The 47489-nt window shown below is 48.0% G+C and carries 33 protein-coding genes and 2 pseudogenes (1 of these 35 running past the window's edge); 21 read left to right on the forward strand and 14 right to left on the reverse strand.

Going from position 1 to position 47489, the window contains the following annotated elements; all coding sequences use genetic code 11:
• Positions 1-742, forward strand: the 3' portion of a protein-coding gene (locus tag ACFO1S_RS17675; RefSeq protein WP_204603906.1) for a hypothetical protein. 191 nt of this gene lie to the left of the window's left edge; only the last 742 of its 933 coding nucleotides appear in the window; its start codon lies off the left edge, out of view; its stop codon occupies positions 740-742.
• Positions 743-774: 32 nt separating this feature from the next.
• Positions 775-2232, forward strand: a complete 1458-nt coding sequence (gucD, locus tag ACFO1S_RS17680; RefSeq protein WP_204603907.1) for an alpha-ketoglutaric semialdehyde dehydrogenase GucD — start codon at positions 775-777, stop codon at positions 2230-2232.
• A gap of 243 nt (positions 2233-2475) precedes the next feature.
• Here the strand turns inward: gucD and ACFO1S_RS17685 are convergent, their stop codons facing one another.
• Positions 2476-5316, reverse strand: a complete 2841-nt coding sequence (locus ACFO1S_RS17685) for a X2-like carbohydrate binding domain-containing protein (RefSeq protein ID WP_204603908.1) — start codon at positions 5314-5316, stop codon at positions 2476-2478.
• A gap of 352 nt (positions 5317-5668) precedes the next feature.
• Between ACFO1S_RS17685 and ACFO1S_RS17690 the strand changes: the two genes are divergently transcribed.
• The 6 genes from ACFO1S_RS17690 (at position 5669) to ACFO1S_RS17715 (ending at position 24983) form a co-directional block, all read left to right on the forward strand.
• Entirely contained in the window at positions 5669-5833 is a 165-nt protein-coding gene (locus ACFO1S_RS17690; protein WP_204603909.1) for a hypothetical protein, read from the forward strand.
• An 11-nt stretch (positions 5834-5844) separates the two neighbouring features.
• Positions 5845-6075 (forward strand): S-layer homology domain-containing protein, encoded by a 231-nt coding sequence (locus ACFO1S_RS17695; protein ID WP_204603910.1) that lies wholly within the window; start codon positions 5845-5847, stop codon positions 6073-6075.
• Positions 6076-6223: 148 nt separating this feature from the next.
• On the forward strand, positions 6224-10558 hold the full coding sequence (locus ACFO1S_RS17700) for a BREX system ATP-binding domain-containing protein (RefSeq protein WP_204603911.1): 4335 nt from the start codon (positions 6224-6226) through the stop codon (positions 10556-10558).
• Between the two features lie 121 nt (positions 10559-10679).
• Complete coding sequence (locus tag ACFO1S_RS17705) at positions 10680-13670, forward strand: S-layer homology domain-containing protein (protein WP_204603912.1); 2991 nt, start codon at positions 10680-10682, stop codon at positions 13668-13670.
• Between the two features lie 271 nt (positions 13671-13941).
• Entirely contained in the window at positions 13942-17778 is a 3837-nt protein-coding gene (locus ACFO1S_RS17710) for an S-layer homology domain-containing protein (RefSeq protein ID WP_378127246.1), read from the forward strand.
• 380 nt (positions 17779-18158) lie between these two features.
• The gene (locus ACFO1S_RS17715) at positions 18159-24983 is read left to right on the forward strand and encodes a polysaccharide lyase family 8 super-sandwich domain-containing protein (RefSeq protein ID WP_204603914.1); all 6825 of its coding nucleotides are present in this window, start codon (positions 18159-18161) and stop codon (positions 24981-24983) included.
• A gap of 75 nt (positions 24984-25058) precedes the next feature.
• Here the strand turns inward: ACFO1S_RS17715 and ACFO1S_RS17720 are convergent, their stop codons facing one another.
• From ACFO1S_RS17720 to ACFO1S_RS17765, 10 genes are all read right to left on the reverse strand, one after another.
• Entirely contained in the window at positions 25059-25241 is a 183-nt protein-coding gene (locus ACFO1S_RS17720; protein ID WP_204603915.1) for a hypothetical protein, read from the reverse strand.
• An 18-nt stretch (positions 25242-25259) separates the two neighbouring features.
• Positions 25260-25841: an ATP-dependent Clp endopeptidase proteolytic subunit ClpP gene (gene clpP / locus ACFO1S_RS17725; protein ID WP_204603916.1), complete on the reverse strand. Its 582-nt coding sequence runs from the start codon at positions 25839-25841 to the stop codon at positions 25260-25262.
• Positions 25842-25856: 15 nt separating this feature from the next.
• Positions 25857-26387, reverse strand: a complete 531-nt coding sequence (locus ACFO1S_RS17730; RefSeq protein ID WP_378127248.1) for a hypothetical protein — start codon at positions 26385-26387, stop codon at positions 25857-25859.
• Complete coding sequence (locus tag ACFO1S_RS17735; protein WP_204603918.1) at positions 26384-26800, reverse strand: MerR family transcriptional regulator; 417 nt, start codon at positions 26798-26800, stop codon at positions 26384-26386. Before ACFO1S_RS17735 ends, ACFO1S_RS17730 begins: the two co-directional genes overlap by 4 nt.
• Before the next feature lie 225 nt (positions 26801-27025).
• Entirely contained in the window at positions 27026-27847 is an 822-nt protein-coding gene (locus ACFO1S_RS17740; protein ID WP_204603919.1) for a carbohydrate ABC transporter permease, read from the reverse strand.
• Positions 27848-28801, reverse strand: a complete 954-nt coding sequence (locus ACFO1S_RS17745; RefSeq protein ID WP_204603920.1) for a carbohydrate ABC transporter permease — start codon at positions 28799-28801, stop codon at positions 27848-27850.
• 82 nt (positions 28802-28883) lie between these two features.
• Complete coding sequence (locus tag ACFO1S_RS17750; RefSeq protein WP_378127251.1) at positions 28884-30218, reverse strand: ABC transporter substrate-binding protein; 1335 nt, start codon at positions 30216-30218, stop codon at positions 28884-28886.
• 160 nt (positions 30219-30378) lie between these two features.
• Complete coding sequence (locus tag ACFO1S_RS17755) at positions 30379-31164, reverse strand: response regulator transcription factor (protein WP_204603921.1); 786 nt, start codon at positions 31162-31164, stop codon at positions 30379-30381.
• Between the two features lie 36 nt (positions 31165-31200).
• On the reverse strand, positions 31201-32568 hold the full coding sequence (locus ACFO1S_RS17760) for an ABC transporter substrate-binding protein (RefSeq protein WP_204603922.1): 1368 nt from the start codon (positions 32566-32568) through the stop codon (positions 31201-31203).
• A gap of 30 nt (positions 32569-32598) precedes the next feature.
• Positions 32599-34362, reverse strand: coding sequence for a sensor histidine kinase (locus ACFO1S_RS17765; protein ID WP_204603923.1), 1764 nt, complete (start codon positions 34360-34362; stop codon positions 32599-32601).
• 206 nt (positions 34363-34568) lie between these two features.
• Here ACFO1S_RS17765 and ACFO1S_RS17770 point away from each other — a divergent pair, with 206 nt between their 5' ends.
• The 7 genes and pseudogenes from ACFO1S_RS17770 (at position 34569) to ACFO1S_RS17800 (ending at position 40400) form a co-directional block, all read left to right on the forward strand.
• A complete protein-coding gene (locus ACFO1S_RS17770) occupies positions 34569-34871 on the forward strand; it encodes a hypothetical protein (protein ID WP_204603924.1) in 303 nt (100 codons plus the stop codon).
• Between the two features lie 336 nt (positions 34872-35207).
• Positions 35208-35552, forward strand: a pseudogene (locus ACFO1S_RS17775) (IS3 family transposase); the annotation flags it as partial.
• Between the two features lie 487 nt (positions 35553-36039).
• Complete coding sequence (locus tag ACFO1S_RS17780; RefSeq protein WP_204603926.1) at positions 36040-36588, forward strand: RNA polymerase sigma factor; 549 nt, start codon at positions 36040-36042, stop codon at positions 36586-36588.
• Entirely contained in the window at positions 36581-37288 is a 708-nt protein-coding gene (locus ACFO1S_RS17785) for a hypothetical protein (RefSeq protein WP_204603927.1), read from the forward strand. Before ACFO1S_RS17780 ends, ACFO1S_RS17785 begins: the two co-directional genes overlap by 8 nt.
• Positions 37275-38129 carry an ABC transporter ATP-binding protein gene (locus ACFO1S_RS17790; protein ID WP_204603928.1) on the forward strand — a complete coding sequence of 285 codons (855 nt, stop codon included), beginning with the start codon at positions 37275-37277 and terminating at the stop codon, positions 38127-38129. The genes ACFO1S_RS17785 and ACFO1S_RS17790 overlap by 14 nt, the downstream gene beginning before the upstream one ends.
• Before the next feature lies 1 nt (position 38130).
• The gene (locus tag ACFO1S_RS17795; protein ID WP_204603929.1) at positions 38131-39162 is read left to right on the forward strand and encodes a hypothetical protein; all 1032 of its coding nucleotides are present in this window, start codon (positions 38131-38133) and stop codon (positions 39160-39162) included.
• A complete protein-coding gene (locus ACFO1S_RS17800; protein WP_204603930.1) occupies positions 39159-40400 on the forward strand; it encodes a hypothetical protein in 1242 nt (413 codons plus the stop codon). Before ACFO1S_RS17795 ends, ACFO1S_RS17800 begins: the two co-directional genes overlap by 4 nt.
• A gap of 71 nt (positions 40401-40471) precedes the next feature.
• Here the strand turns inward: ACFO1S_RS17800 and ACFO1S_RS17805 are convergent, their stop codons facing one another.
• Positions 40472-40768: a DUF6444 domain-containing protein gene (locus ACFO1S_RS17805; protein ID WP_204603931.1), complete on the reverse strand. Its 297-nt coding sequence runs from the start codon at positions 40766-40768 to the stop codon at positions 40472-40474.
• Between the two features lie 220 nt (positions 40769-40988).
• Between ACFO1S_RS17805 and ACFO1S_RS17810 the strand changes: the two genes are divergently transcribed.
• The 3 genes and pseudogenes from ACFO1S_RS17810 (at position 40989) to ACFO1S_RS17820 (ending at position 41697) form a co-directional block, all read left to right on the forward strand.
• Positions 40989-41300 (forward strand): hypothetical protein, encoded by a 312-nt coding sequence (locus tag ACFO1S_RS17810; protein WP_204603932.1) that lies wholly within the window; start codon positions 40989-40991, stop codon positions 41298-41300.
• A gap of 98 nt (positions 41301-41398) precedes the next feature.
• Positions 41399-41584 (forward strand): annotated as a pseudogene (locus ACFO1S_RS17815) (IS3 family transposase); the annotation flags it as partial.
• Positions 41585-41616: 32 nt separating this feature from the next.
• Positions 41617-41697: an IS3 family transposase gene (locus tag ACFO1S_RS17820; RefSeq protein WP_378127270.1), complete on the forward strand. Its 81-nt coding sequence runs from the start codon at positions 41617-41619 to the stop codon at positions 41695-41697.
• A gap of 148 nt (positions 41698-41845) precedes the next feature.
• Here ACFO1S_RS17820 and ACFO1S_RS17825 read toward each other — a convergent pair whose 3' ends face one another.
• Positions 41846-42994: a CdaR family transcriptional regulator gene (locus tag ACFO1S_RS17825; protein ID WP_204603933.1), complete on the reverse strand. Its 1149-nt coding sequence runs from the start codon at positions 42992-42994 to the stop codon at positions 41846-41848.
• 165 nt (positions 42995-43159) lie between these two features.
• Between ACFO1S_RS17825 and ACFO1S_RS17830 the strand changes: the two genes are divergently transcribed.
• From ACFO1S_RS17830 to ACFO1S_RS17840, 3 genes are read left to right on the forward strand one after another with little or no spacing between them, the layout of a single operon-like run.
• Positions 43160-44308: a glycerate kinase gene (locus tag ACFO1S_RS17830; protein ID WP_204603934.1), complete on the forward strand. Its 1149-nt coding sequence runs from the start codon at positions 43160-43162 to the stop codon at positions 44306-44308.
• A 17-nt stretch (positions 44309-44325) separates the two neighbouring features.
• A complete protein-coding gene (locus ACFO1S_RS17835) occupies positions 44326-45192 on the forward strand; it encodes a carbon-nitrogen hydrolase family protein (RefSeq protein ID WP_204603935.1) in 867 nt (288 codons plus the stop codon).
• A 35-nt stretch (positions 45193-45227) separates the two neighbouring features.
• Positions 45228-46664, forward strand: a complete 1437-nt coding sequence (locus tag ACFO1S_RS17840) for a purine-cytosine permease family protein (RefSeq protein ID WP_204603936.1) — start codon at positions 45228-45230, stop codon at positions 46662-46664.
• Between the two features lie 43 nt (positions 46665-46707).
• Here the strand turns inward: ACFO1S_RS17840 and ACFO1S_RS17845 are convergent.
• Positions 46708-47489, reverse strand: a 782-nt coding sequence (locus ACFO1S_RS17845; RefSeq protein WP_378127256.1) for a transposase, incomplete at its 5' end; no start/stop codon positions are given.

The raw sequence follows: 47489 nt of genomic DNA on the forward strand, positions 1-47489 counted from the left end.
ATCCCAGGGCAGCGGCATTATGCTGTTAAGCGACTCCGAGATCCGCGACATGGCGCAGATGGGGAATACGGAAGGGATGGAAGTGTGCCTCTTCGTCGGCCCTCGAATGAGCTTCGACATCGGCGGGATGGCTCTTAGCGCCAGCGGTAAGGTGCTTGGCGGAAGACATGCGGGGATGGATCAACTGCTCTACGCGTTGGAAGACGTATTTCGCGCGACGGATCTAGGCATTCGAAGCGTATTGGTGGCGGACGAAGGCTTAGTCTCGCTGATCGATCAAGCCAAGAACAAAGGACAATTGCCGGCCGACCTGGTCGTCAAGATCTCCGCGATGATGAGCCCGACGAACCCGGTAAGCGCGAAAATCATAACGGAGCTGGGCGGCAATACGTTGAATCTGGCCGGAGATATTACGCTTCCGCAATTGTCGTCGATTCGTGCGGTCGTCGATGCGCCCGTTGATCTCTATATCGAGTCTCCGGACGATATGGGCGGATTTATTCGGAATTACGAGATTCCGGAGATCGTAAGAATCGCCTCGCCGGTTTATTTGAAATTCGGGCTGCGCAACGCGACTAGCGTCTACCCTGCAGGGGCCCATAACAAAGAGGTTGCCAGAATCCAGTGCATGGAAAAAGTGAACAGAGCCCATCTGGGTCTGCAAGCACTGGAACGATATAACTCCGTTGCCGTTCAATCCGGCAAGTTCGCTAAAGGCTTGGGAATTCCTACTGTGAACTAATGCCGCAACCAGGGGATGGAGGGAAGAGAAAAATGACGATAGAGCAAACCTATCTGAACTATATCGACGGGAAATGGACCCCGTCCGTAACGGGAAGGGTAACCGCGAGTCTTAATCCGGCCGATACGAACGACATTGCCGGTTACGTGCAAGATTCCGGCGAAGAGGATCTGAAGCTTGCTGTGAGCGCGGCCAATCGTGCCAAGGGGGCTTGGCGTAAGCTCTCGGGCGCGGCGCGGGGCGATTACCTGTTCAAGGCGGCCAATCTGTTGGAGGCAAGGTTAGCCGATATCGCGGAGACGATGATGCGCGAGATGGGCAAAACCTTAGCCGAATGCAAGGGCGAAGCGGCCCGCGGAGTCGCGATTCTCCGTTATTATGCCGGTGAGGGCATGCGGAAGATCGGCGACGTTATTCCATCGACCGACAATGAAGCCATGATGTTCACCACTCGGGTGCCTCTTGGGGTCGTAGGCGTCATAACGCCATGGAATTTCCCGGTCGCGATCCCGATGTGGAAAATGGCGCCCGCGCTTATCTACGGGAATACGGTCGTAATTAAGCCGGCGATCGAAACGTCCATTACGGCTGCTAAGCTGCTAGCTTGTTTTGAAGAAGCGGGTCTTCCGCCGGGCGTTGTCAACATGGTTACCGGCGACGGCGCAACGATCGGCGGCGGCATTGCGCGGCATCCCGATATTCACGGCATTACCTTTACGGGCTCGAACAAGATAGGGAAACAGATCGGGCAAACCGCTCTAGCCCGCGGCGCGAAATACCAATTGGAGATGGGCGGGAAAAATCCGCTTATCGTCGCGGAAGACGCGAACCTCGATCTGGCGGTGGAAGCGGCGATCAGCGGCGGATTGAAATCAACCGGACAGAAGTGTACCGCGACGAGCAGAATTCTTGTACAGGCTTCGGTCTATGAAACGTTCCGCGCGAAGCTGGTCGATCAAGTGAAGCGGCTGAGGCTGGGGAACGGAAACGATTCCGCGACGTGGATGGGGCCTTGTGCGAACGAAAGACAGCGCGATACCGTTCTCTCTTACATCGACAAGGGGATCGCGGAAGGCGCGAACTTGCTCTGCGGGGGAGGCGTCCCTGCCGACGAGGAATTAAAGCTCGGGTATTACGTGCAACCGACCGTATTCGACGGAGTGACCTCGAAGATGACGATCGCTCAAGAGGAAATTTTCGGGCCGGTGCTCGCGCTTATCCCTTTCAATCATTTGGAGGAAGCGATCTCGGTTGCAAACGACGTGGAATACGGACTAAGCGCCTCTATTTTCACGCAAAATATCGGGAATATTCTCGCTTTTATCGCCGATATGGATGCAGGCTTAGTCCGCATTAACGCCGAAACGGCAGGCGTCGAGCTGCAAGCTCCTTTCGGCGGAATGAAGCAATCCAGTTCTCATTCGAGAGAGCAAGGGCAGGCGGCCATCGAGTTCTTCACTTCGATTAAAACGGTTTTTCTGAAAGCCTAGTAGGATCTCAAAAAGAAATAACGGACGATGAAGAAGATCAATTTCAAGCGCAAGGATTTGTCCTGAGCGAGGCACATAGACCGATACATGATATTCGTTATAAAAGCTGCCCTGCATGGAGCGGAAAATTGGCTGAAAGAAATGGAAAAAAGAGAACCCAAAATGTTTCCACATTAGGTTCTCGGAATGATCCCATAACTGGCTGACCTTCTCCTACTCGATCAGTGAGCCAGATTTACCTATTTACGGTTCGACGCCCCATTGCAGCGTACCGCTTGCGTAACCGGTCATCTTCGTCCAATCGACGTAGCTGGAGCCGGTCGGGCTGAACGAGTAATCGCCGGTTTGCGTGTAGTTGCTCCAGTCCGTACGGGCGATGCGGATCTGGATTTCGGCCGCCGCGCTCGGCGCGAGCGTGCCGGCGGCACTCGTGAAGCCGATCTCAAAATACGTGTCGGCGCCCGTCTTCGGCGTCGGCATCGTAACGAACGTTCCTGTTACGTTCGAGCTGCCGACATGCGACCAGTCGCACCAGAATGCTTGGGTTTTGTTCGCGTCGATTGTGTAGTAGTAACGCAGCTTGACGGTCGAGAGATCCAGCGCGGTTGTACCCATGTTGACGATCTTGACGCGCGGAGCGATCGTGTTGCTGGAAGCATCCGTATTGCCGCTGTACATTTGGATTTTGAAGCTGCCCGTCGGCGTCGTAACCGAAGGCGTCAGCGCGATGCTGTTGGAGTTCGTCGAGCCTGCCGCATTGGATGCAACGACGCGATAGTTGTACAGCGTACCGTTAACGGCCGTCGTGTCTGTATAGGTCAGGGCGGTCAAGTTAGAAGCGATTGCCGTATAAGCGCCGCTTCCCGTAGCGCGTTCGACTTTGTAAGAGGTTGCGCCGGTGGAAGCTGTCCATGTCAGCGTCGCTTGCGCGTTGCCTGCCGTGCCCGATACCGTGAGCGCGCCAGGCAAGTTGACCGTCGTGTCGACAACCGATACCGCGAGCACTGGATCGGTGCCTGCGCTGAAGTCGAACGTCAGGTTCGTCGTGCCGACGGCCTGTGCTGCGAGGTAGCTTTTCTTAATCGTAACCGTCGTGCCCGATACGGTGTAGTCCGTGCCGGATACGAGGGAGACGGAGCCGTTCTTAATGCCGCTAAGCGTATTTCCGTTCAGTGTCATCGTAACCGCGATATCGGCTTGGTTAGCCGTCTTCTTGTCGAACGAAGCGCTCGTCGGCGTGATGGACGAGTTGTTCGTCGGCGTCGTGTCGACGATCGATACCGTGAGAACGCGATCGGCGCCTGCGCTGAAGTCGAACGTCAGGCTCGTCGTGCCGACTGCCCGCGCGGCGAGGTAGCTTTTCTTAATCGTAACCGTTGTGCCCGATACGGTGTAGTCCGTGCCGGCTACCAGGGAGACAGAACCGTTCTTAATGCCGCTAAGCGTATTGCCGTAATAATTCACGGTTATCGCCTTGTCGCTTTGATTCGGCGTATATTTGTCAAATACTACGCTTGTAGGCGTGATAGACGCGCTAGGAACGTTAACCTTTAAATTGGGCAGCTCGTCCAACGTAATTACATAATTACTTTGATACAGTGTTGTCAGGGTTGCCGGATAGTTAAAGGCGGTACTCATGAGATGCTCGCCATACCAAGGCAGGAAGTAGAGCCATCCCGATTTTTCCTCTGTCAGGTTCTGTACGCTAGGGATGGTGTCGTTCTCCGTCATAGCTACCATTTTGGTGCCGTTCGTTGAATCGACAAGCTGATAGAAAATCGAGGTAATGGCATCCTCATTGGGTACGCCGGACAAACCGTCATAGCGGTTGTAGACCGTATTGTATTTATCATAGCCGACAATATCTACTTTAGAGTTGCCGGGATACCATGCGGGAGAAGTATTGTACACGTAGCTGTTGTAAGTCCAGATCAAGTTGTGCAAGCCGTACGTCACCGTAAGCTTGTTATAGAGTATATCCCACAGCTGCTTATACACCCCGGCGCCAGCCTTAGCCCACCAGAACCAAGCGCCTTCGCCATTCAACCCTCCGTTGCCCTCAGCCTCATGGAACGGCCGGAAAATAACCGGAACTCCGTTATTTTGCAGAATCAGCAGCTGTTCCGCCAAATCTTCAATGGCTAACATCAGATATTGATATTCTTTGGTACCGGGAACCACCGCATTGGCCGTGTTAAAATTGGTGTCCGTCGGCTTGTAGGTAGCGTTGAGCCAATCGACAGGCTGTCCTAGCTGGTAGGCGGTGAAGTTTTTGGGCACATTGATATGCCAGCTAGCTGTTGCGATCCCGCCGCGGTTATTCACCCAATCGATCATCCGATTGGTTGTGCCGTCCTCCCAGCCATACAACGGGTTATAGTTCATAAAATCAAAGCCGCGAATTGCTGGATATTTTCCAGTTAAATTATAGATCCAATTAAACTCCAACTCTGAATTTCCGTTATTTCCACCTCCATAGATTTCTTGTTGGCCAGAGATAATATGTTTGCCGTACACCTCCGTTAAATAATTCATCAAAATTTGTGTTTCCGGTGTAGCTTGAGAATCGATAAGGGTGGGCTGCACAATCAAGGGATCAAGATTGGCATAATCCACGGTGAAGGTGTCGAAATAAGCGAATCCCCAACCGGCCTTCACTTGGATCGTGTTGCTTCCCTGGTTCAGTTTGTGGAAGCCAAAATTGTAATTCGACCACGTGGTCGTATAGGGCAGCATATACGAACCCTTGTTAACGCCGTTAATCGATAAATATTGGAGCCTGCCGTCAGGACTCAGCTCCTGCATGAATCGGGTGGAGATCGCATACATGCCGGTTGCTGGGACAGTCACGGTGAAGGTGATTGTGCCGGAGTTCTGCATCCAGACAAATCCGGTTCCGGAGTATCCGGGTTTGGGTTGCCCGTAAATTTGCGTCGCTACTTGAAGTTCAGAGCTGAGTTGAGCGTTTTCGCCCTCAATTGTGTAAAGAGGAGCGGCATCTGCTTGAGCGGGCACTGTCGTTAATCCAAGCAGCAGAGTAAGTACAAGCATCATTGCGCTTGACTTTTTGAACCATTTTTTCATGACTCCACACTTCCTTTCCATGAGAAATAGAATAATTGCGCAACCCATTAATGATTGCGCTTTCATATTTACAATAGCACATGGTCAAAAAACTGTGAATGCAACCAATTATTCATTGATAATACTATTTGTTTACATTTTCGACTTTTATCAACATTAACCTTTCCGATAGCCTCCTTAAGGCGAGCCCTCGCTGCTTTGGCCGATGCTGACGATCGGTTTATTTAAGCGCAGCGCGAAAAATCCCCCGAAGTAGGTATGGAGTAATCAACAGGTTTGTATTATTTTGAGGAATGAAGTCGCTTCGGGAGGAGTAGGTGAGAGAGAGATGGAGGATTGGAGTAAGGGGGAAATGGCGTGGAATTCTGCGATCCTTACCGTTGTGCTTGGCTTAATCTTTTATTTTATGCTGTGGTGGTACGGTCCGGGCGCAAGCTGGAGAGTAACCCGATGGTATTTCGGTATTCTGGCCGTTGTCGTACTCATCGTTGGCGTAAGCGTTTATTTGCTGAACTGATTGCTGTTCGCATGGAGAGAGGAGACCAGGCCCTAAACGATGTGAACAAAACGGACTGGTTCTATGAAGCCGTACCCGACTCTGCAGACAAAGACAACATTTCTACTTGGGCGACTGACTCTATGAAGTGGGCGGTTGGGAAAGGTCTCATCTCCGGCAAGGGCAAAGGAATGCTTGACCCGTCCGGCAAGGTAACCCGCGCGGAAATTGCGGCGGTTCTGATGCGATTTTTGCAGCAATAAGCATTGATTATATTTCAAGTTGGACGCCGGGCAAAGCGAGGGCTCATTTTTGTCCGGCTTCAGCAGCATTCCATGATGAATTCATATGTTTGACCTCCCTTAATCATGATAGAATACAAGAAGCGCTGCGTACGGATTGGGAGGCACTATGACACCTGTAGAAGTCGTTGAATTAAAGGAATCGATGAATGGAGCATCCATGGACGTCGGTTCCTTTTTACCTATCGCAATTGGCCTGACTGAAGTGGTACATCGAGCTCATAAGCAGAAGATCGTCATTGGAAATCTGAACCCGAAGAGGATTCAGATTCAATTGGATAGGCAGGTCACAATTCTCCCCGATCAAGGATTAGCAGATTACGCATATATCTCCCCCGAACAAACGGGCAGAATCAATCGAGTGCCTGACGAGCGCAGCGATTTGTACGCCCTGGGCATGATCTTCTATGAGATGCTGGCAGGCAGCCTGCCGTTTCAAGCACAAAGCATGGAAGATTGGATACATGTCCACCTTGCCGTTATGCCCAAGCCATTGCGCGAGTTGCGTTCCGATAGCGGGGGCCCGCTTGAGGCAATTATCATGAAGCTGCTGTCAAAGAGTCCGGAAGAACGCTATCAGAGCGCTTACGGTTTATTAGCCGATTTGAAAAGATGCGCCTCATCCCTGAAGGAAACGGGAGAGATGATCTCTTTCGAAATTGCACGTGCGGATGAGGGAAGTCGTTTTCGGCTTCCCCAGACTCTTTTTGGTCGGGAAAAGGAAGAAGGAGCTCTTCGAGAGGCTTTTGAACAGGCCAGAGCGGGCGAATCTTCCTTTGTTTTCGTCAGCGGCAGCGCAGGCAGCGGCAAGACCGTGCTGGTTCGCGAGCTTCAGATGCGGGTCAGAATGGATGGCGGCCGGTTCATTAGCGGCAAATGCGATATGTTGAATCGCAATAATCCGTTCTCTTCGCTGCTTCAAGCTCTGCGAAGCTTAATTCGGCAAATATGGAGCGAATCCCCGGACAGGGTGGCGAAGCTGAAGAGTCAATTAACAGAGGCAATGGGACAAGGTGCGGCTGTAATCGTACAGCTATTGCCGGAAGCGGCAGAGCTGTTCGACGAAATTCCGGCAATAGAGCCCCTGAACCCCGCTGAGGCTGCAAGCCGCTTTCACCGGCTAGTTCCTATTTTTATTAAAGTTTTCGTCGATGAGCGGCATCCCCTCGTTATTTTTCTGGACGATCTTCAATGGGCAGACCCTGCTACGATAGATGCTCTACGCGCAATCGTACACGATCAGGCACGACCCGGCTTATTAATAATAAGTGCGTACCGGGAGGAAGCCGCTTCGGGCGTCGATGCGGCTGAATGGATTCAGGAGTCGCTTGCCTTGCATCATGAATTGCGATTATTGGTGCGCCATATCCCTCTCCAAGCATTTTCCTACATTGAAGTGAGACAATTCGTATCGCATGTCCTTGACGAGAACTCGACTCGTATCCGATCGCTCGCAGAGGTGTTATACCACCGAACAGGCGGTAATCCGCTATACTTGAATCGTCTTCTAGACAATCTCTATCGGGAGTATAGGCTTTATTACAAAGAGGAAGAGGCGTCTTGGGCCTGGGACCCATCCGACATCGCGCAAATACCCGAGGACCCTGACATTCTTCATTTAATAGGGGCTCGTATACATACGCTTTCTCCTGAGAAGATCGAACTGCTTGCCATAGGCGCAGCCCTTGGATATCGTTTTCATTCCTCGACGATTTCTCTAGTAAGCGGTCATTCTCAGCAGGTTGCCCGTCAACTTCTGGATCAAATCGAGGAAGAGGGGCTGATCGGTCGAGAGGATGTCAGCGAAGAGGCACACGCGGGCGGGGGCTATTACACGTTCTTGCATGACCGCATTCAGCAGGCGGCCTATATGACCCTGTCTGAATCGGACAAAACGGGCTTGCATCTGACGATCGGTCGCGCGATACGAGATCAGTTATCGGGCGAGAGCGAATTTTCGATATTCGATACGGTGTATCACTTGAACCTGGGCAGTGGCAAGATCGTGGATGAAGCGGAGAAGAGAGAGCTTGCCGAATCCAATTATAAGGCGGGCTTGAAGTCCAAGGCAACGACCGCATTTGCGGCTGCTTTGCAATTTTTTGAAATAGGCTTACGTCTATCCGAAGACGATTGGACGAATACGACATCTCTTGCTTACCGGATCATGCTGGAGGTGCCCGAATGTGAATATATGTGCGGTCATGCGGATCGTGCAGAGGGGCTGCTCGATCGCTTGATGTCCTGTACGACGGAAGTGGTAGAACGCTCCCACATTTACCTGATAAGCATTGCCATGTATACCTACATGAAGCAGGACGAGAAGGCTGTCCATGTAGGGCAGCAGGCGCTAGCCGAATTCGGCTGGCATTTACCAAGGAGACCTTCCAAAGCGTTGGTGTTAAAGGAAGTCATGCTGGCGCAGGGCGCACTGTTCTATAGGCGTAAAGATGTACTTCGTTTACCGCTCAATCGGGAGCCTCGCTATAAAGCCTTGTCGGATTTGGTCATGGCGATAACCACCTCTGTATTTACATTAAGTCTTGAGATGTCCGCTGTGTTATTCTCCAAGTTCGTTCGCTACGGCCTAAAGCATGGAAGCAATGAGGCTTTCTCCTTTATGCTCGCTTCCTACGGCATGGTCATTCATAAAATATCGGGTTTCTACACGGGGTCTCAGTATATAGACCAGGCCTTCCAGCTTGCAGCTTCCTTTGACAGCGCAGACCTGCGATGCAGATTGTACTATCTTAGAGGTCTAGTTAGGATTATAAATCCGGATGAAGGCTTCGAGCAGTTTGAGCAAGCGATTCAATACGGAATGGAATCGGCTAATCTAACGTATGTCAGCATTGCGATGTTGACGACTACGACAACCTATACCGGGGATTTGCATACCTTGTCTGCACGGATTAAACATTATGAAGAGATTTCGCAGCAGCTTGTGGACGGAGTCACCCTGAATATTTTCCGGATTACGAGGTGGTACATCGCTCAAATGCAGGTAGGAGCCGGAGAAAGCGATGAGGTTGTTACCCCTTTGCTGAATGATCGATACGAGGAAACTTTGAATAACGAAGTCTATTATATATGCACCTGTCAGATCGAGATTGCTTATTTGTTCGGACGATATCGGGAAGCTCTTGAATGGGTGGAGAAGGGTAAATTCAATGCATACCGCCAAACTCGGGTCCACTATCGCAAGCAAAGAATATACCATTCCCTAACGCTTGCCGCCATGTATACGGAAGTATCGCCGAACGAGCAGAAAGACATACGTGTCATGCTGCGCAAGCACTTGCGAACCATGAAGCGATGGTCCGGCTATTCCGGCAAGAATTCTTCGACTTATCTGCTCATCCAGGCCGAGCTGCATAGAATCGAGGGCAATCGAGTTGCCTCCGCCCGATTATTCGAGGAGGCGATACGGGTAGCCCGCCATGCAGGCGAGGGGCTAATGGAGGCTATTTCTTGTGAACGAGCCTCTATTTTCTATCGACAGATCGGCAGTATGAACGGGGCGGAGGCGCTTATAGCCGATTCTTGCGATGCCTATTCAAGATGGGGGGCCTATGCGAAAGCCAGAAGGCTGAGAGACAATCAAGGGCCGGGATCGATTGTGAGGGGGATTGACGGGGAAAGCGCGGCAGCGGCGGAGGAACTCGAACCCATTGAAACTAAACATACCCCCCTGCCGGGGTTAGCTGCGGATAATGGGTATAGCCATCCAAATACGGAATGGATGAATTCGCTGGACAACTGCAAAACGATGAGTCAATTCCTGGAATCCGTTATTCGCTATTCAGGCGCGGAAAAAGGATTTATTCTCCATAGCGATGCTGCGGGCTCTTCCGTTGAAGAAGAAGCTGGCACAGGGAGCGACGAAGGAGGCCGGGCGTATGCGGAGTCCATCGTTCGTTATGTGATGGCAACGGGCGAAGCGGTAGTTCTTGCGAACGCTTCGCGCAGCTCCTATTCGGCCGATCCCTCTATTAGGAGAAGCCAGTCTCGATCCGTACTTTGTATGCCCGTTCTTTTTCCGGGAGGACGGTCGCCGTCCGCGCTCTACTTGGAGAACAGCCTCTTATCCGGCGTCTTCACGAAGGAAAGGCTGGCGTTACTAGAGTTAATGATTGCCCGGATCATGTATTTGAAGTCGTTGGGGGACTCCCGAGGCCAGAGCTATTCGCCCATTCCTTCGGATGCCCGTCCGTCATCGGAATCTGCTAGAGCTTCGCAGCCGCTAGTAGAACCGCTGACGAATCGTGAAACAGAGATTTTGTACGCGCTGACAGACGGATTATCCAATAAGGAAATTGCCTATCGTTTCGGATTAACGGAAGGTACGGTCAAAAGCTATATTCATCATCTCTATGGAAAGCTGGGAGTGAAAAGAAGGAGTCAGGCGATTGCCCGCGCAAAGGAGTTAGAGCTAGTGAATTAGCGCTGCCGTCGACTTTTTTCCCTATTATCCGCCGAACACTAACTTTTGTTAGTGTTTTTATTTTGGCTTGGGACCTATTCTTAGGACTATATTACTTAGTTGTAAGAGGGAGAAGAAGAACATGAGTACAAAGTATCGTGCAAGTAAAAAAGTGGCATTGCTTATTCTCGTCATGATGATGGTGATCGGCAGTTTGCCGGAATGGTTCACGGCAGGGGAAGGCAAGGCTTATGCAGCCGGTTATAGCAGCGGGGACGGATCTGAGGTCAATCCCTATCTGGTGACTACGCCGGAGGAGTTAAACGATATTCGCATGGGCACTAGCAAGCACTATAAGCTTGGCAACAATATTGATCTGACGGAGTACCTTTCTGTAACAGGCGCGGGCTATAACAACGGTGCTTTTTGGAATCCGATTAACGGTTTTACAGGGTCTCTGGATGGCGACGGTCACGTGATTAGGGGGCTGAAAATAAATCGTACTGATACTGGGAATGCAAATATAGGCCTCTTCGGTGAAATCAATCATGATAACGCCTTGATCAGAAATATCGGATTGGAAAATGTGCAAACAAAAGGTTGGTTCTTTACGGGTTCCGTGGCGGGGACTCTAAGGAAGGGGACTCTCTCCAGTATTTATTCAACAGGCGAAGTTAATGCATCATCATATGCAGGCGGATTAGTGGGGTATCAAGAAGGCGGTTCGATCTCCAACACTTATTCTTCCGCGCAGGTCAATGGGGTTAATATTGGCGGTTTGGTTGGGTGGAAAGACGGCGGATCGATTTCGAATAGCTATGCTGTCGGTTCCGTAAGTCTGTCAAATCCAATTTCAATTAAGGGCGGATTGGTTGGAGCCGGGGGTAACCCTATCGCAGTAAATAGTTACTATGATCGGACAACAACAGGCGGAATCGACAATTCGGTTAAAGGCACACCGAAAACAACAGCAGAGATGCAACAGCAATCGACATTTGCGGATTGGGATTTTAACGATGTATGGGTGATGCTTCCTAACATGTACCCTCAATTAAGAGCGTTTGTCGCCCAAACGCCTGTAGCATCCCTGAATCCTGCGGATGGACCCGTTACAGTTGGCACAGAAGTGACGCTGACAAGCGGGACAGCCGGCGCTTCCATCTATTACACCACGAACGGCGACGATCCGACAGCGGCTAGTGAATTGTACGATCCGGGCGAACCTATAGAGATTAACGATGATGTCACGATTAAGGCCATTGCCGTTTACCCAGGTAAGATAGATAGCCTGATTATGAGCAATAGCTATGAGATTGTAAGGCCGGATGCCCCGTCAACGGGAGCGTTGGAGCCAGGAACGTTACTGGGAACAACGAAGCTAAGTCAGGTTACGGCACTTATGGAATACAAGTTGAACGATGGCGAGTTCCAGCCGATAAACGGCACTTCTGTAGATAATATTAGCGTAACGGCAGGTGATAAAATCTATGTTAGATTCGTTGCAGATTCACAAAATGCAGCATCGTATCAACAAGAGTTAACCGTTGCTCAGACCCACATTCATACCAGCAGCACGGACGCCACGTTGACCTCGACGCTAGGAACGGTAAGCAGCAATGGCGATGGGAATGAGACGATTACGGCTATTCCATACGGAACGACATTGGCAGCGCTGAAGGACGCGATCACGGCAGCGGCGGATGCAACGTATGAAGTGTACAATGCGGACGGAATAACGGTAGCTTCTTCATTAGCGACGGGTAGCAAGATCATCGTTACTGCTCAGGATGGAACAACGAAGGTGACGTATACGGTGACGGTATTGAAAAATACAGACGCAACGTTGACCTCCACGCTAGGAACGGTAAGCAGCAATGGTAATGGGAATGAGACGATTACGGCTATTCCATACGGAACGACACTGGCAGCGCTCAAGGCCGCGATTACGCCGGCAGCGGATGCAACGTATGAAGTGTACAATGCAGACGGAATAACGGTAGCTTCTTCATTAGCGACGGGCAGCAAGGTCATCGTTACCGCTCAGGATGGCGTAACAAAGGTGACGTATACGGTGACGGTGAACCAAGCAACGACTCAGCCGATTGGCGGGGGGAGTGGCGGAGGTGCTCCAGTTCCAGGTAAGGTGACGTCAACAGACGGCAAGCTGACGCTTCCAACGGGTTCGATTGGCGAGGTTAGCTTGGACGATGGGATTACGATCACCGTTCCTACAGGAGCAGTAGATCAGGAATTAAAATTAACGATCACGAAGCTGCTGGATACGAGAAACTTTATTAACAATAAAGAGATTCTTGCAGGCTCGGTATATGAAGTATTGAAAAACATTTCAGGAAATTTCAAGAAGCCGGTAACGTTAACTCTTGCATTCGATGCGAAAAAAGTGAAGAGCGGTCAAGGGGTTGCCGTATTTTATTTCGATGAAGCGAAGAAGGCATGGGTGGAAGTTAAGGGCGGCAAAACAAGCGGGAACCATATCACCGTAGAGGTTAATCACTTTACGAAGTTCGCGGTACTTGTTGTAGATCAAACGACAGGTCTTCCTGTGTCGGAAGCGACAACGCCTGCCGAGCCGGAAACCAGCTTTAGCGATATCGCAGGACACTGGGCTGAGGCGAGTATCAAGCAAGCGGTAAAAGAGGGTATCGTGAACGGTTACGTCGACGGAACCTTTAAGCCTGGGAGTACCGTAACGCGAGCAGAATTTACAGTTATGCTGATGAAAGTCTTGAAACCGCAAGCCGAAGCAGTATCTCCGACTTTCACAGACATGGCGACGATCGGAGGTTGGGCGCAGAAAGCCGTTGCGCAAGCGGTTCAATCAGGCATCATTAAAGGCTATCCGGACGATTCATTCCGTCCGAATGCCGAAATGACGCGATCCGAGGTTGCAGTATTGATCGCGAAAGCGCTCAGTCTGGCCGTGGAGTCGAATACCGCAACCGGATTCGCGGATGATAAGGAAATTCCGACGTGGGCGAAAGGCGCGGTAGCAGAGGTGAAGAAGCTAGGCATTGTGCAAGGGCGAGGCGATAACCATTTTGCCCCTCATGACCCTGTTACAAGAGCAGAGGCTGTAACGGTTCTGTTAAAAATGCTAGCGGCAAAGAAATAGGACGTAATTAATTAAGGGTTACCCGAAGGCGGTTGATCAAACGGCCCAAGGTAACCCTTGTTTTCATTTGATGAGTTAACCCTCAGAGGCAAAGCCTTCAATGCAGATTGCCTTCGACAAAAATAAATTAGACATCCACCCGAACATGCGGAGTATCGATCCTGTGCGGCTTTGGGCATTTTCACGTTAATTTCTTTTATTATTCTTTCACTGGTAGTTTTTATACTGAATCTATCAGATTGATAATAGCAAGAGGAGTGAAGGACCAACGATGTTTAGGATGAGATTATACGGTTCTGCGCGAGTGCGGATAAAAGGATTTACGGTTCGAATCCTATTGGGATTGATGCTATTTTCTTTGTTATCGTCTTCATTCACGTTGCCTGCGTCGGCAGACGTCGGCAGCGATTGGACGCACTGCGCGGATGAAGGCGAGACGTGTTCCCCCTCCGGGACGAAAGAGTTGCGATTCGGAGCGGATACCCGATATGTAACGAAAGTGATTACTGGAGACGTGACTTGTTCGGCGACGGGATTGTCCGTAACGGATCCTGCGATCGGCACCGTGAAATCCTGCGATATTCGCGACTTGCAGCTGGATAGCGGAGTGACCGCAAACGGCAGCGGAGATCATCGGACAGTTACGATTACATTTAATGTTTATGCGGCACAGGCTGGCACGATAGAGGATTTGAGAAGCAAAATTACTGTGCAGAAGACGGGAGAAGCAACCTTTTCGTCGCTGGGCACGAACGATATCGTCTCGAATCTCGCGTCCACCGTATCGTCAAGCACGTTCTCCATCCACTTCCAGCATGCCTTAGTCGGCTCGGAGAACATCATCCGAATCGATACCGGAGCTTTCGTAGATAGCTCTGCGGTTCCTTACAATCAGATCCTGGTCATGGAAAGTATCTTATTCGGAGAGGGGACGGAAAGCATTCCTTATGAGATTGCAACCGCAGATCAGCTCTTTAAGATCAGGGACAAAATGGGAATTGGCGATTATTATAAGCTGACAGAAGATATTGATCTGAGCGGCTACTCCTCGGGAGAGGGCTGGATGCCGATTGGAGATTCGAGTTCGTATTTCGAAGGTTCATTGGACGGGAACGGATATACGATCAAAAATTTAACGATTAACATGCCCAGCCGCAGTTCCGTCGGTTTATTTGGTCATACTAGCGCGCATGCCGTTATTACAAATATGAAACTGGAAGACGTCGCGATTAACGCAAATACCTATGTAGGCGGTTTGGTGGGATTTAATGAAGGCGTCATCAGCAACAGCAGCGTCACGGGAAACCTCAACGGCGTAAGCAGCGTAGGCGGATTGGTCGGCAATAATTCCAATTACGCTCCAATTAGCAACAGCTATGCCGCAGCCCATGTTGAAGCCAGCACACGTGGTGCTGGAGGACTAGTGGGTTCAAATGATGGAAGAATAAGCAGCAGCCATGCTGAGGGAAGCTTGTCGGGAGGCAGTTACATCGGGGGCTTGGTTGGCTGGAACTATGGTAATGGGGTGATCAGAGACAGCTATGCATCGGGAAGCGGGAGAGGAAATGACACGATAGGCGGTTTGGTTGGTCTGAGTCAGGGCTATATTTTCAGCAGCTACGCAACGGGTAGTGTAAGCGATGGTTGGGGGATGGGCGGCTTAGTAGGTTCCCGGATTACAGGAATAATCAGCAGCAGCTATTACGACATACCTGTCGATAATGGTCTTGGTACATACGTATCAACCGAAGCCATGAAGCTTCATTCTACGTATGCCGGATTTGATTTTTCAAACGGTGGAGGGGCCTGGGGAATCGATCCTTCCTATAATAATGGCTCTCCTTACCTTAAGGCAGCGGTACCGTCAGCCGTAATTCGTGTAAGCGTAAGTCCAGCAACTTCGAGCGTGGCTGCGGGAGCGACGCAGCAGTTGACTGCCGTATTGTTAACGGCGGGCGGAGCGGCTCAAACCGTAACCTGGGCAAGCAGCGATAACCCGAATGTATCCGTTGATGCGAACGGATTGGTGACGGTTGCCCCGAATGCAGCGTCAGGCGACTACACCCTTACGGCAACGTCAACCGCGGACGCTAGCAAAATAGGAACGGCAACGGTCAAGGTAATGCTCAGCTTATCCGGTGTAGGCATTAACGTATTAGGCGGAAAAATCACCGGTACGTCAGCGACAATGGAATATAGCTTGGATTCAACGGACGGAACGGATGGAACGTGGTTGAGCGCAAGCGATACGAATACAGTTGTCTCGTTTACGGCCGGGAATTTATATGTTCGTGAAGTGGCTCTTCCGACAAATTATCGCCTGGTGGCCTCAATCGCGAGTGCGGCAGGAGCGCCGAGCGGCATAGGAGTCGATGTGTCGGCTAATCAAATAACGGGAACTACGGCACTGCAAGAATATAGCACGGACAACGGCGCAACATGGGCGAATGCAACGGCACCACACACGTCACACGCTTTTGTTGGCGGAGAAGCGGTAAAAGTACGCGTAAAAGCGACCGCAAGCGAATTGGCGAGCGCCGCCACAACAGCGATTCACGTAGCGACAGCGGCAAGTGCGCCAAGCGGAGTATCGGCGAATTTGTCCGGCGGGCAGGCTGCCGTGAAACTTGTAGGTGCTAACTTAACGATGGAATACAGCAGAGATGGCGGCACAACCTGGCAAGCCGTGACGCCCATGATTGCGGCGGGAACGGCAACGATAGACGTATCGGCATATCCGAATGATAATCTGCAAGTGAGAACAGCGGCAACGACAAGCGCTCTGCCTTCTCTGGTAACCTCGAAGTTGAATGTGGGAGCTGTGACAAGTGTAACCGTAAGTCCGGCAACGGCTACAGTGGTTCAGGGAGCAAATCGGCAATTAACTGCAAATGTAATAGCGACGGGCGGAGCACCGCTAACCGTAACTTGGACAAGCAGCAATCCCAAAGTAACAGTCGATGCGAATGGTTTAGTGACGGTTGCATCGGATGCGGTCGTAGGCAATTACACCGTTACGGCAAGCTCCACCTTCGATACGAGCATAACCGGAGCAGCAACGATTGCCGTATCGGCAGCACCCACAACGCCACCGGGCGGAGGCGGTGGGGGTAACATCGTAACGCCTCCGGACAATGGCAAAGTCGTCTCGCAGAACGGCCAACTTTCGCTTCCCGCAGGCGGATCGGGAGAAGTTCATTTGGGCGATGGGATCAAGATCGATATTCCTGCAAACGCAACAGACAAGGAACTGAGATTAACGATTGAAAAAGTGCTGAACATGCAGAACCTGCTAACGGACAACGAAGTGCCGGCAAGTCCAATCTATGAGGTTTTGAAAAACTTCTCGGAGAACTTCAGCAAGCCGGTAATGCTGACCCTCACTTTCGATTCGACAAGGATAAAGGGTAACCAAAGGGCGGCTATTTTCTACTACGACGAAGCCAAGAAGAAATGGGTAGAAGTCGGAGGCAAGGCGGACGGCAATCGCATCTCGGTAGAAGTGAATCATTTTACGAAGTATGCGGTACTCGTCGTAGGAGAAAGGGGATCGACGGGCACGGAGCCAACGGCTAACATGAGCGATGTTACCGGACATTGGGCTGAGGCTAGCATCAAAGAGGCAGTAGATAGCGGCATCGTCAAAGGTTACCCGGATGGAACGTTTAAGCCGAATCGTTCCGTGACTCGGGCAGAATTTGCCGTCTTGTTGATGAATGCCATGAATCCGCAAGATGAAGCGTCGTCTCCGACGTTCACGGACACGGCCAAAATCGGAGCGTGGGCGCAGAAAGCCGTTGCGCAAGCGGTTCAAGAAAGGATCATTCATGGCTATTCGGACGGAGCTTTCCGTCCGAATGAGGAAATTACGCGAGTCGAGATGGCAATGATGCTCGCTAATGCTTTGGGACGGCCGCCTGAGGCGATTGCGGCAACCGGCTTTGCAGATGACAAGGACATTCCGGCATGGGCGAAAGATGCGGTAGCAGAGTTGAAGAAGCTCGGCATTGTTCAAGGAAAGGGCGATAACCAGTTCGCACCGCAGGATCATGCGACAAGAGCGGAAGCCGTGACGGTTCTCTTGAAAATGCTAACGGCAAAGAAATAGGGCGTAATTAATGAAGGGTTACCCGAAGCCGGTTGTTCAAACGGCCCCGAGGTAACCCTTATTTTCATAGACGAGGCGGGAGATCGCCGATCGGCTGCAAAGAGGGGGGCGTGCCGCCTCCTTTTTGCTTTATCTGCACGGAACAGAGGACGATTGGGCGAAAAATCGGAATAAAAGATAGATTCACCCCGCTAGCGCGCGCCTCTGCGCTTCGATAGAATGAGATTTGGAAAGCGGTTACACAAATGCCGAGCAGGGCAAAACCTATCGACACCGGCCGTGATCGGCATGGTGTTGTCGGGCTGCGGCGGCGTTGACTGTCCATGCGTTTCGATTCGTGAAGCACAGAAGGAAACATTACTTTAAGGGGGAGAATCGTCATGAAGCAAAAACGTATAGTAAGTATTGTTTTAGCTCTTGTAATGATGCTGACCACGGTTTTGAACAGTATGACTAGTTTCGCAGCGGGGAAAACGGTTGATGAATTCGATAAGCTGCGGGAGAAATGGCAGTACTTGGCCATGGGCGGTGATTATGATCCTAATGACCCGAATATGCAAGGGCTGCTTCAAGCGATAAATCATGTGGCGCAGGATCTTCTTGACAGGATCAATCCGAGTCCGACACCGGATTGGGGAAACAATGATTACCTTTGGGCGGAGTATATGCTTGGCAATCGCGGTTCCGCATATAGCGATTCCAATAATACTCAGTTTACGATCCGAGGCCTTAAGTTTATGGCATTGGCCTTTCAGACCAAAGGCTGCGAGCTTTATCAGAATGAAAGATTGAAAAGCGAGATACTGCGAGGAATGGATTATATTTATAAAAATCATTTTAAGATCGGAGTGGAAACGAATTCTTATGGGAACTGGTTTACTTGGGAAATCGGGAGCCCGATTTATTTTAGCGAGACCGTTCTGCTTATGTATGATTATCTGACAGCAGAACAGATCCAGACTTATGTAACAACTGCTCTTCAGGGTGCAATCAAAACCGGAGGAGCCGCTTATATGTATGTGGGCGCAAATGCTTTGTGGAGAGATCGTGTCCGCCTGTATTCGGGTATTCTTCTTAAGGACAGCTCAATCCTTGCCTATGTACAGAACGATGTCCCTTCCTATATGGGTTATGTGACAAGCGGTGACGGCTATTACAAAGACGGTACATTTATGCAGCACGGAAATGTAGTTTATAATGGCGGCTACGGTAAAGAAGCATTTTCCGATATTAGTCATTTCATTTATATGCTTGATAGCTCTCCATGGGAAATTACCGGTCCCGAAAGAGATAATATGAGCACGATTGTGGAAAAAAGCTATGTGCCTTTCATGTATAAGGGTATCTTCATGGATATGGTCAGGGGACGTGAAATCACCCGTACAGATACGACCGATGCCTATGCCGGCATCACTATCAGCCTTGACGTTCTGCTATACTCCGAATCGGTGCCCGAGGAAGAGGGGAAGAGACTTAAGGGAATGATTAAGGAATGGCTGAATAATGAGAACGCCATACGTACTTTAAATGAGGGTGCCGGCGTGGCCTGGTATATGTTTCCCGTATACAATCTCTCTAAAACATTGGAAATTCTTAAGGATGATTCAATCGAACCTGTATCGAATGCAGGGAAAAGCTATACCTTCGGCAAAGGCTCAAGAACGGTTCATACTACAGACAACTTCACTTTCGGTCTTTCCATGTACAGCAACGATATCACAACCTTCGAGCAAGGCGACAGCAATACAAAAGGCTGGTACACAGGTCTTGGACAGACTTATATTTATACACCCGATATCGGACAGTATACTTATCAAAAACCAACGCTCGATTGGTATCGCCTTTCGGGTGTAACTGCCGTTAGCGGGATTTCCGTGAGCAGCCATACCAATTCGAACGCCTTTGCGGGAAGCACAACGCTTGATCAATCTTACAGCACGGCCGGCCTGGAGATTTCATCCACCGCCACAAAGGTGAGCGCCAAAAAATCGTGGTTTATGTTTGATGACGAGGTTGTAGCCTTAGGAACGGGGATTACTTCCACACATAATAACAATGTTGAAACCACGATCGACAACCATTATATTACGGGCGATAATGCTTTAATTATTAATGGAGAAAAGCAGTCGAGCGAGCTTGGATGGAACGGTAAAATCGATAATGCCAGGTGGGCATTAATCGAAGGGAATGCGAAAGGCTCAAATATCGGCGTTTATTTTCCGAAAGAAACCAAGCTTGGCGCAGTCCGTAAAAACCGTACAGGAAAATGGACCGATCTGGGCTCTTATAATGTAGATGAGAATGTGCAATCAGCCAATTACCTTACGATGTGGATTGATCATGGCTCAAAGCCGGTGAATGAAAGCTATGCCTACGTTCTATTGCCTGGAACGACCGCAGCGCAGGTTGAGAACTACGCAGACTCCAGCGATATTGAAATTATCCGCCAGGATAATGATGTACACGCCGTATATGAGAAAACGCTCCATACCCTCGGCGTGAATTTCTGGCAGGATGGCGATCAATCCATTGATGCAATAGGGGTAAAGGATTATCTGTCTGTTGATAGAGCTTCTTCTATTATGATTAAAGAAGACGATAACAAGCTCAGCTTTGCCCTATCAGATCCGACTAAGAAAAATTCCGACACAATTACCGTGGATATCAATCGGGCGGCCGTCGGGGTTATATCAAAAGATAGCCGGATTAAAGTGATTCAAACCTCTCCGTCCATTAGGTTTGAGCTGGATGTCAATCAGTCTTATGGGAATCCGATCGAAGCTGAGTTCGCCTTCAAAGAACTTGAGGTGCCGGGAGAAACCTCAATTACAAACATGGCATTAAGCGATAACACCTTAAGTCTTGAATTTGCCAAAGCCTCGCGAGCAACGGGTTACAAGCTGGTTTATGGCACGGAAAGCGGAAGCTATTCGGAATCCTTCGTGACTTCCGGAAATACGGCGAAGATCAAAGGATTAAATGCCAATACGACTTATTATTTTGCGGTTAAAGCGATTAATGACTCAGGGGAAGGCGGCTTATCGCAAGAAAAATCCTATAGCATCGGCAATACGCGCACTTTGATCGAAGAATTCGAAGATTTCTCCAAGACGGTCAGTTATTCCGGAGGATGGGCAACCGACGCTTCCAATGCGAGTACTTATTATGATGGAGATGTCACTCGGATTAAGAGAAATGACGCGGATAAGACGAATCCAAGACGAGAGGAATATATCACCTATTATGTTCCGTCACCCAAAAGCTTTGAGCTGACGACCTATGATTACGGTTTAGCTAGTGCAGGGGATAATACCATTCTGCAATTTTACGGTTCAACAGATAACGAGAACTGGGTTCCCATTCCGGCAGCCAAAAACGGAACCGTAGTCAAAGATAAGTGGAGTAAAGTTGTCTATACCAATTCAGGGGAATTGGATAGTTCCATAAAGTATATCAAGATTGGCGTCTCCAACAACACCAAGATTTGGGCGCCGCAGCTCTCAAAGCTGGCAATCAATTATGCTTGGACCTCTGACCGTGTGGTCATGGATACGATGCTGGATGATTCCAGAACCTATGAGGTAGAAGGCGATGCCGACTATAGGACGGGAGACGGCGTTAAATTCGGCGGCGATAAGGATATTCTGATTAAAAGCGGTTCCGGGAATGCAACAATGCTCTATAGTTATACCAATATAAGAAACGCCAAGCTTACAGCTTATATTGCCAAAGACAATGGCGGTACGGTATCGGTTATGTCTTCCAAAGACGGGATAAGCTTTGTGCCTGTTGCTTCCGGTCAAGAGACGGCCGGCGGTGATTATGGGGACTATCATAAATTGGTTTACAGCATTCCTGCATTAGAGGAGGGTACGAATTATCTACTGCTTACAATAAGCGGCGAAGCCGATTCAATTGCTATTGCCGACCTATACTTGGCATACGTCCATGAAATTGCACCTGTACAGAAGATTCGCTTTAAGGATAAGCAGCATGAAGCGGTGATGAAGTATGATTTGGCCCCGGCAGTCAAACTGGCGCCGATGAATGCGACAGGTGAAATAGAATATACGATCTCGGACAAGGACATTGCTACCGTAAACAATTCAACAGGAACATTGCAGGCCAGGGCGCTCGGAACTGCGGTTCTTACAGCTACTGTCCTTGGAACGGAGGCAGATGTAAGGGCAAATATGATTGTCCGTACTTCACAAAACCTTGCACTTAACGCAAATATCACTGCAAGCTCTGCCAATGGCGTGTACACGGCGAATAAAGCCATTGATGGCGATTATCTTTCCCGTTGGGAGTCCAGCGTTGGAAATGTTCAATGGCTGCAGGTTGATTTAGGATCACCTAAAGGATTTGGAGCAATCGAACTGAACTGGCAGCAATATGCAACAGAGTATGTGGTTCAAGGCTCTATGGATGGCAATGCCTGGACCACTCTTTATACGGAGACGAACGGCAGTGGCGGTAAGGTCTGGATTGAATTTGGCGAAGTACAAAAATACCGATACGTCAGATTGAGCGGTACGAAAGCCACTGCGGCCTATTCGATCTATGAGTTCCGCGTCCTCTCGTTTCAGCCTCAAAAAGGGGTGGACGGAGTTATACTGCAAAATCTTTCACTAGGAAAAACAGCGACAACAAGCGGCAATGACTCTACTAATGGCGTTCCTAAAGCTGCGATAGATGGGGATACCTCAACGCGCTGGGCGTCTGCGAGAACAGATAGCCAGTGGTATACCATTGACTTAGGCGCTACAAGCAAGATCCATCAGATTAATTTGCTATGGGAGTCCGCTTACGGTAAAGAGTACGACATTCAGGTGCTGGATGACAGCGGGAGTACGGTTACTACTGCAGTCTATGAAAGAAACGGTTCTGCCGGATGGAAGAGGTATGCGCTCGATGAGCCGTTAGAGGGAAGATTCGTTCGGATGCAAGGCATTAAGCGCGGCTCCACTTATGGATATTCTTTATTCGAGTTCGAGGTCTATGGGAGCTTGGCGCAAACAACGGTTAGTTCAATTCAGTTTGCTTCCGATAAGCTTTCTGTGCTAAGAAACCATAAGAAAACGGCTGCGATCATTACAAATCCGCCTTATGTGAATGAGGGGAGCGTTGAATTCGTCAGTCTAAACCCTGAAATAGCGACGGTATCCAATAAAGGCGTTGTTACGGGGATAACAACGGGGTCGACCTTCATAAAGGCTTATTCAACGGTTTCGGAAGCTGTTTATGACATCGCTGAAGTCACGGTAACGGATTACATTGGTGCTCCCATACCGGTTTCCAATCTTGAGGTGCGAGGCGGCGTAGCCATTATCGATAAAGGGACAATGGCCCAGTTTGACGCTTCGGTTACTCCCGATAATGCATCCATAAAGAACATTCACTGGACCTCCAGCGATGAACGTGTACTCCTCGTATCTAACGAAGGTTTAATAAAAGCGATCGGCGTAGGAACCGCAGTCGTAAGAGCGGTCAGCGTTGCTAATCCACAGCTGGTGTACGAACAGGTCATAAGAGTGGTTGATGCAGAAGTGGAAACTGTAAAGGCATTGATAAATGCAATCGGCATGGTTTCCTTGAATAGCAAGGGAGAGATCGATGCCGCACGGGAAGCTTATAATCGTCTGACTGATGATCAGAAAGCATTAGTGGATAATTATGAAGGATTGGCAGCTGCAGAAATACAGTATGAAGAACTGGTGGAAGCTTCGAAGAAAGTAAGCGGAGTAACGCTCGACAAGAGCACATTAAATCTGACTGTAGGAATAAGCGGACAATTGACGGCTACCGTAACGCCATCCACAGCAGTAAACAAGAATGTAACATGGTCAAGCAGCAACACCAAGGTTGCAACTGTCGACAGTAACGGCAAGATAACCGCTGTGGCAGTAGGAACGGCGATCATAACCGTAACGACAGAAGACGGCGGTCGAGCAGCAACGTGTATTGTAACCGTCAGAAGAAGCGGACAAAGCAATGGGGGAGGCAATCCTAGTGGAGGGGATTCATCCGTTACATCACCGACAACAACGCCGACAGGAGATGGACCGGTTACCCTTCAGGCGCCTGCACCTGTAGTGAATACGGCAGGCGTAGCAACAACGACTCTTGATGCAGATGCGTTGACCAAAGCTCTCGAAGCCTCTAATACAGTAATCGTCCTTGTACCTAAGGCTGAAGAAGCCAGCGCCTATGCATCGGTCTTGCCGACGACAGCTCTGACGTCAGGAGATGCAACCAAGAGGATCGAAATCGTAACAGAACTCGGTAAGGTATCCGTAACTGGAAACATGCTCACGTCAATAGATACAGCAGGGGCCCAGATTGTAAGCCTCGTTATCGCAAAAGCAGACGCAAACGAGGTTGATTCGGCAGTAAAGTCACAAATAGGTAAGAGACCTGTAGTTGAGCTCTATGTAAGTATAAACGGCACGAGGATCACACAGAGCAAATCAAAAGCGCCTGTGACAGTGGAATTGCCGTATTCGCCTACAGCAGCTGAACTTGCCGACCCGGAGTTTATCGTCGTATGGTACATGGATGAAGCAGGAAAGGCAGTGGCGGTACCCACTGGCAAGTATGATTCCGTAACGGGTACGGTAACCTTTACAACAACACACCTTGGCAAGTATGCGGTGGCCTATGCTAAGAAGAGCTTTAGCGACATTGGTCAACATTCATGGGCAAGAAAAGCAATTGAAGTAATGGCCTCTAAAGGGGTGATAAGCGGCACCTCTGCAACAACCTTCAATCCTTCTGCCGATATTACGCGGGCAGACTTCGTACTATTGCTTGTGAAGGCTCTTGGGTTATCTGTACAAACGCAAAGCAACTTTGCAGATGTAAGCTCAAGCGCATATTATGCAGAAGCTCTGGCCACAGCCAAAGCCCTTGGAATAACAACGGGGGTTGGCAGCAACAATTTCAATCCAAAAGGAAAGATTACAAGGGAAGACATGATGGTTATTGCAGCAAAAGCAATGAATATAGCCGGTAAACCTTTGGAACAGGCTTCGGAACTGAATGGCTATTCTGACTCGGCGCAAATAAGCCGTTACGCATTTAATGCTGTGGCAGCTTTAATCAAGGCAGGAATTATAAAAGGCAGCGGCAATTCCATAAATCCGAAGGGAACAGCAACAAGGGCTGAAGTAGCGGTTATCATTTACAACTTGTATAACAGATAGTTCTTACCGAACGGGGTTTTCCTTCTATATGGAAAACCCCGTTTTGTTATGCGTTCGGGGAAGAAATCGGGAGAGTTAATGATTTTTATTGGATGTGTTATCCAGAAAAATCGTAGCTGCACGTATCACAACATCAGGGTTTCCTTGACGAATTAACGCCTTGGCTTCAGCAATATCTGATGCTTTTACATTTCGATAATACACGACACCATAAGTATCCTGGTATTCCACCGTATATTCGGCTTGTTCGCTTTCCATCTTAGATCACCTGCCGTTTTAAGCTTTACTAATGATTTCATCGATGAGCCCATAATTCTTTGCTTCATGCGCATCCATAAAATTATCGCGATCGGTGTCTTTCTCTACCTTCTCAATAGGCTGTCCCGTTTGCCGTGCTAATAACTGATTTATACGGTCGCGAATACGCAATATGCGTTTGGCGCTGATTTCAATATCACTGGCTTGGCCGCGTGCTCCTCCGAGAGGCTGGTGAATCATAATTTCGCTGTTAGGAAGAGCAAGCCGTTTTCCTTTCGCTCCGCTAGCCAACAAAAAGGCTCCCATGGAAGCCGCTATACCTACACATAGGGTTGATACATCGGATTTTACTAATTGCATTGTGTCGTAAATACCCATCCCCGCAGTTATGGAGCCCCCGGGAGAGTTTATATACATTCTAATGTCCATATCGGAATCAGTGCCGTCCAAGAATAGAAGCTGTGCGATAACACTATTTGCAATTTCGTCGGTGATTTCACCGGATACAAAAATGATTCGGTCCCGGAGAAGTCGAGAATATATGTCGTAAGCTCGTTCCCCTCTGGCCGATTGTTCTACAACATAAGGAATCAGGCTCATGGTTTTAACCCCTCTTTAGTAATCTATGCGGTACTTCTTTTCAAGATAGGCGTAAGCATTACTTCTTACCTCATATATTCGTGGTCGGATATTTACCAAATCGTCATGTGATGAGGATAAATTGGCAGCAGGATTAACTATTTCTTTTACACGTTCAATGACTTGTTCGTCAATTTCCAACGCATCCATTTCATCTCCATTTACGAATTGGAGAGTGAGCTCACGAATGAGTTCATTCCAGTTATTTTCGCTATCATGGTAACGCAAACGCACGGAAATGGGCGCACCGCCAAAATTAACCGGGAATTGTGTGTATAGTTCGAGAAGTACATCTTTATCTTGCGACAAATCCAATAAGATACCGTTGGAACTACTTTCTTCATATCCATTAAGGTTCGGAGCACGATAAAGACCATCAGGCAGATCAATAAGAATTTCCGCTTTATCATTTGGCGAAAAATTCATGGGGAAAAGCTGAATCCATAAATGATTCATGCCTTCTTCTTGTTCCATGATTGGTTTAGCCAACCTCAAATTGAGGATCAATGGTTTTCCCCCCTTAAGGCCTGGGAAATGGAGTTAATGACTTTTTGTTTTAATTCGGCAGATATTCTAGGGCTTAACGTTATAGCGACATCCTCATTTATTGTAAGCGTCTCGTTTTCTAGAACACGGCTTGGGTCATAAATGTGCATCTGCTGGCCCACTTTTTCTACTTCTTCTAAAGAGAGTGTTTTTAACTTTTCCTGGATGGACGCTAAGGTTTCACCGGTTCTTGTTAAGGTGATGATGGCTCGAAAAAAATGAAGGTGTTTATCTGTATATACCCTTTTATTTCCCGCCAATTCCAGCGGCGGTACCATACCTATTTGTGTGTAATAACGTACAGTTCTCAAATTCATTCTGGGGTCATCTTGTTGAAGAATCTCCGCGATCTGTTTAGCGGTATAACTATTCATGATATCCCTCCTGTTACACATAACTGATTAAGAAACAGTTAAATGTATTGTATACAGTTTACTGTAACTATATTCATGACGTCAACAACATTTAACCCGACAACTCTTATAACAAGAAAAACACAAATAACGCCCTTCCAGCTTCCCGTCGGGAAGTGAAAGGGCGATAAGTCTGCTTGCTTCGATGACGTCAGCTACAAAAAGGTAGTACCGTGTTCCTCCGACTCAGCCTTTAATCGATCCTGCGAGCAAGCCGCGAATGAAGTAGCGACTCAGGAAGATGTAGACGAGCAGCGTCGGAAGCGCAGCGAGAAGGGCACCCGCCATCTGAACGTTCCACTGCACGATTTGGCTGCCCGACAGATTCTGCAGCGCCACCATAATCGGCTGCTGCTTCTGCGTCGTGAGGGTAACCGCGAACAGAAACTCGTTCCAAATATTCGTAAATTGCCATATGCCGACGACAACGAATCCGGTAACGGACAAGGGAACGATGACATGGCGATAGATGCCGAAAAATCCGTTCCCGTCAATTTTGGCCGCTTCGAGCAGCTCGGTTGGAATGCCGACATAGAAATTCCGGAACATAAGCGTACAGATCGGCAAACCGTACACAACGTGAACCAGAATGAGCCCCGCAAGCGAATTGTACAGGTTGATGCTCTGCATGAACTGAATGAGCGGAATCAAGATGCTCTGATACGGGATGAACATGCCGAACAGCATGAGGGCAAAGAGCGTATTGGAGCCCTTGAATGTCCACTTGGATAAAATGTAGCCGTTCATCGATCCGAGGAACGCCGACAGCAGAGTAGCGGGAATAACGAGCAAGAAGCTGTTGGTCAAGTTGGGCGCCAGCTTCTCGAAGGCGACCTTGTACCCCGAGAAATCGAATTTCGTGGGCCAATCCCACATTTTCTCCAGCGTGATGGAATCCAATCCTTTGACGCTAGTCAGGACGACGACATAGATCGGAATCAGAAACATTACGGCTAATGCGCAAAGGAGCAGATAGAGCAGCGTGCGTTTTACGCGTTCACCTCTCATTTATTTATCCCCCTTTCTAAGACTGGAAACCAGATACGGGATAATGAGCAGAGATATGAACGCAAGCATGACCATGGCGATTCCGGCGCCTTGCGCATAATGGTTGCCGCGGAAGGTCGTTTCGAACATATACACCCCGGGCACGTCGGTAACAAACATCGCTCCGGGTCCCGTCATCGCGTACACCAAATCAAATATTTTCAAGGAGATATGGGCGAGAATAATGACCAAGCTCATCGTGATCGGCGTCAGTTGAGGCAGGATGACCTTGAAGAAAATTTGGCTTTCCTTGGCGCCGTCGACTCTGGCCGCTTCGCGTAAATCGTCGGGAACCGCGCGCAAGCCTGCAAGATACATCGCCATTGCAAAGCCGGACATTTGCCATACGGTCGCGATCGCCACTGCGATTATTGCAATCGGAATCCCGAATTTGATCTGTCCGATGGGTAATCCGAGATAGATTTCCGTGCTTGTATACCACTTAGGCACCGAGTCAAAGCCGAGTTTTTTCAGAATCAGGTTGAAGCCGGTAGTCGGATTAAGCAACCACTGCCAGATAACGCCTGTGACGATAAAGGAGACGGCCATCGGAAAGATGAACACATTGCGAAAGAACGATTCCCCGCGAACTTTGCGATCGATCATGAGTGCCAGGAATAATCCGATCATCATCGTGACGGCAATGAAGAGAATCGTGAACACCAATGTATTTCTTAAATCCGATTGAAACCGGAAATCCGAAAACAAAAATCGATAATTGTCGAAGCCGATAAAGTTATTGCTTTGGACAAGGGTGTTCCAATCCGTAAAGGAAGTGTAGCCGGTCTTGGCGATAAATCCGTAAATAAATATGGCAATCGCCGCAATAGAGGGCAACAGCATGAGTATGGGAAGCAGCCGCTCCCGGTTTTTCTTTTTTTTGCTTGCACCGATCTCTCCGACCGAAGAAGTCATAAGCGTCACTCCTGACAAAAACAGGGCCAGATGCCAGATCGCATCTGACCCCGTTTTATGTTCTGTTTAGCGATCCCGTCGATTATTTGCCGATTCCACTCGATTGCGCGGCGGATACGAGCGCCTTCTGAGCTTGCTCCACGTCGCCGTTCGTTACGAAAATATTAACGACTTGATTCGCTTGCGTTGCGAAGCCTTCCGGCGCTGCGGAACCATGCGCCAAGCTTGGAGCGAGCTTGCTTACTTTGAAGTCGTCGATCGTTTCTTGTCCGTAAGAATCGTATTTGGATTTGTCTGCGTCGATCCGAGCGGGAATCGATCCTTTCAGCGGATTGAACACGTCCTGACCTTCGACAGAGCCAAGCACCTTCAAAAATTCGCGGGCGGCTTGCTCGTCCTTAGCGCCCTTCGGAATGGCGAATGTATCGGTGATAACCATGAAGCTGTCGCCGGTGTTGGGCGTTTCGATCCAGCCGAAATCCTGGTTCGCAACGAGCTTCAAGTCCGTTGTGAAGTAGCCTTTAGCCCAGTCGCCCATGTTCGTCATTGCCGCTTTGCCCTCGGCGACGAGCTGGGATGCGTCTTGCCAGTTGCGCGCCGCATGATCTTCGTTCACGTAAGTCAGCATTTTTTTGAATTTTTCGAATGATGAGGTTACGCGCGCATCGTCGAATTTCACTTCGCCGGTCCACAGTTTTTTGTAGTCGTCTGCGCCCAGCTCGCCCATCATAATGTTTTCGAGCAGCATCGTTGCCGTCCAAGGCTCTTTATCACCCAGCGCAAGCGGCGTAATGCCTTTTGCTTTCAAAGCGTCGGCGACGGTGAAGAACTCGTCGAAGGTTTTAGGCGCTTGAAGGCCGTTGTCGTCGAAGATTTTTTTGTTGTAGAAAATCACGTTGCCGCGATGGATATTGACTGGAACAGAGTAGGCTTTGCCGTCTTTGCTGACGAGATCGATCAATTCCTTAGGGAACTTATCGTTCCAGCCTTCTTCCGCGAACAGATCGTTCAGATCGATTACCTTATCCGCTGCCACCCAACCGGTGTTGAGCTCGGCACCGCCATGTACCTGGAAGGCATCCGGCGGATCTCCGCCCTGCATGCGGCTCGCGAGCACGGCCTTGGCGTTCGTTCCCGCGCCGCCAGCAACGGCAGCGTTAATCACTTTAATGTCCGATTGCTTATCCGAGAATAGCCCGATCAAGCCAAGCAAGCCGGCTTCCTCGCCTGCTCCCGTCCACCAACTGAAGATTTCGACCTTTTGGTCAACGGACTGCTCCGCTTTGGATGGAGAAGGAGGAGCGCTTCCCTCGCTGCCCTTTGATGCCGCAGGACCGTTGTTGTTGCCCCCACATCCCGTTAACACCATGCCGGCAACCGACAATGTGGAAAGTATCATGCCTAATTTCCGTTTCACTTGACTTCCCCTTTCAAAACAAGGTTTTGTAATCGCTTTACGTTTAATATGATAAACGCTTACAAACCGGTTTAATATGTGGCGATCCTATCTTTTGTTCCGTTATTTTACACAGAAATCCAGCCTTGCAAAGATGGCTCCTCGCAAGGCTGGACGATGGTTAGCTATGATATTTGCGGTATTCGCCGGGCGACATTCCGGTCTGCTTTTGAAACCATTCGCTGAAGTAACGGGGATTCGGATAACCGACGGCTTCCCCGATCTGATAGATCTTTAGGGTGCTTTTGGTCAACAGCTCGCACGATTTCTCAATCCGCTTCGCGGACAAATAGTCGCTGAAGGACTTGCCCGTCTCCTGCTTGAAAATTCGGCTTAGATAATTCGGCGTAATGTACAGCTCCTCGGCAATTTGCACCTGGTGCAAGTCCTCGGTAAATTTCTCGTTCATGAGCTTTATCGCTTTCTTGACCAGAAAAGAGGCGTTTTCATCGATCCCTTCCGCTGGCTTCGGCAAATTCGGAAGCTTGAAGCGGGCGCTCCTCTCGTTCTGGCAGCGGGCTTTGAGCTTGAGCAGTACTTCTTCGGTGTCCTCGACATCCGTGGGTTTAAGTAAATAATCGGAGGCTCCAAGCCGCATCGCTTCCTGGGCGTATTTGAAATCGTCGAATCCGCTCATGATGACCACTTTGCTGGAGGGCGTATCCGGATGATCCATTTCGATTTTCCTGAGCTCGGCCAGAAACTCCAGCCCCGTCATATTCGGCATTCGAATGTCCGTCATAATGATGTCGACCGGGTTGTTTTTAATTTCCTGCAGCGCTTCGCGTCCGTCCTCGAAGCTGCCAACAAGCTCGATGCCGATTCGTTCCCAATTGATATGCTCGCTTAATCCTTCTCGAATCCACGATTCATCGTCTATGATTGCTGCGCGGCAAGTCGATTTCATGCGTTATCCCCCTCATGATTCTAATGGACGATTGGATCACTCGCTGTTTTTCGGGTTGTGCTTGGATTGTTTGGCGTTATTGATCTGGATCGACTGGTACAGATGCCGCAGCTCATCGGCGGCTGTGCGGAAAGCCAGTTCCGGCTCGGAATGAAGCGTAATGATCTTGGCAAGCGCGCGTTCTTCGATTTCTACCAGGGCGTTATAGTAAGGAACATAGGGCTCGTTGCGCGCGGTCCGAAGACTTTCGAGCAGCAGGCCGAAGTCGGGCCGGCTTTCCCGGTAGCGTTCGTCTCCGAGAATGGAGCGCCTTGCAGGGATGCCTCCGGCTTCGACATAGATCTTGCCGCCGACCTTTCCTGTCGCGAATTCGAGAAATTTCCACGCATCGGTCGGATTCGCCGAATTGGCATTAATGGCAAGCGTCCAACTATGCTCGAAGGTCGCCCGGTGAATTTTGCCGTTCTCGTCCTTAATGCCCGGAATGAGAGCGATTTGGATGGAATCCTTGTAGCGGCTAGTCGATTGCACGATATCCTTGTAAGAAGCGTTCCAGTACGGCGCGGCCATCGCAACCTCCCCGCTGAGCAAAGCGTCGCGCGTTCTGGCGAAATCCCAGGACAGGAGATCGTCGGGAATGACTTTGTTCTGAACCATTTTCGCCAAGAATTCGCCGGCGCGCACCGAAGGCTCGTGATCGAGCATCACTTGGCCGGTATCCTCCCGCATTCCGTCTCCCCCAAAGGACCAGAGCAAGGAAGCGAAAATCTTGGATCGCTCCTCGGGAACAACCGCAGGCATCGTCGCTCCCCATCTGGTCGGAGAGCCGGGCGTGATGGAACGCGTAAAACGCTTCGCTGCCTCGTAAAATTCATCCCAAGTATCCGGCGGATGGGGGATGAGATCGCTTCGGTAATATAAAAAGTGCGTGCTAATATCGGTCGGCAAGGCATAGATGGCGTTCTGATAGCGGTAGATCGCCAGGAAATCGTCCAGATTGAAGGATTCCAGGTCGGTTAACTCCGGGTCCTGGATAAAGGGATCGAGCGGTAATATCGCATTCGCGGAGGCGAATTGGGCGATTGAGGTGTTCGGCATGAACATGACGTCGAAAGCCTCCGACCCCGCGAATAGTTGAGTGCCTAGTGCGGTAAAGAAGTTATCGCGCCCTAGCTCGACGAACTCGACTTTTATGCCGCTGGATTTCGTAAACGGTTCGGCGATTTTGCGAAGCGCGGACGACTCGGTTCCGGTACGGATCAAGACGCGAATGATAGGCTCCTTCACGTTGTTCACCGGCTCGCTCAGTTTGATTCGGTCCAGCAAGGCGATTCCGCTCAGCGTCCAGAGAATGAGAAGGGATAGCGCGATGAGCAGCAAGCTTCTAAATCCAAGACGATTCATGTACGTTGACAAGCCTCCTGTTCCGCGATCTTATTTCCATTCCCGGCTGATTGGAATGCAAAGCCTCACCAAGGTTCTGTCGTTAACGCGATCTATTAATCTTATGCCGAACGCTTCGCCGAATGAGAGTTGAATTCTTTGATGAACGTTCCGAAGCCCGACATGCTCGCTTTGCTTTTCATCCTCCAGCAATTGCTTCATGCGGCTCAGATCGGTATCGTGTCCATCGTTCGCGATATCGATCAGCACTTCTTGACCGGATCGATAAATATCCAAGCTGATATGACCGCCAGTCTTTAGCCTGGCAATGCCGTGCTCGATCGCGTTCTCTACGATCGGCTGCAGAATGAGCGGCATCGTCCACACCCGATTCAGCTCCGGCTCCATCGTGATTCGATAGTCGAGTTTATCTCTGTATCGGAAAGCGAGAATTCGCAAATAGTTCTCGACATGCTCCACTTCCCGTTCCAAGGTCACGCGCTCCAAGCTCGAGTTCAGCGTAAATCTGAAAAATTTTCCGAGCGCGGTGACCAGCTTGCTGATCGGCTCGGCGCCATGCTTTTTCGACATCCAGTAGATCGTATCCAGCGTGTTGTACAAAAAATGCGGCTGTATTTGCATCTGCAGCGTTTTCAACTGGGCGTCGCCTTTTTGCTTCTGCGCGTTTTCATTTTCGATAAGCAGCTGTTGCGTCCGGTCCATCAACCGATTGAAATTGCGTTGTAAAATACTGATTTCCCGGATTGAGCTCATCTGTTCTCTGACGTTCAGATTGTCGATGGAGGCGACCGACATGACTTTAGCCAAGCCGATGACCGGCTTCGACAGAACCGCCGTGAACAGGAGGGCGACAACGAAGGAGACAACCGCTCCAAGACCGGCCATGATCAATAGCACCTTGAGAATTTGCTGGTTGGGTCCGAGCACTTCGTTCAGAGGAACGACGGCAGTTAATTTCCAATTGCTGACCGCCGAAGTATCGTAGGATAGAAGCCATTTGCCGTCTACGGTAATCGTTCCGCTGCCGAAGGGGGGAAGCTCTTGAATCGCCGATATGATTTTGGGGTTGTTAAACAGATCGGATTGCTGGCTGTAGATGACTTCGCCGAAATGATCCGTAATTTGGAGGGAGCCCGTCGATCCGATCCGTACGCCGCGAAGATACTCATCCAGAAAGAGGTCGTTAAGCTGGATGAACAGATAACCTCTCAGCTCGGCGGTATTGCTGTCGACGATTCTGCGCGCCGCCGTCACGGAAGCATGAACGGGAGTGTTGAACCCCGCTTTGGATTGATAGATCGCTTGCGAGTTGTTGAGCCAATGCATCTTTAGCGGCTCCTCGTTGAATTGCTTGACGATATAGCTGTAATTTTTCCGATCCAGCTGGTCGTAATGAGACAGGGAGCTGTCCGTAGACAGCACATAGCTGTCGGGAGTCACAAAGGAGATCGTTCGAATATGGTTCAGCTTTCCGCTGAATAAATCGGAATATACCTTCTCTTTGAATTTGCGGTTTGCTTCGTTGAGCTGATAGGTTGTATCCAGCGGAGCGGCGATAAATTCCAGCGATTGCTGATACAGCAGCGACCAGGTCAGCCGATCGATCTCGTTCAGATTCGTATCCAACGTGCTTTTGGTCTGCGCGACGGATTGCTGTACGAATTGGCTGGCTTGATTTTGGAAGAGATCGTTTTGCTTCTGGTATGTAATGAAAGTAATGACGACAAGCGGAAAGATCATGAGAAACAGGATGGCCGTTAACAGAATGGACCGGATCGAAACGGTTCGCGACATGGCTTTATAGTGCCTCCCCAATCGGTGAAAACGATGAAAGCGCTGTCATTAATAATTGTGATTCATGTCCATATACAATAACACGAAGTTGGCTAGATAGAGAAGAAAATAAAGAACAGCACCTATTGGATGTTTGAGATTTAGGCGGGAAAACATGGAGAGAGGTCGGGAGTCCCAATGACAGCTATTCGGAGCATTTGACCGGTGTGGGCTTTTCCAACCAGAAGATCGGCTTTTTCGGTTTTCGCTACTATAAGGATGCGGGACCTGAAATCTATTGGACTAAAGATCAAGGGCATTCCTGGGAGAAGCTTGTCGTCACGCTTCCGGATGAGTTCAAGGATGACTACAACAAAACGCCTCTTTCTCCGGTTTTCAACGGGGAAGAAGGATTATATCCTATCCTGCTGACCAGGCACGAAGACGGCCAAGCTGTGGGGACCCTCTATCTATATAGCAAGGACGGGGGACTGACGTGGGCGTACGATGGGAAGTATGATAAGTTGTAAAGTTGATGACAAGTGAGGCGGTCGTCCGAACTCGGTTGTAAGAGGACAGGGATAGAAAGCATGGCCGAGAAGTATGGACGAAACAGTAAAGAGGGGGGACGAACCCCTCTTTTTTGTCTGTTAAGGCGGGGCGGGAAGCATAATTTTTTGACTATTTGCTTCTACTCTTAAAAAGGGAATTTGGAGGAGATTTGTTGAAGCCTGCTCAACCACCTTTTTTGCTTTTGTTATGCTTAGTTCTTATGTCTGCGTGTACGAAAAATGAAACGGAATATCAAGCGACCGCCGACAAGACAGCCTGACTCCAACTGCTCAGATTGAAGCGACCCCATCCCACGCGTTCAGGAACTGTGTGAGAAGCATCGCTTTAGTTATGGATATCGTAAGATCACAGGCGTTCTGCGCCGCTCACAGATTGTGAATCACAAGCGTGTGCAACGAATCATGCAGCAGTATGGATGGAACTGTCGCGTCAGAGCAAAGAAACGTAAGCAAACCGGACAGCCCGCTGATAATGCCCCCATCGAATCGTTTCATTCCACACTAAAGTCTGAAACGTTCCATCTCGAAGGGCTCACATGTACAACGACAGCAATCGTTGAACAAACCATTCGAGACTACATCACTTACTATAACTCAATTCGTATTCAAGCGAAACTAAACAACCAGTCATTGATGAATATCGGCAACTGGGTGCGTAATTTAATAGGTGTTTTGATCCCTGTCTCGCTGAGAGGGGTCAGCCCCGTCAGCCCTACTGTGGTATGGTACAGGTTTTTTTGTTCAAGGATAATAAAGTACTAGACTGATCGGATGTTCGCAGAAAGTACTTAATAATGCTCCATCGCTTTAACTGCGTCCAGGTCGACTCACAGGTTGCCGCGCTTTGTTTTGGCCCTTAAAATCGAAGAACACCAGAAAATATGGACATTTCACTGCTTTGATCCTTGATCCCTGAAATCCGTAGGCACCACACTTAGTTATCCACAACCGCCGTATCCCTTGTTCTGACTGGGCTCGCGGCGGTTGCATCTGCGGACTGTCAAACCCGGATAGACAGGGGGCTTCGTTCAGAGCGGCAAAAAAAATCTAATACATTTCGGCGTTGAAACTATTTCTCTATCCACTACGAATACTTAAATGGACAGACAAAAAGGAGGTGGTGCGGTTGGACGAGCTACGCCTGATAAAGAAAATCCAGCGGAGCGGCGACCGCTCCGCCGCCGATGAACTGGTGCAATACTACTATGACGAGATTTACGGCTTCGTGAAGAAACAAGTCTCGAATGCGGGCGTTGCTCTTGACCTGACACAGGAGATATTTATTTCAATGCTCAGGACAATCGGATTTTACGATGTGAAACGAGGTGCTGGATTCCGAACGTGGTTGTACAGGATTGCCACAAATAAGGTTGTGGATTGGTTTCGTTCGCGAGCCTATCACATGACCGCTAAAACGATACCCCTTGACGAGGTGGAGCCGATTGATGAAACAGACTTTACACAGCAATTCGAAGACAGCGATTTTACGAAGAAGGTATGCGCTTTTGTGGGCGGTACGTCTCCAGATACGCAGAAAATCTTCCGGCTTCACATCTTCGGCGGGTACACGTTCTCTGAAATCGCAGGTATCGAAGGGCTTCCCGAGGGAAGCGTGAAATCCAAGTATTACCGCCTTATCAACCTGCTTAGAAAGGAGTTTGCCGATTATGGATAAGAAAACAAAGAATACAAGCATTGAATATATTCTTTCGCAAGGCTTAGTCAAGCCGCAAACGGCAAGAGAACGGATTGCGGAAATGCTGCGCACGATAGGCTTCCGTTTCATCTTTTGGGATACGGGGTATAGCTTGTTCTTCGCCACCGTAACCCTTGCAGGCGTTCTTGTGTTGTTCAATTTTGCGCCTGACGATTACCGATACTCCGCCGCCATCACCGTCGCCCCACTGGTTTTCCTATTGATAACCATGTTTGTCGAAACGTCGGAGCGGACCTATGGGTTATACGAACTAAAACAGACTTGCCGTTACACAATCCGGCAGATAACCACTCTGCGGGTGATTTGCTACTCGGTTGTCGGCTCAGTGTTCACGGCGGTTATCGCAGCAATTAGTGCAGATAGCAGATATGAATTCCTTTCGTTATTCCCGCTTTGCATGTCTGCCCTGTTTATCTGCGCTGTCTTGAGTCTGTCTATTATGCGCTTTTTGCACAACAAATGGGTAATCGCAGTGTACTCGGCGGCTTGGGTATTCGTAAACACCGCACTCCCGTTCTCACTCGGCGAAAAGTGGGAAGCAATATTGCGCGAAATACCAATTGTCTTTTCAGCTTCGCTTGCTATTTTCGGAGCGGCTGTACTTGTTTACCAAATCTCAAAAATGTTGTCGGAGGTAAAAAAATATGCTGTCGCTTAACAATGTGACTAAGAAATACGGAAACTTCACTGCTTTAGAGAATATCAACCTCGAATTCTCAGGCGGTGTTTACGCTCTGCTTGCTCCAAACGGCGCAGGCAAGACTACACTTATAAAAATGCTCACAACACTCATCTCCCCCACTAACGGCGAAATCCTTTGGAATGGAGATGAAATCGTTAGGCTTGATGCTTCGTACCGTGACATCATCGGCTATCTGCCGCAGGACTTTGGCTATTACAGGAATCACTCACCGAGAGAGTTCCTGCTGTATATGTCAGCGTTAAAATGTATCGATCGCGATAAGGCGAAGCGCAAGACTGACGAACTCATTGATCTTGTGGGCTTGTCGGACGTGCGGGATAAAAAGATGAAGAAATTTTCGGGTGGTATGATTCAGCGCGTCGGAATTGCTCAGGCTATGCTAAACGATCCAAAAATCCTTGTTTTGGACGAACCTACGGCTGGGCTTGATCCAAAGGAACGTGTCCGCTTTCGCAATCTTATCTCATCACTATCCAAAGACCGCATTGTCATACTCTCAACGCATATCGTGTCGGACATTGAAACAATTGCAAGAAGGGTCATTATGTTCAAAAATCACAGTCTGTTCGCCAATGACACACCTACGTCGATATGCGGGATGCTCATGAACAAGGTTTATGAAACGGATGATATCACTGGTGTCAAATCATCTTATCTTGCACTCACAGAACGTCAGGAGAACGGTAAAACCGTCACACGCTTTACGAGTGAGAGCCACTGCGGCGATGTCGCGCGTAGTGTCAGCCCCAATCTTGAGGACGTGTTCCTATACATTTATCGAGATGAGGCAATGTGAGGTGAGATATATGCTATTCGGGCTCGAGCTAAAAAAACTTGTGCTTTCACCCGCAATGGTTGGTATGGTTGCCCTGTGCATCGTTTTTAACACTGTGATTGCGATAGCAAGCTACAACGATTATAACGCAAATCACAAAGCAGAATCTGTCAATATCTTTGAGGGATTTAAGACAAGCGAAATCGGGGAGGCATATATAAGGAAGTACAACATCACAGCCGAAAACGCAGAGAATATACGCGACAAGTATGAAAAACTACAACCTGTAATCGATGAGAAAGCGGCTAACGGCGATGCTTTGTCAACTTACTTCGGTGGACAGACTCATTACCGCCACGCTCTGTTGTTTAAGATCATGTTTATGGCAATTATTGCAGAAAGCTCTTTGCTAGCGTTATTTGCCGCGCTCATATCGGTAACCTACGAAAACTTGAGAGGGACCGAACATATTATATGCACTTCAAAAATTGGAAGACGGATACTCAGAACAAAACTGAGTGCCTCGCTGATTGCGGCAGTAGCCATGACTGTCGTAATCATTGGGGTGAGTTTGTGCATTCTTTTTCTCAGATTCAATTTTTCGGATGTGTGGAACGATAACGTATCAAGCATGTTTAACTACGCTGTGAATGAATACGGCAAGCCTTTCATCACATGGCACAGCTTCACTGTTGAGGGGTATCTTTGGGCAACAATCGGAGTAGCCTTTGGTATTGCAGTTTGCTTTTGCCTGTTGGGATTCGCAGCTGGGGTATTTGTTCGTAACGGATACGGGGCATTTATAGCCGCTGCGTTGGTAATAGGGATCACATTTCTTGCTAAGTCCCTCTTCCCAATCGGCTCAGTTTTTCGAGCCATGTGGGGTCTTACGCCAGTTTGGTTATGGAAAAATAGCGGAGAATGGTTCACCGATGGTGGAGCGGACATTATATGGGCGAACTTTGAGAGCGTTGGGCTTTTTTTTTCCCTTGTTATACTTTCCATCGCCGCATTCATTGCTAATAAAATATTCAAAAAGAGGGATCTATTATGAGGATATTCGCATACGAACTAAAGAAGCTATGGAATTGGCGCATTCTTGCACTTATTGTTGCAATGAGTGCGTTAACGTGGTTTGCATTTTTGAGCGAAGCACTGCGTTCATATGATAGTCTGACTACCCATGGTATTTACGGTTCCTATCAGAATGAGATGTTTGCACTTTACGGTGATACGCTTGAACCGGAAGAACTTGCCGACTATGATATCCCGGGCAAAAGGGTGGCGCTTATTTCTGAAATGGATGAGATTATCTCAAATGAGACGATATTTACCGAAAACAATATCTACAGCTATGCTCAATATGAGGAGTTTGTTGAGAACGGCTACTCCAGCGATCTAAGCAAGGAAGAACAGGAAATCTTTAGTGATACCTTATTCACAATGCAGAGCAAGTTGAATTATAGCAATAGCGCACAAACCTTAGATGAATGGTATGCCTCGCCATTGATTAGGATACAGACGCTCGAGGCACTCGAACGCACATATGTCGATTATGAGGCTTCTCTTCGCAGCTATATAGACAACGATTCCCGCCCCGTAGTCGTTCGCGCCGCTGAAAAATTACTACAAATGCACAATGCAAACTTGATCCACTATGATCTCAGTGGGCAATTTTCGCTATATGCAGCTGTTGTTGGGGTTTTTACCGTAGTGGCCATAATCATTTTCATTGCACCATTACTTACAACCGACCGTATGCGGAAGTTAAACCTAATGCAGTATTCATCCACTATTGGCCGCAGGATTTTTAAGCTTCAATTTGCCGCAACTATTGTAAGCACACTCGCTTTATCAATCCTTTTGATCGCCGCAGCATATATTCCGTTTCTTGCATCAGGCGCAGGGAATTATTGGGACGCGCATATCATGTCGCTTACTAGTGGGCAGATGCAGCTTTATAACATTACCTTCGGGCAGTACGTTCTCATTCTCGCGGGAATGATACTTGCACTAAGTGTCGGCACGGCGTGTTTCGCGTTTATACTTGCGAGGTTCAGTGCGAATATTGTGATGATGATGATTAAGGCCGTTCCGGTTGGCGTTGCGGTTGCGGGAATCGCCGTACTATCAGTCAACATGGCACTATCGTATAATAATATAGTTTTTAGCAATATCTACCGTGGTAGATTTGATGTGCCGGAGGTTATCGTATGTGGTTTCGTTGCCGTTGTCGGAATGATTGCGGCGGTAGTTGTAACGATACGGGAGAGGTATGTTGATTTAGCTTAAGGCACAGAGGATAAATGCACTATAGTTTATATGGCGAATTAAAAGGGGGATATGTTACTACTTACGTAGTTCTAAACTGAAACTGACCGCGAAGAACCCTTTGGGGCGCCTTTCTTTCCCCCGGGCTCGCGTGAGTTGTTCTTTTTGCGCAGTCCGTCGCTCGATGGAGGTTTGCTGCTGTTGTTGCTATTCTGACCGATCTGGCGTTCTAGCTCCTGCACGCGATTTTGGAGTTTCTTGATTTGCCACGCTTGCGTTTCCACGATCTCGGTTAGCTTTTCGTTTTGGGTCAAGAGCGCGGAAATAAAGCCAGCAATCTCGGTATCTCCTTTGCTAACGTGTAACACCTGTTTCGATGTTAGCTTCATTGCGCGCGCTCCTTCCTCAAAATCTGATAAGAAAATACTTCTACATGGTGCACCAAAAATCCTTTAAAAAGAGAAAGTCTCCTTAACGGTTATTTTAAGGAGACGTAAGTAGTAACGGGGGATATTATGAAAAAATCTATTAAAGCATTAATAAATTTAGGGCTTTACGTATATTTTCGTTAAAATGTTGGCGGTACCCCTTATAAGAATTATCTGGGATGTGGGCAACCTGAAAAGATTTACTCCTAATCAATTAGAACTATTGGGGAAAGAGATGTCTTTAATTAAAAATCAAGAGTTATTACGAAAAGTAATTGTTCTTAGGCAGTATGAAAACTACGGATATCAAATCGCTTATTACCTGCTTGAAAATGAAGCTTTGGCAATAAAAGCGGCAACTCAGGCGTTACTTGAGCTATTCAAGGCTGATAAATTCTTTCATCAGCCGCTTTCTTTTCAGAAACAGTTAATGAAAAAAGTATTCATAAAGCATTCGTTATTAACTAAAGCATCCATGGCTACCGGGAGTTGAAGGGGACTGACTCCATAGCATGAGACAAATCAAAACACCTTCAAGAGAATGCTCCTACGTCGTAAGATGTAGTAGACAACTTTGGAGGTGTTTTTGCATTGGCAACAAGAGTTAGCTACGCGGTTGAAATCAAAATGAGAGCTATTGAGATGAGATTGGCGAATATCCCGGTTAAGGAGATTATGGATCAACTTAACATTCGTAATGAGACGCAGTTGAAAACATGGATGCGTTGGTACCGAGCAGGTGATTTGCATCGTTTGGAGCAGCCGGTGGGTCAACGACAGCAATCGTTGAACAAACCGTTCGAGACTACATCACCTCCTATAACTCAATTCGTATTCAAGCGAAACTAAACAACCAGTCACCGATTGAATATCGGCAACTGGCTGCGTAATTTAATAGGTGTTTTGATCCCTGTTTCGCTGAGAGGGATCAGCCCCAGAAATTTCCATTTTACATAAAGTATGGTTTCTTTTGTGTTATTAATAGTATTTTTGAGAGAAATCGATGAGGGAAGAAGGAGATACATCCCCCTTATAAATTCAATCGATAAGCTTTAAGAAAAATAGCAGGATTTTAAGCTGGACTGCATCATTGAAGCTTCTGGGATTTAGACCGCAAAGTTGTTTTACTTTATCAAGTCGATAGGCAACCGTATTTCGATGAATATTTAATTGTTTGGAAGTTTGCTCAACATTCAGATCCAAATCTAAGAATGTTTCAAGTGTCTCCAGCAACTCGGAATGTAGACTAGGAGTAGTCAACGTGGGAAATTCATTTAAATAGATATCCATGAACTCATTGGGTATTTTATCTAAGATTCTTATAATTCCCCATTCGCTAATGTGCATGATTTTTTTGGAATGTTGGAGCTTTTTTATCATTTGAAGGCTGTGCAAGGCGTTATGGTAACTTTCACGATAGCCCTGAACAGTCTTCTGGGGAGTTCCGATACCTATACGGATATCTAGTTGCTCACTCACTAATTTTTCATATATTTGATGTGCAAGACGCCGAATTTGTTCCAAATCATTATTATTTTTAGCTGGGAATGCCATAAAAAATTGATCTTTTCCAGTAGGAGCTATGAAAATGGGGGTGAAATGAACACTAATGAGTTGTAGGATATGATTTTGCTTTTCCGATAATTCCTGATAGGTAGCGGTTTTAGGATTTAGGCCATCTATCTCTAGCAAAAGAAGTGTACAAATTTGCTCTGTGTCAATTTTAAGGTGTTGCGCTCTTTCCTCTAAATTTACGAAATTTGTGAATTTAGTGTTGATGAGGTCAAAAGCCCATTCTTCAATCATCTTTCTCTTGTATCTAAGTTGTTCACTTAAATAATTTTGTTGAAGAAGAGCTTCAACTGTAATTTTGACTATGTGGGCTATATTATAAACTTTGTTTGGGTCCCCCGTTATCCCTACAGTTCCGACGCATTCATGATTGAATAAAATCGGTAAATTCACCCCAGGTTTAGTCCCCGTCAAGTTTTCACTCTCAGAAGGATAAATGACTCGTTCTGATGCCATTTTCATGACCTCTATTGCCCCTTGATGCACCTGATCAATTCTTTCTGAATCGCTACTGGCAACAATCACTCCTTCATGATTCATGATGTTAATGTTATGACCTGCAACTTTGGCTATTTTTTCAATAATCGGATGAGCAAGTCCTGATGTGATAAGCATTCCTCTCAGCTCCTTCAAGATAAAGTCAACTGCCATATGTGCATCTGCACAAAAATCCTCCTGTATATGCAGTTATTTTCAGTAGTATAACCATTATGTTTGTGTGAATCGTATGATATTTTTATCATAGATCAATGTAAACTAGAATGACAAGCGAGGTTGGAGATGCGAATCATAATAGCTCCTGATTCTTTTAAGGAATGTCTTTCGGCAAGAGAAGTGGCCCTTAGTTTAAAAAAAGGATTTGAAGCTGAAATTCCATCTGCCAAAGTAGATGTATTTCCAATGGCCGATGGAGGAGAAGGAACGATTGATGCATTGGTTTATTCTACGTCCGGAAGAAAAGTGGAAGTAAGAGCCACTGGTCCATTGGGTGTGGAAACGAACTCCTGTTATGGTGTTTTAGGGGATAATGAGACTGTAATAATTGAAGTGGCGAGTATTGCAGGCTTACAGATGATTTCTGAAAGGAATCCGATGATTACAACCTCTTATGGCATGGGAGAACTGATTAACCATGCGTTGAACGAGGGGTATCGTAATTTTTTATTTGGCTTAGGTGGAAGCGCTACAATTGATTGTGGAATTGGTATGCTGCAGGCTTTAGGCGCCGTTTTCCTTGATCAGAAGGGTGCCCATGTCCCGCCTATTGGAAGCGCTTTAGAAAAAATCCATACGGTTGACTTTTCCGGTGTCAACCCTCTACTGGCTGAATGTGAACTTATCGTCGCAAGCGATGTAGAAAATGTGCTGTGTGGTTTAAAAGGAGCGGCGTATGTGTTTGGGGCGCAAAAAGGCGCGAAAAAGGATGAAATTGTAGAATTGGATCGCGGTTTACAACATTATGCCGCCCTTTGTGAAAAAGCGTTAGGTAAATCACTACAAAATATACCGGGTGCGGGTGCTGCTGGAGGTTTGGGCTTTGCCTTTTTAGTACTTGGCGCAAAAATTCAATCAGGTGCGCAAATTGTAGCAAAAGCTATGGGATTGGAACAGCATATTAAAGCTGCGGATTGGGTTATTACTGGAGAAGGGCGGTCGGATTTTCAATCGGTATATGGAAAAGTGCCTGTTTATGTGGCCAAAATTGCAAAGCAATATCATGTCAAATCGTTGTTGATTTCAGGAGCATTGGGTGATGGATATGAGCAACTATATGATTATTTCGTTAGTTGCCGCTCCATTACACAGGGGCCAATTAGTCTACAGGAATCTATGAAAAATGCCAAACAGTTACTGATTGATTCGTCACGTGATTTAGCAAGGCTAATTAAACTGGTGGATTGTAACCGTACAGTTGTTAATCTTTTTTAGCAAAGGAGCAATCAAAAATGACAAAAGTGGCAATTGGACAAATCACCCCTATTACAGGGGATAAAAACAAAAACCTGGAGAAGATGAAGGAGTTAACCCTTGAAGCTGTGGAAAACGGGGCCAAGTTAGTTGTGTTCCCGGAACTTGCTTTAAGCGGATATAACTGCGGGGATCACTTTTTTGAAGTAGCGGAACCCATTCCGGGGGAGGCAACTCGTTATTTTGAAGATTTGGCTCGTACCCATGAAGTTCATATTATTTGGGGGATGCCGGAGAAGGGGATTGGCGGCGTTCTATATAATTCCGCTGTATTGGTAGGGCCGAATGGCTATATTGGAAAATGGAGAAAGAACACATTGCCAGGGCACGCGACAGACCTATCAGGACCTGGGGCATTTCCAGACCGCAGATATTTTAAAGCAGGCGAGGACTTGCCGGTATTCAATTCAGCACTAGGGAAAATTGGAGTGCTGATCTGTTACGATATCTATTTTCCCGAATTGGCACGCATGCTGACCCTACAAGGAGCCGATCTAATCATCGGTATTTCTGGTTCACCCTCATTCGAAAAAGATATTTTTGAACCTATTGTAAAAGTTAGAGCGATGGAAAATGCAACTAATTTTGTTTATACGAATCTTGTTGGGAAAGAAGGGGATACCGAGTATTGGGGAGGAGGCTGCATCGTAGCAGCAGGTGACAAGGAGACGAAGCTGCCCGGTCATCCAATTCTCTGTAAAGCACCATATGAGGGAGAATGTATTACTCTAGCTGATATAGATATTCAGGCTCATCATAAAGTTCGTCCTTATTTTCCTGTATTACGCGACTTAACAACACGAATGTATGAACAACTTGCAGACATTCATAGAAAATTATCTTAGGGCTCGCATAATAATTGAAAAAGGTGGGAATGCGCATGAGTAAGTGGAAAGAGTGGTTTCAGGGGCCTCAGGATATTACCAAGGCAGAGGCGGTAGAAGATTATTCAGTTGGAAGAGTTCCATCTCGATATCGTTGGCCGATAGCAGCTATTATTCTTGTTCTTTTAGGAAACTCCACAGCCATGTTCTTCTTCACATATGGGGCCGAATTTGCTTATACGGTTGGTTGGCCAACCATGCTTATTCCTATTTTTTATTTTTTTGTGGGCGCTACAATTATTGGTGCGTGTACCATGAAGATTGCCAGTAAAGAAGGCTTATCGATGAGCCTATTGACGAGAGGCCTCGGGTTTGGGTATTTAGGATCTGCAGTAACTTCATTGATCTATGCCGTTAACTATATTTTTTATTTTATATTTGAAGGAACTATTGTTACGCATGCCATAGCCAATTATGCGGGGATTGGAATCAATTCTATAGGTGGTATTGCGATTTTTGCCGGCTTAGGCTTCATAACGATCTGGTTTGTATGGAAAGGGATGTCTTCCATGCAATTTCTCCAAACCTGGGGAGTGCCCATTTTCCTTATTTTATTTCTTGTAGGGCTTTATAATCTTTCTGTTAATTATGATGTTATCGGGGTAGCCTCCTGGATGCCGAGCAACAATGTAACAGCGACTACGATGTGGATGGCATTGAATATGGCCAATGGTCAGCTTGTTTTTCAGGGATTATTAGCAACGGATTATGGACGCTTTGCAAAACCGAATATTACGTATAAAGGAACAGCTACCATTATGGTCGGGATGTTGATCCCCATGCTGGCCGTTATTTTCCTCGGAGCAATGTTGGCGTATACATTATTGCCAACGCTGGATAATAACGCGTACGCCCTGGCTTCTGATCCCGGTTTTGTGTTCCCTATCGTAATGGGGATTCTTGGAGTTGTATTTGCGATTGTAACCCAAATACGAATCAATGTCATGAACTTGTATTCTGGATCGTTGGCTCTATCCAATACGATGGACAGTGTATTTAATTACCGTCCTGGCCGACAATGGTGGATGATAGCGGTCTGGTTATTAGGTGTCATATTTTATGCAGTTAACGTTCTACAATACATGAATACATTCTTGGCCATTACCGGGATTTTAACTAATACGTGGGTTTTCATCATACTTGCAGATTATTATATCTGTAGAAAGGTATTTAAATTGGCGCCATCCGATTTTGTAGAGTATCGCCAGGAATATCTGCATTCTTGGAATCCTGCAGGTATTATCTCTTTATCAGCGGCTGTATTTATCGGGGCGCTTGGGGTTTTAGATGTCTATCCGATATATTACGCTTCCTTTTTTGCGATGCTTACCGGACCTGTACTACATGTAATGATCTCGGTAATGACAAAAGGGAGATACTATTTCTCAAAGTTCCCGACGGATGTTGAAACGAGCTGGACAGCACGGCTATGATACGGAGTGTTCCGGAATTGATGGTGCACGTGCCAGAGACTCATCAGGATACGGAACAAGGACTATAAATACAACAGGGGCTGTCCAATAAGCCCCAAAATAAAAAAGTTGGGCGGAAAAACGTAAGGTTTTCCGTCCAACTTTTTTGGTTCTTGTGCTTCTGCTGCTGGAAAGTGGCGAGGTGGATACCCGCCATCTTCAGTAGATTGTGGGCTAAAGCCACAATCCCAAACTCGGTGTGAACCTTCTCCAGCCCTCGCAAGGAGAATCGACGGAACGAGCGATTGCCCTTGATGTGACCGAACACGCTTTCTACCTCGACTTTACGCCGAGCATAGATTGCGGATTTCTCGTCATCCTCAAGGGCTTTTTTGGCTTTTGCTTTTAGCTCTTCCCAGATCGTGTTCCAGTGTACCTCGCGGTTTCCCTTGGCCTTGGTGCAGCTTGCCTTGAATGGACAATCCCTGCAATCTTCACATTCATAAATCTTGAAGCTTTGCTCCAGACCAGAAGCGTTCTTTTTCGTCTGGTACTTCTTAAAGCGAACGTAACGGCCATTGGGGCAAACAAACCGATCATCGTGCGCTTCATACGTCCAGTTCGAGGCGTGCCGGATGTCCTTCTTGTAACGACGCGTTTTCTCGCTCATGTAGTTGCCATAGGGCATGAGAAAATCAAAGCACGGCTCCTTTTCTTCGCCCACCGCATACAAATAGTTTTCCTCACTGCCATAGCCTGCATCGGCAATCACGGTTTTGGGCATGGGTAAAGAGGATGCTGCTAATTGCTCCATATGGGGGATGAAACAACGCGTATCTGTGGGGC

This window comes from Cohnella boryungensis (assembly GCF_042651945.1).
In the GTDB taxonomy this organism is placed as follows: Bacteria; Bacillota; Bacilli; order Paenibacillales; family Paenibacillaceae; genus Cohnella; species Cohnella boryungensis.

Bases quoted from the DNA above. Each gene is read 5' to 3' on its own strand.
- gucD (WP_204603907.1), top strand. From the start codon at position 775: ATGACGATAGAGCAAACCTATCTGAACTATATCGACGGGAAATGGACC.
- ACFO1S_RS17685 (WP_204603908.1), bottom strand. From the start codon at position 5,316: ATGAAAAAATGGTTCAAAAAGTCAAGCGCAATGATGCTTGTACTTACT.
- ACFO1S_RS17690 (WP_204603909.1), top strand. From the start codon at position 5,669: ATGGCGTGGAATTCTGCGATCCTTACCGTTGTGCTTGGCTTAATCTTT.
- ACFO1S_RS17695 (WP_204603910.1), top strand. From the start codon at position 5,845: ATGGAGAGAGGAGACCAGGCCCTAAACGATGTGAACAAAACGGACTGG.
- ACFO1S_RS17700 (WP_204603911.1), top strand. From the start codon at position 6,224: ATGACACCTGTAGAAGTCGTTGAATTAAAGGAATCGATGAATGGAGCA.
- ACFO1S_RS17705 (WP_204603912.1), top strand. From the start codon at position 10,680: ATGAGTACAAAGTATCGTGCAAGTAAAAAAGTGGCATTGCTTATTCTC.
- ACFO1S_RS17710 (WP_378127246.1), top strand. From the start codon at position 13,942: ATGTTTAGGATGAGATTATACGGTTCTGCGCGAGTGCGGATAAAAGGA.
- ACFO1S_RS17715 (WP_204603914.1), top strand. From the start codon at position 18,159: ATGAAGCAAAAACGTATAGTAAGTATTGTTTTAGCTCTTGTAATGATG.
- ACFO1S_RS17720 (WP_204603915.1), bottom strand. From the start codon at position 25,241: ATGGAAAGCGAACAAGCCGAATATACGGTGGAATACCAGGATACTTAT.
- clpP (WP_204603916.1), bottom strand. From the start codon at position 25,841: ATGAGCCTGATTCCTTATGTTGTAGAACAATCGGCCAGAGGGGAACGA.
- ACFO1S_RS17735 (WP_204603918.1), bottom strand. From the start codon at position 26,800: ATGAATAGTTATACCGCTAAACAGATCGCGGAGATTCTTCAACAAGAT.
- ACFO1S_RS17740 (WP_204603919.1), bottom strand. From the start codon at position 27,847: ATGAGAGGTGAACGCGTAAAACGCACGCTGCTCTATCTGCTCCTTTGC.
- ACFO1S_RS17745 (WP_204603920.1), bottom strand. From the start codon at position 28,801: ATGACTTCTTCGGTCGGAGAGATCGGTGCAAGCAAAAAAAAGAAAAAC.
- ACFO1S_RS17755 (WP_204603921.1), bottom strand. From the start codon at position 31,164: ATGAAATCGACTTGCCGCGCAGCAATCATAGACGATGAATCGTGGATT.
- ACFO1S_RS17760 (WP_204603922.1), bottom strand. From the start codon at position 32,568: ATGAATCGTCTTGGATTTAGAAGCTTGCTGCTCATCGCGCTATCCCTT.
- ACFO1S_RS17765 (WP_204603923.1), bottom strand. From the start codon at position 34,362: ATGTCGCGAACCGTTTCGATCCGGTCCATTCTGTTAACGGCCATCCTG.
- ACFO1S_RS17785 (WP_204603927.1), top strand. From the start codon at position 36,581: ATGGATAAGAAAACAAAGAATACAAGCATTGAATATATTCTTTCGCAA.
- ACFO1S_RS17790 (WP_204603928.1), top strand. From the start codon at position 37,275: ATGCTGTCGCTTAACAATGTGACTAAGAAATACGGAAACTTCACTGCT.
- ACFO1S_RS17800 (WP_204603930.1), top strand. From the start codon at position 39,159: ATGAGGATATTCGCATACGAACTAAAGAAGCTATGGAATTGGCGCATT.
- ACFO1S_RS17805 (WP_204603931.1), bottom strand. From the start codon at position 40,768: ATGAAGCTAACATCGAAACAGGTGTTACACGTTAGCAAAGGAGATACC.
- ACFO1S_RS17825 (WP_204603933.1), bottom strand. From the start codon at position 42,994: ATGCTTATCACATCAGGACTTGCTCATCCGATTATTGAAAAAATAGCC.
- ACFO1S_RS17830 (WP_204603934.1), top strand. From the start codon at position 43,160: ATGCGAATCATAATAGCTCCTGATTCTTTTAAGGAATGTCTTTCGGCA.
- ACFO1S_RS17835 (WP_204603935.1), top strand. From the start codon at position 44,326: ATGACAAAAGTGGCAATTGGACAAATCACCCCTATTACAGGGGATAAA.
- ACFO1S_RS17840 (WP_204603936.1), top strand. From the start codon at position 45,228: ATGAGTAAGTGGAAAGAGTGGTTTCAGGGGCCTCAGGATATTACCAAG.